General features: G+C 73.9%; 51 protein-coding genes (1 of these 51 only partly in view). 25 read left to right on the top strand and 26 right to left on the bottom strand.

Annotated features, from left to right (window positions below; translation table 11 throughout):
• Together ACFV57_RS08390 and ACFV57_RS08385 are read right to left on the bottom strand one after the other, a co-directional pair.
• On the bottom strand, positions 1–393 hold the beginning of the coding sequence (locus tag ACFV57_RS08390) for an FGGY family carbohydrate kinase (RefSeq protein WP_385227148.1). 1,209 nt of this gene lie to the left of the window's left edge; the window shows 393 of its 1,602 coding nt (coding positions 1–393); its start codon is at positions 391–393; the stop codon falls past the left edge of the window.
• A 13-nt stretch (positions 394–406) separates the two neighbouring features.
• The gene (locus ACFV57_RS08385) at positions 407–1,741 is read right to left on the bottom strand and encodes an MFS transporter (RefSeq protein ID WP_385227145.1); all 1,335 of its coding nucleotides are present in this window, start codon (positions 1,739–1,741) and stop codon (positions 407–409) included.
• A 270-nt stretch (positions 1,742–2,011) separates the two neighbouring features.
• On the opposite strand from ACFV57_RS08385, the gene ACFV57_RS08380 reads away from it, so the two are divergent.
• Positions 2,012–2,791, top strand: a complete 780-nt coding sequence (locus ACFV57_RS08380) for a DeoR/GlpR family DNA-binding transcription regulator (RefSeq protein ID WP_385227142.1) — start codon at positions 2,012–2,014, stop codon at positions 2,789–2,791.
• An 81-nt stretch (positions 2,792–2,872) separates the two neighbouring features.
• Here ACFV57_RS08380 and ACFV57_RS08375 read toward each other — a convergent pair whose 3' ends face one another.
• From ACFV57_RS08375 to ACFV57_RS08360, 4 genes are all read right to left on the bottom strand, one after another.
• Positions 2,873–4,360: an aromatic amino acid ammonia-lyase gene (locus tag ACFV57_RS08375; RefSeq protein ID WP_385227139.1), complete on the bottom strand. Its 1,488-nt coding sequence runs from the start codon at positions 4,358–4,360 to the stop codon at positions 2,873–2,875.
• A 62-nt stretch (positions 4,361–4,422) separates the two neighbouring features.
• Positions 4,423–4,938 (bottom strand): hypothetical protein, encoded by a 516-nt coding sequence (locus ACFV57_RS08370; RefSeq protein ID WP_385227136.1) that lies wholly within the window; start codon positions 4,936–4,938, stop codon positions 4,423–4,425.
• A 126-nt stretch (positions 4,939–5,064) separates the two neighbouring features.
• Positions 5,065–6,129, bottom strand: a complete 1,065-nt coding sequence (locus tag ACFV57_RS08365; protein WP_385227133.1) for a beta-ketoacyl-[acyl-carrier-protein] synthase family protein — start codon at positions 6,127–6,129, stop codon at positions 5,065–5,067.
• Complete coding sequence (locus ACFV57_RS08360; RefSeq protein WP_385227130.1) at positions 6,129–7,391, bottom strand: cytochrome P450; 1,263 nt, start codon at positions 7,389–7,391, stop codon at positions 6,129–6,131. The genes ACFV57_RS08365 and ACFV57_RS08360 overlap by 1 nt, the downstream gene beginning before the upstream one ends.
• A 149-nt stretch (positions 7,392–7,540) precedes the next feature.
• Here ACFV57_RS08360 and ACFV57_RS08355 point away from each other — a divergent pair, with 149 nt between their 5' ends.
• The gene (locus ACFV57_RS08355) at positions 7,541–9,058 is read left to right on the top strand and encodes a long-chain fatty acid--CoA ligase (RefSeq protein ID WP_385227544.1); all 1,518 of its coding nucleotides are present in this window, start codon (positions 7,541–7,543) and stop codon (positions 9,056–9,058) included.
• Positions 9,059–9,083: 25 nt separating this feature from the next.
• On the opposite strand, the gene ACFV57_RS08350 is transcribed toward ACFV57_RS08355, so the two are convergent.
• The gene (locus ACFV57_RS08350) at positions 9,084–9,434 is read right to left on the bottom strand and encodes a VOC family protein (RefSeq protein WP_385227127.1); all 351 of its coding nucleotides are present in this window, start codon (positions 9,432–9,434) and stop codon (positions 9,084–9,086) included.
• Between the two features lie 160 nt (positions 9,435–9,594).
• Complete coding sequence (locus ACFV57_RS08345; protein WP_385227124.1) at positions 9,595–12,933, bottom strand: tetratricopeptide repeat protein; 3,339 nt, start codon at positions 12,931–12,933, stop codon at positions 9,595–9,597.
• A 216-nt stretch (positions 12,934–13,149) separates the two neighbouring features.
• Here ACFV57_RS08345 and ACFV57_RS08340 point away from each other — a divergent pair, with 216 nt between their 5' ends.
• Positions 13,150–13,365, top strand: coding sequence for a hypothetical protein (locus ACFV57_RS08340; protein ID WP_385227121.1), 216 nt, complete (start codon positions 13,150–13,152; stop codon positions 13,363–13,365).
• Positions 13,366–13,388: 23 nt separating this feature from the next.
• Here the strand turns inward: ACFV57_RS08340 and ACFV57_RS08335 are convergent, their stop codons facing one another.
• The 5 genes from ACFV57_RS08335 to ACFV57_RS08315 all read right to left on the bottom strand — a co-directional run bounded on the left by ACFV57_RS08335 (position 13,389) and on the right by ACFV57_RS08315 (position 18,596).
• Complete coding sequence (locus tag ACFV57_RS08335) at positions 13,389–14,069, bottom strand: ABC transporter ATP-binding protein (protein ID WP_385227119.1); 681 nt, start codon at positions 14,067–14,069, stop codon at positions 13,389–13,391.
• Positions 14,062–15,012, bottom strand: coding sequence for an ABC transporter ATP-binding protein (locus ACFV57_RS08330; protein WP_385227541.1), 951 nt, complete (start codon positions 15,010–15,012; stop codon positions 14,062–14,064). Before ACFV57_RS08330 ends, ACFV57_RS08335 begins: the two co-directional genes overlap by 8 nt.
• Positions 15,013–15,095: 83 nt before the next feature.
• A complete protein-coding gene (locus tag ACFV57_RS08325) occupies positions 15,096–16,010 on the bottom strand; it encodes an ABC transporter permease (protein ID WP_385227116.1) in 915 nt (304 codons plus the stop codon).
• The gene (locus ACFV57_RS08320) at positions 16,003–16,959 is read right to left on the bottom strand and encodes an ABC transporter permease (protein WP_385227538.1); all 957 of its coding nucleotides are present in this window, start codon (positions 16,957–16,959) and stop codon (positions 16,003–16,005) included. Before ACFV57_RS08320 ends, ACFV57_RS08325 begins: the two co-directional genes overlap by 8 nt.
• Positions 16,960–16,997: 38 nt before the next feature.
• Complete coding sequence (locus ACFV57_RS08315) at positions 16,998–18,596, bottom strand: ABC transporter substrate-binding protein (protein ID WP_385227113.1); 1,599 nt, start codon at positions 18,594–18,596, stop codon at positions 16,998–17,000.
• 112 nt (positions 18,597–18,708) lie between these two features.
• On the opposite strand from ACFV57_RS08315, the gene ACFV57_RS08310 reads away from it, so the two are divergent.
• Positions 18,709–19,167: a cell wall hydrolase gene (locus tag ACFV57_RS08310; RefSeq protein WP_385227110.1), complete on the top strand. Its 459-nt coding sequence runs from the start codon at positions 18,709–18,711 to the stop codon at positions 19,165–19,167.
• Between the two features lie 51 nt (positions 19,168–19,218).
• Here ACFV57_RS08310 and ACFV57_RS08305 read toward each other — a convergent pair whose 3' ends face one another.
• Positions 19,219–20,616, bottom strand: a complete 1,398-nt coding sequence (locus ACFV57_RS08305) for a hypothetical protein (RefSeq protein ID WP_385227107.1) — start codon at positions 20,614–20,616, stop codon at positions 19,219–19,221.
• A gap of 237 nt (positions 20,617–20,853) precedes the next feature.
• Between ACFV57_RS08305 and ACFV57_RS08300 the strand changes: the two genes are divergently transcribed.
• A complete protein-coding gene (locus ACFV57_RS08300; RefSeq protein WP_385227104.1) occupies positions 20,854–21,252 on the top strand; it encodes a hypothetical protein in 399 nt (132 codons plus the stop codon).
• A gap of 24 nt (positions 21,253–21,276) precedes the next feature.
• Here ACFV57_RS08300 and ACFV57_RS08295 read toward each other — a convergent pair whose 3' ends face one another.
• The 3 genes from ACFV57_RS08295 to ACFV57_RS08285 are packed head-to-tail and all read right to left on the bottom strand — an operon-like array spanning position 21,277 to position 24,673.
• Positions 21,277–22,467: an acyl-CoA dehydrogenase family protein gene (locus ACFV57_RS08295; RefSeq protein WP_385227101.1), complete on the bottom strand. Its 1,191-nt coding sequence runs from the start codon at positions 22,465–22,467 to the stop codon at positions 21,277–21,279.
• Entirely contained in the window at positions 22,464–23,678 is a 1,215-nt protein-coding gene (locus ACFV57_RS08290) for an acyl-CoA dehydrogenase family protein (protein WP_385227098.1), read from the bottom strand. Before ACFV57_RS08290 ends, ACFV57_RS08295 begins: the two co-directional genes overlap by 4 nt.
• Positions 23,675–24,673, bottom strand: coding sequence for an NADPH:quinone oxidoreductase family protein (locus tag ACFV57_RS08285; protein WP_385227095.1), 999 nt, complete (start codon positions 24,671–24,673; stop codon positions 23,675–23,677). The genes ACFV57_RS08290 and ACFV57_RS08285 overlap by 4 nt, the downstream gene beginning before the upstream one ends.
• Positions 24,674–24,837: 164 nt before the next feature.
• Here ACFV57_RS08285 and ACFV57_RS08280 point away from each other — a divergent pair, with 164 nt between their 5' ends.
• A complete protein-coding gene (locus ACFV57_RS08280) occupies positions 24,838–25,719 on the top strand; it encodes a helix-turn-helix domain-containing protein (RefSeq protein ID WP_385227092.1) in 882 nt (293 codons plus the stop codon).
• Here ACFV57_RS08280 and ACFV57_RS08275 read toward each other — a convergent pair.
• A complete protein-coding gene (locus ACFV57_RS08275) occupies positions 25,663–26,781 on the bottom strand; it encodes a glycosyl hydrolase family 18 protein (protein WP_385227089.1) in 1,119 nt (372 codons plus the stop codon). The genes ACFV57_RS08280 and ACFV57_RS08275 overlap by 57 nt on opposite strands.
• An 83-nt stretch (positions 26,782–26,864) precedes the next feature.
• Positions 26,865–27,746: an SDR family oxidoreductase gene (locus tag ACFV57_RS08270; protein ID WP_385227086.1), complete on the bottom strand. Its 882-nt coding sequence runs from the start codon at positions 27,744–27,746 to the stop codon at positions 26,865–26,867.
• A gap of 282 nt (positions 27,747–28,028) precedes the next feature.
• Between ACFV57_RS08270 and ACFV57_RS08265 the strand changes: the two genes are divergently transcribed.
• The gene (locus ACFV57_RS08265) at positions 28,029–28,484 is read left to right on the top strand and encodes an SRPBCC family protein (protein ID WP_385227083.1); all 456 of its coding nucleotides are present in this window, start codon (positions 28,029–28,031) and stop codon (positions 28,482–28,484) included.
• A gap of 124 nt (positions 28,485–28,608) precedes the next feature.
• The gene (locus ACFV57_RS08260; RefSeq protein WP_385227080.1) at positions 28,609–30,246 is read left to right on the top strand and encodes a phytoene desaturase family protein; all 1,638 of its coding nucleotides are present in this window, start codon (positions 28,609–28,611) and stop codon (positions 30,244–30,246) included.
• A 16-nt stretch (positions 30,247–30,262) separates the two neighbouring features.
• Here the strand turns inward: ACFV57_RS08260 and ACFV57_RS08255 are convergent, their stop codons facing one another.
• On the bottom strand, positions 30,263–31,384 hold the full coding sequence (locus ACFV57_RS08255; protein ID WP_385227077.1) for a selina-4(15),7(11)-diene synthase: 1,122 nt from the start codon (positions 31,382–31,384) through the stop codon (positions 30,263–30,265).
• A gap of 332 nt (positions 31,385–31,716) precedes the next feature.
• Here ACFV57_RS08255 and ACFV57_RS08250 point away from each other — a divergent pair, with 332 nt between their 5' ends.
• Positions 31,717–32,553 (top strand): class I SAM-dependent methyltransferase, encoded by an 837-nt coding sequence (locus tag ACFV57_RS08250; RefSeq protein ID WP_385227074.1) that lies wholly within the window; start codon positions 31,717–31,719, stop codon positions 32,551–32,553.
• Positions 32,554–32,595: 42 nt separating this feature from the next.
• Here ACFV57_RS08250 and ACFV57_RS08245 read toward each other — a convergent pair whose 3' ends face one another.
• On the bottom strand, positions 32,596–33,471 hold the full coding sequence (locus tag ACFV57_RS08245; protein WP_385227071.1) for an alpha/beta fold hydrolase: 876 nt from the start codon (positions 33,469–33,471) through the stop codon (positions 32,596–32,598).
• 112 nt (positions 33,472–33,583) lie between these two features.
• Here ACFV57_RS08245 and ACFV57_RS08240 point away from each other — a divergent pair, with 112 nt between their 5' ends.
• Positions 33,584–34,195 carry a CGNR zinc finger domain-containing protein gene (locus ACFV57_RS08240; protein WP_385227068.1) on the top strand — a complete coding sequence of 204 codons (612 nt, stop codon included), beginning with the start codon at positions 33,584–33,586 and terminating at the stop codon, positions 34,193–34,195.
• Positions 34,196–34,202: 7 nt separating this feature from the next.
• On the top strand, positions 34,203–34,766 hold the full coding sequence (locus tag ACFV57_RS08235; RefSeq protein WP_385227065.1) for an AAA family ATPase: 564 nt from the start codon (positions 34,203–34,205) through the stop codon (positions 34,764–34,766).
• A gap of 265 nt (positions 34,767–35,031) precedes the next feature.
• On the opposite strand, the gene ACFV57_RS08230 is transcribed toward ACFV57_RS08235, so the two are convergent.
• Positions 35,032–35,547, bottom strand: a complete 516-nt coding sequence (locus ACFV57_RS08230; protein ID WP_385227062.1) for a hypothetical protein — start codon at positions 35,545–35,547, stop codon at positions 35,032–35,034.
• 51 nt (positions 35,548–35,598) lie between these two features.
• Positions 35,599–38,433 (bottom strand): AAA family ATPase, encoded by a 2,835-nt coding sequence (locus ACFV57_RS08225; RefSeq protein WP_385227059.1) that lies wholly within the window; start codon positions 38,431–38,433, stop codon positions 35,599–35,601.
• A 225-nt stretch (positions 38,434–38,658) separates the two neighbouring features.
• Between ACFV57_RS08225 and ACFV57_RS08220 the strand changes: the two genes are divergently transcribed.
• From ACFV57_RS08220 to ACFV57_RS08190, 7 genes are all read left to right on the top strand, one after another.
• On the top strand, positions 38,659–39,555 hold the full coding sequence (locus ACFV57_RS08220; protein ID WP_385227056.1) for an MBL fold metallo-hydrolase: 897 nt from the start codon (positions 38,659–38,661) through the stop codon (positions 39,553–39,555).
• 124 nt (positions 39,556–39,679) lie between these two features.
• Entirely contained in the window at positions 39,680–41,182 is a 1,503-nt protein-coding gene (locus ACFV57_RS08215; protein ID WP_385227053.1) for a carboxylesterase/lipase family protein, read from the top strand.
• 263 nt (positions 41,183–41,445) lie between these two features.
• A complete protein-coding gene (gene egtA / locus ACFV57_RS08210) occupies positions 41,446–42,807 on the top strand; it encodes an ergothioneine biosynthesis glutamate--cysteine ligase EgtA (protein WP_385227050.1) in 1,362 nt (453 codons plus the stop codon).
• Positions 42,804–44,120, top strand: a complete 1,317-nt coding sequence (egtB, locus tag ACFV57_RS08205; protein WP_385227047.1) for an ergothioneine biosynthesis protein EgtB — start codon at positions 42,804–42,806, stop codon at positions 44,118–44,120. Before egtA ends, egtB begins: the two co-directional genes overlap by 4 nt.
• 67 nt (positions 44,121–44,187) lie before the next feature.
• A complete protein-coding gene (gene egtC / locus ACFV57_RS08200; RefSeq protein WP_385227044.1) occupies positions 44,188–44,943 on the top strand; it encodes an ergothioneine biosynthesis protein EgtC in 756 nt (251 codons plus the stop codon).
• The gene (gene egtD, locus ACFV57_RS08195; protein ID WP_385227041.1) at positions 44,940–45,902 is read left to right on the top strand and encodes an L-histidine N(alpha)-methyltransferase; all 963 of its coding nucleotides are present in this window, start codon (positions 44,940–44,942) and stop codon (positions 45,900–45,902) included. The genes egtC and egtD overlap by 4 nt, the downstream gene beginning before the upstream one ends.
• 153 nt (positions 45,903–46,055) lie before the next feature.
• Positions 46,056–46,421, top strand: coding sequence for a hypothetical protein (locus ACFV57_RS08190; protein WP_385227038.1), 366 nt, complete (start codon positions 46,056–46,058; stop codon positions 46,419–46,421).
• A gap of 55 nt (positions 46,422–46,476) precedes the next feature.
• On the opposite strand, the gene ACFV57_RS08185 is transcribed toward ACFV57_RS08190, so the two are convergent.
• Positions 46,477–47,292 (bottom strand): thioesterase family protein, encoded by an 816-nt coding sequence (locus tag ACFV57_RS08185; protein ID WP_385227036.1) that lies wholly within the window; start codon positions 47,290–47,292, stop codon positions 46,477–46,479.
• A gap of 14 nt (positions 47,293–47,306) precedes the next feature.
• Entirely contained in the window at positions 47,307–48,602 is a 1,296-nt protein-coding gene (locus ACFV57_RS08180; RefSeq protein WP_385227033.1) for a cytochrome P450, read from the bottom strand.
• Between the two features lie 280 nt (positions 48,603–48,882).
• Here ACFV57_RS08180 and ACFV57_RS08175 point away from each other — a divergent pair, with 280 nt between their 5' ends.
• From ACFV57_RS08175 to ACFV57_RS08150, 6 genes are all read left to right on the top strand, one after another.
• A complete protein-coding gene (locus tag ACFV57_RS08175; protein WP_385227030.1) occupies positions 48,883–49,182 on the top strand; it encodes a hypothetical protein in 300 nt (99 codons plus the stop codon).
• 67 nt (positions 49,183–49,249) lie between these two features.
• Positions 49,250–49,414, top strand: coding sequence for a hypothetical protein (locus ACFV57_RS08170; protein WP_385227027.1), 165 nt, complete (start codon positions 49,250–49,252; stop codon positions 49,412–49,414).
• 9 nt (positions 49,415–49,423) lie between these two features.
• Positions 49,424–50,182: a hypothetical protein gene (locus ACFV57_RS08165; protein ID WP_385227024.1), complete on the top strand. Its 759-nt coding sequence runs from the start codon at positions 49,424–49,426 to the stop codon at positions 50,180–50,182.
• Positions 50,183–50,242: 60 nt separating this feature from the next.
• A complete protein-coding gene (locus ACFV57_RS08160) occupies positions 50,243–51,286 on the top strand; it encodes a phosphotransferase family protein (protein ID WP_385227021.1) in 1,044 nt (347 codons plus the stop codon).
• Positions 51,287–51,435: 149 nt separating this feature from the next.
• Positions 51,436–52,353 carry a phosphatidylinositol-specific phospholipase C domain-containing protein gene (locus ACFV57_RS08155; protein ID WP_385227018.1) on the top strand — a complete coding sequence of 306 codons (918 nt, stop codon included), beginning with the start codon at positions 51,436–51,438 and terminating at the stop codon, positions 52,351–52,353.
• Positions 52,354–52,534: 181 nt separating this feature from the next.
• Positions 52,535–53,602 carry a trypsin-like serine peptidase gene (locus ACFV57_RS08150; RefSeq protein ID WP_385227015.1) on the top strand — a complete coding sequence of 356 codons (1,068 nt, stop codon included), beginning with the start codon at positions 52,535–52,537 and terminating at the stop codon, positions 53,600–53,602.
• Positions 53,603–53,623: 21 nt separating this feature from the next.
• On the opposite strand, the gene ACFV57_RS08145 is transcribed toward ACFV57_RS08150, so the two are convergent.
• Positions 53,624–54,658, bottom strand: coding sequence for a phosphatidylinositol-specific phospholipase C domain-containing protein (locus ACFV57_RS08145; protein WP_385227012.1), 1,035 nt, complete (start codon positions 54,656–54,658; stop codon positions 53,624–53,626).
• 233 nt (positions 54,659–54,891) lie between these two features.
• Between ACFV57_RS08145 and ACFV57_RS08140 the strand changes: the two genes are divergently transcribed.
• On the top strand, positions 54,892–55,545 hold the full coding sequence (locus tag ACFV57_RS08140) for an endonuclease (protein ID WP_385227009.1): 654 nt from the start codon (positions 54,892–54,894) through the stop codon (positions 55,543–55,545).
• Positions 55,546–55,653: the final 108 nt, after the last annotated feature.

The following is a 55,653-nucleotide window of genomic DNA, read 5'->3' as shown; positions in this document are numbered from 1 at the left end:
GGTCAGCGAGCCGTTGCGGCGGAAGGCGGCTTCCAGGACGCCGTCGCGCTGCCACTGGCCGAGGAGGTCGCCCGCCCGGCCGTCGGACCACAGGATCGCGGGTCCGGTGGGGCGGCCGCGGTCGTCCACGAGCCAGGCGCCGTCGCCCTGCGCGGTGAAGGAGACCAGCCATACGGGGTCGGCCGGGCCGGGGCGGCCGGCGAGTTCGGACAGGGCGTTGCGGACGGTGCGGACGACGGCGTTCCAGACGGCGTCCATGTCCTGCTCGGCCCGGCCCGGGTGGGGGCGCAGCACTTCGGTGGCGAGGCGGGAGACCGCGATCTCGCGGCCCCGGTCGTCGAAGACCACGGACTTGATCATCGTGGTGCCGACGTCGACGGTCAGTACGGACATCAGGTGCGTCCTCTCACGCCGGGGCCGAGGCGGACGGGACGGTGGCCGCGGTGGCGGTGGCGGCCGCTCCCGCCGGCGCCGTGCCCGGCTCGTCCGGCAGCTTCAGGAAGACGGTGAGCACGGTACTGACCGCGTACATCCCCGCGAAGATCCAGACGACCCCTTCGACACCGAGCGGCCCGGCGAAGACCGCGACGACGGCCGGTCCGACGAAGGTGCTGGCGCCCGCGCCCAGGTTGAGCGCCGCCAGTGCCTGGCCCTTGTGCCGTGGTTCCAGCGAGGGCATCAGTGCGGATATCGGGACGTACCCCGCCAGCGTAGCGCCGTAGAACGCGGCGACCACCAGGGCGAGACCGAAGTCGGCGCCCGCCGCCTGCGGTACGTAGAACAGCAGCAGCGTGCTGGCCGTGCAGCCCGCGCCGCCGCACCAGGCGATGGTGCGCCGCCAGCCGATCCGGTCGCCGATCATCCCGCACAGCAGGTTGGCGACGATGTTGGTCGCGAACATCGCGCTGAGCAGGTGCAGCCACTGGGTGAGGGTGAAGCCGACGGTGCGGGTGAAGTGCACCGGCAGGATGACGAAGAACCCGAACTGCGAGGCCGTGTTGATGGTCCGTACGAGCGCGCCGGTGCCGACCCGGGGGTTGCGCCACAGGATCGTGACACTGCCGATCAGGGTGGTCAGCGGGCCGTCGCCCTCGGAGCGGGGCCGGGGGCCGCCGCGGTCGTCGCGGACCAGCAGCAGGGCGGTCAGGCCGCCGGCGGCGACCAGGGCCAGGGCGGCCCACAGCGTGGCGTACGCGCCGATGCGCGGGATGAGGGCGCCGGCCACCAGCGAGCCGAGGGTGGGCAGGCCGCCGGTGAACGCGAACCAGAACCAGCCCATGGCGGTGCCGAGCCGGGCCCGCGGCGCGACCCCGGCGATCCACACGAGGAACCCGTACGCGAACAGGGGGTAGCCCAGGCCGCGCAGGCCGTAGCCCAGCATCATCAGGGGGTAGTTCGCCATGGGGACGGCCGCGGCGAGGAAGACGACCTGGAAGGCGCCCCAGATGGCGAGGCCGGTCCACATGACGCGGCGCGGACCCCACAGCTCGGACAGTACGCCGGAGAGCCAGGCGGCGACGCCGGCCGCGATGCCGTAGACGGTGAACAGCAGCGCCACCCGGGGCTCCGGGACGCCCCGGTCGATCAGGTACGGCGAGAGATAGCCGGACTCGACCCCGTCTCCGATCATGAACAGCAGCAGGCCCAGGTAGCCCCGGGCGAGGGTCGGCGGGATGCCGAGACGGGTCACCGCCCGTGTGATCGACCGTGTGATCGGCGAACTTGGGAGAGGGTTCTTCATCGAATCTCCCCTTTCTACGGCGGCAGGCGGTGGCAGGAGGCCTGCGGAGCGGACGGAGCCGATGCAACAGTCCGGCCGAAACCAGCGTCAATGGTGGCCGGAAATCTTCGCACCGGGCCGGTGGCCTGCCGTGTTGTGTCCTGCGGGCGGTGCCTGTGCGGGACGCGCGCGCCGCGTTAAGTCCGTGCGAACATAACGCGGCGAATTCACACGGCGTACGGTGCGCGCCACGCGCCACGCACCCCCGTACGGCATCAGGAAGTGGGCACCATGGACCGGCTCGAAGCCCAGGAAGAGCGGCGCCGCCGCCTGCGCGACACCGTCATCGCCCGCGGCTTCGTCCGCACCGCGGACCTCGCCGAGGAGTACGGGATCAGCCTGATGACCGCCCACCGCGACCTGGACGCCCTCCAGGCGCAGGGCTGGCTGCGCAAGGTGCGCGGCGGGGCGACCGGCCTGCCGTCGGCGCAGTTCCACGGGAGCGTGGCGGACCGGATGGCGGTCATGGCGCCGGTCAAGCAGGCCCTGGCGCGGGCCGCGGCGACGCTGCTGGTGCCCGGCCAGACCGTCATGCTCGACGACAGCACCACCTGCCTCCTGCTGGCGCACCGGTTCGCCGGGCACGCGCCGCTGACCGTCATCACCAACTCGCTGCCGGCCGTCACCACGCTCGCCAAGGAGCCCGGCATCTCGCTGATCACGCTGGGCGGCGCCTACTTCCCCGCGTACGACGCGTTCATGGGGCTGCACACGGCGGACGCGGCGCGGGCCTTTCGCGCCGATGTGCTGTTCCTGTCGACCACCGCCGTCACCAACGGCCGCTGCTACCACACCTCGCCGGAGACGGTGCAGGTCAAGCGGGCGATGATGGAGAGCGCGGCGCGCCGGGTGCTGGTCGCCGACCACACCAAGTTCACCAAGGGCGGGCTGTACGCGCTGGCGCCGCTGACCGACTTCGACCTGCTGATCGTGGACGACGGGCTGCCGGCGGCGGAGGTACGGGCCGTGCGGGCGCGCGGCACCGAGGTGATGGTGGTGCCGCGGCCCTGAACCGCGTCGCTGCCGGTGCCGCGGCCCCGGCCTCGTGGCTCCGGGGCCCGGCCTCGCGATTCAGGGCCCTGGCCGCGCGGTTCAGCAGGCGCGGTCGAGCACGTCGGCGGCGGCGCGTACCGACACGGCCCACGGGCGCTCCGGCGTCACGGTCGGCCCGAGGGCGTCCAGGAGGCGGGCGGTGGCCTCGTTGGCGGGGCTGCGCCCGCCGACGCGGACGGCCTGGCGCAGCGCGACGGCGAGCGAGCCGTGCAGCAGGCGCAGCGTCCTGGACTGCCGCAGCGCGGTGAACGCGGCCTGGGTGCCGAACGGGACGATGTCCTGGTTGTGCCAGTTGGTGGGGACGCTCTGCATGGCGGCGGGGGTGGCGGCGCGGCGCATCGCGACCACCAGGGAGGTCGCGGCGAGCTGGATGCCCTGGACACCGTGGTCGTGGCCGGGGTTCTCGGCGAGCATCGGGTTCAGGCCGCCGTTGCGGCGCGGGTCGATCAGCAGGTCGAGCTGGCGTTCGGCGAGGTTGGCCAGCTGGGCGGCGGTGATGGACATCAGGTCGGCGGCGAAGGCGACCTGCTGGCCGAAGAAGTTGCCGCCGTGGGCGACGACATCGCGCTCGGGGAAGAAGAGCGGGTTGTCGCTGATGCCGTTGAGGTCGTCGGTGACGACCTGGCGGGCGTGGCGCAGGCTGGTCGCCGCCGCTCCGAGGATGTGCGGCGCGCAGCGCAGGGTGTAGGGCTCCTGGAGGGCGCGGGTGTCGCCGGGCTGCTGGCCGGTGAGCCGTTCGCGCAGGTCGGCGGCGCGTTCGGCGGTGTCCTCGTGGCCCAGTACCTCGAAGATCTCCGGAGCGGTGAAGTCGGGGCGGCAGCCGAGGACTCCGGCGAGCAGGGCCGTCAGCGCGGTGCCCGCGGCGACCGAGCGGTGCAGCTGGGCGAGCGCGAGGCCCGCGCCGGCCGCGGTCACGGACGTGCCGTTGACCAGGCCGAGCGCGTCCCTTCCGGTCAGTTCCACGGGCCGCAGCCCGGACTCGGCGAGCGCGTCGGCGGCGGGCATCCGGGTGGTGCCGACGTAGGCGTCGCCGCGCCCCTGGAGGGACCGGATGGCGTGGGCGAGGGGCGCGAGGTCACCGCTGGCGCCGACCGATCCGTACTCGGGCATCACCGGCGCGAAGGACGTGCCGAGCATCGCCACGAGGGCGTCCACGGCGGCGGGGGCCACGCCGGAGTGGCCCCTGGCCAGGCTCCACAGGCGGGTGAGCAGGGTGGCGCGGGCCACCGACGGGTCGAGGTCGGGCCCCTGGCCCACTTCGAGGTGGCAGAGCACGTTCTCGCACTGGTCCACGCCCTCGTCCTGGCCCGCGAAGACGACGAGGGGGCCGAAGCCGGTGGTGGTGCCGTAGATCTCGCGGCCCTTGTCGATACAGGTGTGGAGGTAGTCGTGGCAGCGGGCGACGGCGCCCCGGGAGGCGTCGTCGAGCCGTACGGTGACGGGCCCGGCGGCGGTTTCGAGCGTCTCGGGGGTCAGGGCCGAGGGAAACCGCAGCTCGGCCGTGGGGGGACGCAGGTTCGAGGGCATCGCTTTCCTTGGGTGGGGATGACGGTGTGACCGCGGCCGGACGGGCACGGCCGCGGTGGCGGTCAGGTCGTACCGGCCGTGAACAGGTGGGCCCGTGCCGTGCCCGGCGACCGGTGGCTGTCGCCGGGGTCGGCCGCGATGGCCAGGACCTGGTCGGCGTCACCGGCGGCGATGACGCGCGCGGCGGCGGTGCGGGCCGCGGCCGACGGGTCGCCGATGGCGAGCGTGGCGACGAGCGGGCCGCTCAGCCCCCAGACGGCGCTCAGGTGGCCGAGCGCCGTGGACGGCACGTTCTGGAACAGCAGGGGCTTGGGCACCGGCTGCTGCCCGGCCACCGCGTCGTCGATGGCGGTCTGCGTCACCACGTCGCCGCGGGTGGCGGCGAGGACGAGGGCGGTGCGCGCGCCGAGGGCCGGGGGCAGCGGGGGCGTGCCGTACCGCTCGGTCAGGCAGCGTTCGCCGACGGCCACCAGCAGGGGCGCGAAGGCGGAGGTGTCGAAGCGCGGGACCTCCGGCAGGAGGGCCGCCGGGTCGTCCGGGGGCGGCCACTGGGCCCGGGTTTCAACGATCAGTTCCATGGCGTCCTCAGAAGGCTTTCCCGCACTCGTGGCGTCGTACGGCACGGGGTGGTCGGGGGCACGGCATCGCCGGTGTACGGCACGGGGCGGTCGGGGGGCACGGCATCGCCGGTCGGGTCGCGATCGCTACGGCATCGCCAGGAGGAGGGCCGTGCAGACGCCGCCGAAGCCGCTGTTGAGACTGAGCGCGTAGCGGGACTGCGGGGCGCGGCCCGGGTCGAGCACGAGGTCGAGGGGGCAGTCCTCGTCCGGGGCGAGGTAGTTGGCGTTGACGGGAAGCTCCCGGTAGTGGAAGGCGAGGGCGCAGACGGCCAGTTCGACCAGGCCGGAGGCCTCCAGGCAGTGTCCGTGCAGGGCCTTGGTGGAGCTGACGGGGACACGCACGCCGTGCGGGGAGAGCGCGCTGACGATGGCGGCGGCCTCGCCCGCGTCGAAGGCGGGGGTGGCGGTCGCGTGGGCGTTGACGTAGCCGATCCGGTCGCCGGTGACCTCGGCCCGGCGCAGCGCGGTGGCGACGGCCGCCGCCAGGCCCCGGCCCTCCGGGTGGGGCCGGCAGATGTGGTGGGCCTCTCCGGCGTTGCCCCAGCCGCGGACGACTGCCCACGGCGGCGCGGTCCCGGCGCTTTCGAGGACGACGGCGGCGGCGCCGTCGCCCAGGACCGGGCCCTCGCGGCCGGCGCTGAACGGGCGGCAGACGCCCGCCGGGGCGAGGATGCCGGCACTGTCGAACGCGGCGAACATGCTCGCGTCGACGAAGCTGCCGCCTGCGACGACGGCCCTCCGTTCGGCGGTGGTCCCGATGAGGTGGGCCGCCTCGGCGACGGCGGTGTTGGAAGCGGCGCAGGCGGCGGTGTGGACCGTGAGCACCTCGCGCAGGCCGCAGGCGCCCGCCAGTTCGACGGCCAGGCCGGCCGTGTCCGGACCGGCGTGCAGGGCGAGGACGAGCGGCGTGGCGGCCCGGTCGGCGGGGGACAGCTCGGCCTGGTCGCAGGCTTCGCCGATGAGCTGTTCCAGCTCCGCGTAGAGGTCGGGGGTGCCGGGGAGGGTGGCGGCGTGCCGGGCCCGGTGGCGGGCGGTGTCGAAGCGGGACACCGGGGAGGTGGCCGGGGTCGCGGAGGTCAGGCCTTGCCAGAGCGCGTCCGGGCCGCGGCCGTACGCGGTGAGGACCGACAGGCCGGTGACGCGGGCCATCAGGAGACCACCGCGTGCTGTGCCCGGAAGGTGACGGGCAGCGCCGTCAGGCCCGCGGTGACGTGCAGGTGGGTGATGCTGCCGCCGGTCGAGCCGCGCTGCCAGGGCAGGGTGTCCAGGGGCTGGGCGGCGGCGAGTCCGGGCAGGTGGCGCAGCACGGCCCCGAGGGCGGTACGGCACAGGTCGACGGCGAACCGGCTGCCGAGGCAGAAGTGGGGGCCGTGGGCGAAGACGAGGTCCTGGCCGGTGTCCCGGGTGAGGTCGAGGCGGTTGGGGTCGGTGAAGCGCTGCGGGTCGCGGTTGGCGAGGGCGATGTGCACGATCACCGCGTCGCCCGGCTCCAGCCGCACACCGTGCAGCTCGGCGGGCCGGGTGGCGAAGCGCGGCATGGTGGCCGCCAGCGGGGAGGTGTAGCGCAGGAGTTCGTCGAGGCCGGCGAGGACGGCGTCGGGCTCGGCGAGGAGGTCGGGGCGGTGCCAGAGCGCGTACAGGCTCGATGTGAGGAAGTCGGCGACGGGCTCGTAGGCGGAGACGAGCAGCAGGAAGAGGGTGGAGGTCAGCTGCCCTTCGTCGAGGCCGGCGGCGTCCGCGTACGCGATCATCCCGCTGACGGCGTCGGTGCCGGGGCTGCCGCGCCGGAAGGCGACGAGGTCGCGCATCAGCTCGCGCATGGCCTCCCGGTCGACGGCGTACTGCACGCGGTCCGGGGAGCCTGGGGGATCGAACAGCGGCGACGGGCCCCAGCGCCGCAGCTCCAGCGCGCGCCGGGTGAAGTCCGGCGGATAGCCGAGCAGCTCGGTGATCGCCCGGACGACGAGGGGGTGGGCGAACTCGCGGACGAGATCGGCACGGCCGCGCCCGGCGACCTCGTCGAGCAGCTCCCGCGCCACATCGTCGGCGTGGTCGACGGCGGCCCGTACGCGCTCGGGGGTCAGCGCCGACGCGCCCATCTCGCGCAGCTGCCGGTGCGGCTCGCCGTCGGCGTTGAGCATGCTGCGGACGATGCCGGCGGTGACCTGCGGGCCGGTGAAGTCGAGGTAGCGCGTCCAGCGCTCACCGCCCGTGACGGCCGGTTTGGCGAAGCCGGCGTCCGTCAGCACCCACCGCGCCGCGTCATACCCGGACGCGACCCAGGCGCCGGAGCCGTCGGGCAGGTCCGCGCGCCACACCGGCGGCTCGCCCCGGGTGTCGATGCGCTCGGCCTCGGGGCTGTGGCGGACCCGCGCGTCCATCAGAAGTGCCGTACCCGGACCAGCGGCCACCGCAGCCTCCCCACTTGTCGAATACATAGCGTCACTACTAAATTACCATTAGTCACATCGCGTCACTACGCCTCTCGCTCGAACGGGTGACGCAACAGCCAGACCACCGAAGCCGCGGGCCGGACAGGGGGCAGCACATGCGCGACGACATGCGCGACGAGGGCATCGGCGCGTGGGCCGCGCGGCGGGCGCGGCGCACCCCGCACCGCACCGCGGTCCTCCACGACGGCGGGCGGCGGATCAGCTACGCCGAGCTGTACGAGCACGCCGCCCGCGTCGCCCACACGCTGCGGGACCAGGGTGTGCGCAAGGGCGACCGGGTCGGCTTCCTCGGCCCCAACCGGCCCGGATTCCTGACGTCCCTGTTCGCCGCCGGCCTGCTCGGCGCGGTGTTCGTCCCGTTGAACGTACGGCTCGCCCCGCCGGAACTGGCCTGGCAGCTGGCGGACTGCGGGGCCCGGGTCCTGCTGCGCTCCGGGGGCCGCGCCGGGGGTGCGGGCGTCACGGGGGTGGCGGTGGTGGACGTGGACGACGCAGCCGCGGGGGACGGGGAAACACGGGGCGAACCCGCCGCGGCGGTGGCGGTCGACGACCCCTGTCTCATCCTCTACACCTCCGGCACCACCGGACGCCCCAAGGGCGCCGTGCTCAGCCACGCCAACCTCACGTGGAACGCCGTCAACGTCCTGATCGACGAGGACCTGACGGCCGACGAGGTCGCCCTGGTCGCGGCGCCGCTCTATCACGCCGCGGCGCTGGGCATGCAGGTCCTGCCGGTGCTGCTGAAGGGCGGTACGTGCGTACTGATGGAGTCCTTCGACGCGGGCACGGCACTCGAAGCAGTAGAACGGCACCGCGTCACGTCCCTGTTCGGCGTCCCCACCATGTTCCGGCGGATCGCCGCCCACCCGCGATGGCCGCACGCCGACCTGTCGTCCCTGCGCACCCTGGTCTGCGGCGGCGCGCCCGTACCCGAAGCCCTGACGGCCACATACGCGCAGCGGGGACTGCGCCTCCGCCAGGGGTACGGCCTGACGGAGGCGGCCCCCGGCGTCCTGCTGACGCCCCACGGGCACGCCGACGCCGGTCCGGCGCGCGCGGGAGCGCCACACGCCGGGGTGCCGCACTTCTTCACCGACGTGCGCGTCGCGGCCCCCGGCACGGCCGGTCCCGCCGGGGCGGACACCGCCGCCACCGGCCCGACCGGCGAACTCCTCGTACGCGGCCCGAACGTCATGACCGGCTACTGGAACCGGCCCCGGGAGACCGAGGCCGCGCTCGCGGACGGCTGGCTCCGCACGGGCGACGTCGCGCGCGTCGACGCGCACGGCGGGCTGACCATCGTGGACCGCCTCAAAGAGGTGATCATCTCGGGCGGCGAGAACGTCTACCCGGCCGAGGTCGAACACGCGCTGCTGACGCACCCCGGGGTCGCCGACTGCGCCGTCATCCCGGTCCCCGACACCGAATGGGGCGAGGTCGGCCGCGCGGTCCTGGTGGCGGCCCCGGGCGTGGCCCTCGACCCGGACGAGGTCCTCGCCTCCCTCTCCGGCCGCCTGGCCGGCTACAAGATCCCCCGCTCCGCCGTACTCGCGCCGGACCTGCCCCGCACCGGCACCGGCAAGCCCGTACGCCGCCAGATCAAGGAACGCTACGGCTCCCCCTGACCCCGCACTCCCCCGCGCCCGCGCGTCAGCGGTGACTCACCACGTTCACCACCTTCCCGTTCGGATCCCGCACGAAGAACCGCCGCACACCCCACTCCTCGTCCCGCAACTCCCGCACCACGGGCGCGCCACTGGCCAGCACGGCGGCGTACACCGCGTCCACGTCGTCCACCTCGACACTCATATCGGGCGGCGTGTCGGGCGCGGAGCGGTCCTCGGTCATCAGGATGAGCTGGGCGGACGGGTTGTCCGGAGCCGCGAGCGCCATGACCCACCCCAGATTCATGACCTCCTCCAGCCCGAGCAGCCCGTAGAACTCCCGGCTCTCCTCCATGGCCTGCGAACGAATGTCGGGCACGACCCGGCGGACGGACATCGGCTACTCCCCTTCACAGTCGACAGACACCGCATGCGGCACCCCGGAGACCGGCAACGCCCCGGAATCCCGAACTGCGCCAACTATCGCAGCAGCCACTGACAACGGGCCGTCGGCGCGGACGGCCCGGGTCACCGACGCGCCGGATCCGGCCCCGGACTCACCCGGCGTCCGTCGCGCCACGAGCGGCAGTCAGAGCTTCCAGAGCTTCCCGGACGGTCACGACGCAGTGATGGCCGTCGTCGAGGAGGGCGGACAGCGCGGAAAGGGTACGGTCAAAAGCCGCCGCGGCCTCGGCGGGCGCGAGGACGCCCGCGTCGAGGCGGCACTGATCCCGCCGGAATCCGGTCATCAGGGGCTCGGTATGGTTCACGCCGAACTCGGCGATCTCCTCGGCCAAGACCTGTTCGTACAGTTGCACCGCGTCGGCCTTGCTCCCGTGCAGGTGCAGCATCCGGGCCAGGCAGAACCTCGCGCTCAGTGTCTTCGTGTTGTCCTGGCCGAGAATCTCGGCGTAGGAACTCACCACTTCCCTGAGGTTGTCCTGAGCCTCGTCGTGCCGCCCCAGAGTCTCCAAGGTGTGGGCCAGGCAATGCCGCTCGGACAGCACCACGGAGTCCTGTGCGTCCACCTCCCGCAGCCGGTCCGACAGCACCGCGCGAATCTCCCGCTCGGAATCCGCCGCGCGGCCGCACTGGTGCAGCAGGTCGCCGCGGATGTGCCGGAGCCGCAGAGCCTGGGGCCGGCATGGCGATCGTGTGTCGTCGCGCCCGTCGAACCAGGCGAGAGACCGGTCGAGGACGTCGAGGGCGTCCGCGTGTCGATCCTGTTTGACGAGATTCCTGGCAAGGCAGCGCGTCAGGTCCCAGTACAGCTTGACGTGCTCGCTACCGGCCGCTTCCAGGTCACGCAGTACGGACTGGTATTCCACTTCCGCCTCCGACCACCGTTGCGCCGCGTCCAGAGCGTGGGCCATTTGGTGGCGTTGTTGCAACGGAAGGAACTGATGGTCCTCGGGGGAGGTGCTCTGCGTGTGCTCGATCAGGGCCTGGTATTCCGCGTTGCCCTCCGCCTCCTCGTGGCTGCGAGCCGTCGTCAGCTGAGCGAGTGTTCCGAGGACTTGCAGAACGTAGGGGTCGTTGGGATGGAGCAGCCGACGGCAGGCCTTCAGGAGATCACGGAGTTCGGCCTCCGCTTCGGCATCGGACAGGTGCCCGCTCTCATGCCGGGAGACAGCAAGGTCGTGCCGGTTGATCAGAATCTCGGAATGCTCCGGTCCCAACTCCGCCGACTGTTCGGCCAGGAGAGTTTCGAACTCCCGCACCGATGCGTCGTCATGGCTGCGCGCCGTCATCATTTGGGTGAGCATGCTGTGCGTCAGCAGAGTGTACGGATCATTGGGGCCGAGTGCGTCGCGACGGGCCTTTCGCACCTTCCGCAGCTCGGCCATCGTGACGACATCGGATGCCTGACCGGTGTCGAATCTGTAGAAAGCCAGGTCGTGGCGGGTAATCAAGGTCTCCGGATGGTCCGGGCCCAGCTGGACCAACTGTCCGGAGAGCACGTGCGCGCACTCCCGCACCCGCTCTTCGCCGGCGAGCAGACTCAGAGCCGCGCGGTGGCGGACGGACAGCCGCACCGGGTCGTCCGTGGCGAGCACGGCACTCCGCCGGACGAGCAGTCGGGCCGCCTCCTCGGAGGAGCTGTCCGCGGAGGTGAAGACAAGGTAGGCGAACGCGGCCAGCCCCGCGCGCAGCAGGGGCAGCAGCAACTCCTTCTCGTCTCCGTCGGGAGCCGCGGCGAGGGCACTGATGATGTGCGGGTTCAACAGCCGCCACCAATGCCAGTTGGCCGGCTGTTCCGGTGCGGCAGTGGCGCCTTCGACGAGAATCCGGGCGACGGCTCGCCAGATGACCACGCGTTCACCGGCCGGCCGGTCGGCCAGCCGCAGCGCGTTCGCTTCCAGTACGAGTCGATGGCTGACCAAGCAGGGTGTCGGCTCTCGCTCGGCCCTGCCGCCCGGGGCGATATCCACGACATCGACCAAGCTGAGGTCGATCAGCGCTTCCAGGGCCCGATCCGCGCGGTCCGGTTCCAGCTCCGGCGCGTCGGCCCGCCGGTCACCTCCCACGGCACCGTGGACTTCCGCGGACGAGAATGTCTCCGGGTCCAGCAGTTCGACGGGGAAAGGCGCCGGGGCACAGCAGGAAAGCAACCGCATCAAGAAGCGGGCCTCCGGCAGCTGTTGCTCTTCCAGGAGGTCGAGGGAGAGTTCCCAGGTGCGTCCGACCAGGCGCCTGTGCATCTGCTCGGTTCCCGCGTCGTCCAGGTGCCACTGTTCGCCTTGGTCGAGGAAGCCCGCCCCCGCCTCCCCGAGCGCCTCGGTGTACGCGGCGAAGCTCCGCAGCCTCCCTCCAGGATGGCGGCCCCGACGCCGTAGCAGTCCGGCGCCGCGTGCCGAGCGGGCGAGATACGAGCCCGCGAGCTTCAGCGCCAAGGGCAGCCCGCCCAGACGCTCGGCGAGCACCTGCGCCTCCGCGGGATCTCCTGCTTCCCCCGCGAGGTCCAGCAGCACCTCCCGGCCGTCGATGGGGCTCAGCACACCGATCCGGTGCGTCTGCGCCTCCTGCCCCCACAGGTGGGGATTGCCGACGCGCGAGGTGACCACGGTCATCCCCGCCCGGCTGGAGCGCAGCCAACCGGTGCCGTCGCCGGGGACGCCGCTCTCCGCGGCCAGCCACACCGGCTCGTCGGAGTTGTCCACCACCAGCAGCCAGGGGCGCTCGGCGGCATCGAGCTCCCTCCAGACCAGGTCCGTGGCGCTGAGACCGCCGGACCACGCCGCCTCGATCAGTTCCTCCTCGGCGCCCAGCTCCCGGGCGACCTCACGCATCCCGGTGACCAGCCGGTCGGGCGTGGAGGCGGACAGCCAGAAGACGTGGTACCCCCGGTCCCGGGCCTGCCGCGCCAGATGCAGGGCCACCGTGGTCTTGCCGCATCCCCCCATGCCGAAGAGGATCTGCGGCTTGCCCTCGCCCTCGGCGAGCCGGGTCTTCAGCTGGTCGAGCAGCCCGTCGCGACCGCGGACCCGGGACGGAAGCTCTCCATAGGGCGGACGGATGGAGAACGTTCCAGGGCCTGCCGGACCGGACGGCGGCACGGGAGGCGTTTCCCCCGCGAGTCCGATGTCGGGCCCACCGCCGTCCCTGGCCGCCCGCTTCGCGTCGTCCACCGCGTTCCTGGCCGCCTCATACGTGGTGCGCCAGTCCTGAGCGGGGGCGACATCACAGCCGCGCAACACGGCGGCGAGCGTGTGCCACGTGGGGACGCGTCGGCCGGTCAGCGTGTCGGAGATCGTGGTGCGGCTGATCCTGGTTCCGGCGGCCAGATCCCGGACCCCGGAGTAGCCGGCTTGGCGGGCCACGGTGCGCAGGCGGTCCGCCAAGTCCCGCACTTCCTGTGGTGCCTCGGGAACGACCTGCCCAAAACCGGCTGCCACGCTAGCCCTCCGCCCCGTGTCCCCTGACCGGCTCCGAGCGTATGTCAGTGTCCGCCCGGACGTCCCCCGGACGGCGGACATCACGTGTTCGCGGAGGTCCGCGCCGCGCTGTCCGGCCGCTGTCCGACAGGCGTAGGGGACAGCGGCTCACCCCGGTACCACGGAGGCACAGCGGCAGATCTCGCCGCGTCGCCGGACGGAAAAGGGGAACGGGACATGGAACTGCTCATCGCCGCGGCCGACTTCGTGCAGGAGCACGCAACCGTGCTGTCGGTAGGACTCGGGGCACTGCGGCTGGCTTTTGACACCGTACGGGGTGTCCGGTCGCTGCTGCTGCGTCGCCGGACGGCCCGGCGCGCGCCTGACGGCGGCGAAGACCTGGCTCAGGGCATTCCTGCCGGCGAGCGGCCTCAAGCCCGGCGCACATCATGATCGGCAGTCGGGCAAGCGCCCCATCAGGCGAGTCGGCCCTCCGTCTCGGAGGCCCCCAACTCCCCCCACTCCACCACCCGATCGCACCACCGCTCCAGCAGCACGCGATCGTGTCCGACCGTGAGCAGGCCCGCTCCGGACTCGCGGCGGTAGTCCTCGACCGCCGTCACCAGGGCGGCCGTTGTCGAGGCGTCGAGCATGGCGGTCATTTCGTCGCAGATCAGCCAGTGCGGGCGGAGGACCAGGGCGCGGGCCAGGCAGGCGCGTTGGAGCTGGCCGTCGCTGACCTCGTGGGGGCGGCGGGTCAGGAGGTCGGTGCCCAGGCCGACGACGGGGGCCAGTTCGGCCAGGCGGGCGGCGGTGTCGGTGCGGCGGCCGGTGGCCCGTAGCGGTTCGGTGATCAGGTCGGCGAGGCGCAGGCGGGGGTCGGCGGACAGGCGGGGCTGCTGGAAGACGACTCCGTAGGCGGTGCGTTCGGCGCGGGTGGCCCGGTGGCGGTAGCCGCTGACGGGGCGGCCGTCGAGGACGACGGTGCCGGCGTCGGGGCGGTGCAGGAGTGCCGCCACCCGGGCCAGTGTGGACTTGCCGCAGCCGCTGGGGCCGAGCAGGCCGACGGCCTCCCCGGCCTCGACGCTCAGCGAGACGTCGCGGACGACGGGCCGGCCGCGGTCGTATCCGGCGGTGATCGAGCGCAGTTCAAGCACGGGCCGCTCCCTTGTGTACGGCGGCGGTGGGCTCCCCCAGCGGGTGGTGGCAGGCGGTGCCGTCCGTCAGCGCGGGCACGGCGGTGGTGCAGACGTCCGTGTCCCGGCCGCAGCGGGCGGCGAAGGCGCAGCCCGCCGGGAGGTCGCCCAGCTCCGGCGGCATACCGGGGATCGGGGTGAAGTCGCGGTCGGGGAGGGCGTCGAGCAGGCCGCGTGCGTACGGGTGGCGGGGGCCGGTGGCGCCGAAGAAGTCCGTCGCGTCGGCGAGTTCGACGATCCGGCCCGCGTACATGACGGCCACCCGGTCGGCGATCCGCTCGGCTGCCGCCAGGTCGTGGGTGATCATGAGGAGCGCCCGCCCGGTGCCTCCGGTGTCGCCGGGCGCCTCGATGTGGCGGCGCAGTTCGTCCACCGTACGGTCCACCAGGTCGCGGTCGAGGCCGGTCGTCGGTTCGTCGGCGAGCAGCAGCGGGGCGTCGCCGACCAGCGCCAGCGCGGTCGCGGCGCGCTGCGCGAGCCCGCCGGACAGTTCGTGCGGGTGCCGGTCGAGGTGGTCGGCGGGGAAGGCGGCGCGCGCCGCGGCCTGCTCGGCGGCGGCCGGCAGGGCGTGCTTGGGGGCGCCGGTCAGCTCCCGGACGGTCTCTTCGAGCTGTGCCCGTACGGTGCGTACGGGGGTGAGGTGGGCGGCGGGGCTCTGTGGCACCAGGCCGATGCGGCGGCCGCGTACCGAGCGGGAGAGTTCGCGTTCGGTGGCGGTGAGCAGTTCCACGCCGTCCAGGTGTGCGGTGCCCGCGGTCTGCGCGTTGCCCGGCAGGAGTCCGAGGAGCGCCGAGGCCAGGACGGACTTGCCGCAGCCGCTCTCGCCGACGAGTGCGAGGCACTGGCCGGGCGCGAGGTCGAAGGACGCGTCGGTGACGGCGGCGACGTGCCGGCCGCCGCGCATCCGGAAGCGTACGGACAGGCCGCGTACGGAGAGGACGGCGGGTGCGGGTGCAGGTTCGGGGACGGGTACGCGGTCCGGCGGGGTCACAGCATCAGCTCCGATCGGCGGCGCGGGTTGATGCGTTCGCGCCAGGCACCGGCCAGGCCCGCGATGGCGAGCGTGGGGACGATGATGAACAGGCCGGGGAAGAGGGTCGGCCACCAGTCGCCCGCGAGCAGCGAACTGCGGGCGCCGTTGACCATGTTGCCGAGGCTCGCCTCGTGGGCGGGCAGGCCGAGTCCCAGGAAGGACAGCGCGGACTCGTGCCAGATGGCGTGCGGCACCATCAGGACGGCGGCCAGCCCGGCCTGCGGCAGGACGCCGGGCAGCAGGTGCCGCACCGCCACCCGCCGGCGCGAGGCACCGCCGGAGACCGCCGCGTCGATGTACGGGCGGGAGCGCAGGGAGAGCACCTCGGCCCGCACGATCCGGGCGGTCGAGAGCCAGTGGGTCAGCGCCACGGAGATGACCACCGGCCACACGCCCGGCCGGAACATCGCCACGATGAAGATGCCGAGCAGCAGGTGCGGCACGGAGGAGAAGAGGTCCACGACGCGCATCACGCCGCGGTCCGCCCAGCCGCCGAGTGCCCCGGCCAGCGCCCCGACCGCGGTGCCGATGACGGTGGCGGCGAGGGCCGCGACCACGCCGACGAGCAGCGAGACGCGCAGCCCGTACACGCAGCGCAGCAGCAGGTCGCGGCCGACGTCGTCGGTGCCGAACGGGTGGGCCGCCGAGGGTGCCTGGAGCTTCGCGGCGAGGTCGACGGCCTGCCGGTCCAGGGGCACCAGCAGCGGCACCACGAGGACGGCGAGGACGACGGCCCCGACCAGGACGGCGGAGGTGCGTACGCGCAGGGTGCGGATGCCCCGGCCGTCCCGGCGCGCGGAGCGCCGGTGCCAGTTGGTGGCGGCGGAGGTCCCGGCCGTCCCGCGGGGCGTCTTCAGCGTGTCAGCCATCGAATCCCACCCTCGGATCGGCGAGTCCGTACAACAGGTCGGAGAGCAGGTTGCCGATCAGCACGGCGACCGTGGCGAGCACCGTCAGCGCCGCCAGCAGCGGGAAGTCCACGCTGGTCGCCGCCTCGACGGTGGCCGAGGCGATCCCCGGCCAGCTGAAGACGGTCTCCACCAACAGCGCCCCGGTGATCAGTTCCGGTACCCGTGAGCCGATCAGGGTGAGGACCGGCAGCAGTCCGGAGCGCAGGGCGTGCTGGAGCAGGACGGTGCGCTCGCTCAGGCCGCGGGCCCGCGCGCCGCGCACCGGGTCCTCCTCCAGGGCGTCGCCGACGCCCTGCCGTACGTACAGCACGAACCACGGCATCTGCGAGACGGCGAGCACCAGGGCCGGAAGGACGACGTGGCGCGCGATCTGCCCGGCCGTGGCGACCTCGCTGCCGGTGTCGGTCAGCCCGCCGGCCGGCAGCACGCCGAGCTTGAGCGCGAACAGCCAGACGGCCAGCAGTCCGAGCCAGAAGGGCGGCGCCGCCTCCAGGGTGTACGCGGCCGAGGTGACGGCGCGGTCGAGCATCGAGCCGCGCCGCCGGGCCGCCAGCACGCCCAGCAGCGTGCCCGCGAGGATCGCGATCACGAACGCCAGGGCGCACAGCAGTACCGACCAGCCCATGCGTTCGCCGATGACCTGCGAGACGGGCGCGCGCAGCGTCGCGGAGTCGCCGAGGTCGCCGGTGAGCGCCCCGGTCAGCCAGTGCCACCAGCGGCCGAGCAGCGGCTGGTCGACGCCGAGGTTGTGCCGGATCTGGTCCAGGTTCTCCTGGGAGGCGGTCAGCCCGGCGGTGCCCGCGTACGCCTTGACGGGGTCGAAGGGCGCGGCGGCGGCGACGGCGAACACGCCGAGGGTGACGGCGAGGAGGACCGGCACGGCGAACAGGGCCCGCCGTCCCGTCATCCGCGCCATCGGCCCCCAGGGCAGTCGTGCGGGGCGGCTCACGCGGCGGGCTGCCAGTCCTCCACGTTCCACCACGGACCGGAGGCCAGGCCGTGGTCGTGCGGCTCCACCTGGGTGGTGAGGTCCTTCCACCGGTCCTTGAGGACGTAGAGGTGGTCGATGTGGGTGAGGAAGACGTACGCGGGGTCGTCGGCGAGTTCGCGCTGCACGGTGTCGTACCCGGCCTTGCGCGCGGCCTTGTCGTCGGTGCGGCGGGCGTCCACCAGGGCCTTGTCGACCTTGGGGTTGTCGTAGCGCGACATGTTGTTGAAGCCGTCGCCGGCGAGCGAGGAGTGCAGCAGCAGGTACTGGTCGAAGTCCGGGTCGGCGGGGCTGCCGCCGCCCGCGAGGACCGCGTCGGTCTTCATGTTCGGCATGATGGTCTCCCAGGGGCCGGACTCCACCTTGACCTCGATGCCGGCCTTCTTGGCGTCGGAGGCGAAGGCGAGCGCGTGCGCCTGGCGGAGCTTGTCGCCGGCGAGGTACCAGAGCTTGAAGGAGGCGGGCCGGCCGTCCTTGGCGCGGATGCCGCCCTCGCCCTTCTTCCAGCCGGCGTCGTCGAGGATCTGCTCGGCCTTCTTCAGGTCGTGGGCGCGCTCGGTGCCCTTGGCGAACCAGGGGCTGTCGGTCGGTACGGGCCCGTAGGCGGGCTTGCCGGCGCCGTCGAGGATGCCGTCGACCATGGCCTTGCGGTCCACCGCGACGTCCAGGGCACGGCGTACGGCCTTGTCCCCGGTGACCTCGCCCTCGGTGGGCAGGGTGACGGTGCGGTAGTCGAACGTCTTGGCGGCCAGGGACTTCTTGTCCTTGTCGGACGTGAAGGTGGCGGCGAGGTTGGGCGGCAGGATGGCGCCGTCGAGGTCGCCGGAGCGCAGCCGGGTGGCGCGCACGTCGTCGTCCTTGATGATCGCCATGGTGAAGTTCTTCACCTTGGGCGCGCCGCCCCAGTAGTGCGGGTTGGCCTTGAAGGAGAGCTTCTCGCCCTTGGACCAGTTGGTGAGGATGTAGGGGCCGGTGCCGATCGGCTTGGTGGTGAAGGAGCCGTGGTTGATGTCCTGCTTGCCCGCGATGTGCCGCGGGGCGATCGGCAGGACGGTGCGCTCGGCGAACGGCGCGTAGGGGTACTTGAGGTGGAAGACGACGGTACGGGCGTCCTTCTTCGCCACCTTCTCCAGGGCGTCCAGCTCGGCCTTGGAGGCGTTGTTGGTCTTCGCGTCGAGGATGGTCTCGTAGGTGAAGACCACGTCGTCGGCGGTGAAGGGCTTGCCGTCGCTGAAGGTCACGCCGTCGCGGAGCGTGTACGTGTAGGTCCTGCCGTCGTCGGAGACCTCGGGCAGCTTCGCGGCCAGCGCGGGCTTGAGCTTCATGGCCGCGTCGTGGGTGAGCAGCCCGTCGAATATCTTGGAGTTGCCGTCCTTGCCGTAGCCCAGCAGCGGGCTCAGCGACTCCGGCTCGTAGGCGATGCCGACCACGGCGGAGTCCGTGGCACCGGACGCGCCGCTTTTGCCGTCGGTGGGCGTCGAGCAGGCCGCCGCCCCGAGCGCCATGGTTCCCGCCAGGGCCGCGGCGGCCACCGAGCGTATCGACCGGGACGTCATGCCCACTCCCTACTGAAGATCACCTGTTGTTGCAAAGCGCAGGCAATTAAACAGCATGTAAGAAACGGAATCCCCGGTACCCCCACCCGAAGGGCCCGCCATCATGGGCGTCATGCCTACGGACTCCCTGTCGCACCTGCCCACCACGCTGCGGGAGGTCCCGTACGCGGGCGCCCGGCGCCCCGGGGCCGCCCCGCTCCCGGGCCGCCACCCGTACGACGTGACGGCCGGCGCGAACTGCCAGCTCTACGCGTACGCCGTGCTGCGCCACTTCGGGCGCGAGGTGCCGCCGCTGCGGTCCGCCGAACTGTGGGCCGACACCGCGGCGACCGTACGGGCCGAGCCGCCGCGCCGCCTGGACCTGGTGCTCTTCGACGCCGGGGAGGCGCCGGGACGGCCCGCGGGGTACGGAGCGCACGTCGGCGTCCACCTGGGCCCCGGGCAGGTGCTGCACCTGTGCAAGGAGGCCGGACGGCCCGCCGTGTGGTCGTACGCGGACTTCGCGGAACGGCCGCGGTACGCGCGGTTCCTGGGCGCGAAGCGGGTGCGGAACGGGGCGGTCAGCCGATAGCCGCGCCCGGCCCCGGCACCGGCTCCAGGGCCGGTGCCGGGGTCACGGCCGTCACCAGTCGCCGCCGCCGAAGCCCCCGCCGTCTCCGCCGAAGCCGCCACCGAAGTCGCCGCCGCCCCCACCGAAACCGCCGGAGAAGTCGTCCGGATTGAAGTCCGACCCGGAGACGTCGCCGCCTTCCGCGCCCTGCTGGCCGCCGCCGAAGTCGGAGGCGTAGGCGGACGGCCCCATCAGGACGCTGCCGAGCATGGTGCCCATCAGAAGGCCCGGCAGCATGCCGCCGCCGAAGTAGCCGCCCGCCCAAGGGCCGTAGGCCGGACCGGCGTCCCAGTACGGACGCTGCCCGTACTCGGTCTGGACCGTACGGGCCATCGGCTCCTGGCCCTCCTCCAGACGCGTACGGTCGGCGGCGCAGACCGGGACCGTGCGCGGCGCGGCGCCGTCCGGCGCCCACTCCACGTCGGCGACGGACGGGCCGTGCCGCGGGTCGAAGAAGCACGGCACCCGGCGCTCGGGCAGCGGCTTGCCCGTGCGCCGCGCGGCGAGGGTGGCCAGCGCGAAACGGCCGTCCTCCAGGGCCTTGGTGACCGGTTCGACGTCGCCGGGGCGCTCGGCGCGGGCCATCGCCGTCTTGGCGTTCTCGTACGCGTCCAGCGCGTGGCTGTAGTCGGCGCGCATCGCGTCGTCGGCGCCGGGCTCGCCGGGGCTGAAGTCGAGCCGGTCCAGCTCCTCGCCGAAGGCGGTGATGTCCTCGTCCACGACGACGCGCAGCTGTTCCAGCGCGGCCCGCTCCTCCTCGGCCCGCTTCTTCTTGTTGCGGCGGTGCAGCGCGAAGGCGCCACCGCCGCCGATCACCACCAGCGCGCCCAGGCCGACGAGCGCGCCGGAGCTGACACCGGCGCCGTCGCCGCCCCAGGAGGCCGGTTCGTGGCCGGACGCCTGCTGCGTCGCGGTGTCCACGAAGCTGTTCAGGCGCTCCTTGGTGCTGCCGTAGTCGGAGCGCTGGGTCGCGCCGACGAGGTTGCGTACGGAATTGACCGACATCACCCGCCGGTCGGCGGCGGCGTTGAACCGGTCGCCGAGCTGGACGGCGTAGACGCCGCTGACGCCGGTCTTGGTCCGCAGGTCCTTCAGGAGGGTGTCGGGCCGGTACTCGGCGGCCTTGGGCAGTACCGCGACGAAGACCGGCTTCCCGGAGTCCTTGATCTTCTTGGCGAGGGCGCCCGCGTCGGCGGACGACAGCTCCCCCGACGCCCGCGGGTCCACGTACACCGGGCCCTTCTTCAGGGCGTCCGCCGCCTCGTCGAGCCCTCCGGCGGCCCGCGCGCCGGGCGCCACGGCGGTGAGCACCGCCAGGAGGACGGCGGTCAGGAGGAGTGCCGGACCGGCCTGTGGGCGCTGGAGGAGCGCCGTCCCGGAGGCCGCGGGGCGACGGGTTGCGATCTTCATGGGTACGACGCTACCCGAACCGCACTTTCTAGACATAACGGTTGCGTAACAGGCGCAGCCGTGCTCCACGGGAACGACGTCCCGGTACGGCGCCTCGGCGCGGACACAGTGTCGTACGGCCGCGGCGCCCCGTCACCTCGGAGGCCCCCGGTGAGGTGGCCGTCAGCCCCGCGGCGGTGATGATCTCACCGTACGGGGAGGCTTCGCCCGACCGCCCCCGACGAAACGGAGGTCATCATGCGTACGGCGAAAGCCAAGGGCATAGCCGTCGGAGCCGTCACCACCGCCACGGCGGCCGCCCTCGCGGTCGGACCGGCCGCCGCCCCCTCCGCCGCCGCCCCGGCCGTCAAGGTCACCACGCCGGCCGCCGGCTCCAGCGCGAAGGTGGCGGGCAGCCTCCTCGTCCAGTGGTCGAACACCACCGGCAAGGAGGTGGACGTCTGGCTGAGCACCCGCACGCCGTCCGGGGGCCACGACCGGCTGTCGCTGGTCGCGCCCAAGGCGGGCAGCAAGAGGGCCGGGGAGGCCCTGGCCACGCTCCCCACCGTCGCGCCGGGCACCTCGTACACGGTCGAAGTGACCACACAGGACGGCGAGGAGAGCGACGTCAGCGGCCCCCTCGGCCTCATCGGGTAGGGCTCGGGCGGGAGCCCTCGGCGGCTACGGCGCCGGGAGGTCCACCAGCCCCGCGAGCGCCTCACGGTGCCTGCCGGGCGTGCCCAGGGCGATCTCGTCGGCCTTGGCCCGCTTGAGGAACAGGTGCGCGGGATGTTCCCAGGTCATGCCGATGCCGCCGTGCAGCTGGACGCACTCCTCGGCCGCGCGCACCGCGACGGGCGCGCAGTACGCCTGGGCGACCGCCACCGCCACCGGCGCGTCCGGGCTGCCGGTGGCCAGCGCGTCGGCGGCGTTGCGGGCCGCCGCGCGGGCCGAGGCGACGTCCAGCCAGAGGGCGGCCATCCGGTGCTTGAGCGCCTGGAACGAGCCGACCGGGCGGCCGAACTGGGTGCGCTGCGCGGTGTGCCGGACGGTTTCGTCCAGGCACCATTCGGCGATGCCGAGCTGTTCGGAGGCGAGCAGCCCCGCGCCCGCGAGCAGCGCCCCGGTCACCGCCGCACGGGCCGTGTCCTGCCCGGCCAGCAGCCGCCCGGCGGCGCGGTCGAGGGTGACGCGGCCCGGGACGCGGGTCAGGTCGAGCGGGGTGCCGGGCTCGGCGCGGACACCGTCGGCGGTCGCGTCCACGGCGTACAGCGCGTAGCCGTACGGGCCGTCGGCCGGTACGAGCAGCACGTCCGCGGCGGCGGCGTCCGCGACACCGGTCACCTCGCCGCTCAGCGCGCCGTCCGCGTCGGCCCGTACGGACGGTTCCGGCAGCGTGCCCGGGGCCGTCGGCAGGGGTACGGCGAGTACGCCGACGCCGCGTCCTTCGGCGAGCGCGGCGAGCGGCGCGGTCACTTCGGGGCGGTCCGTCTCGCAGCCGAGCAGTGCCGTCACCGCCAGCACCGCGCTGGTCAGGTACGGAACGGGAGCCACCGCGCGGCCCAGTTCCTCCAGGACGACGGCGGCCTCGCGGGCGCTCGCGCCCTGCCCGCCGAGCTTCTCGGGGACCAGCAGTCCGGCCGTGCCCATGTCGGCGGCCAGCGAGCGCCACAGCCCGGTGTCGCAGGCCCGGCCGCCCTCCAGGTCCGCGAGGACGGCGGCGGGGCCGCCGCGGTCGGTGAGCAGCGAGCGGACGGCGGCCCGCAGGTCCGCTTCCGGTTCGGAGTAGAGCAGGTCGGGGCCGGACTGCGCGAGGGCCGGTTCGGTGGGGGCCGGTTCGGTGGGGGCCGGGGTCCCGCTCGGAGCGGTCATCGGGGGAGATCCTTCCACGCGGCGTCCTTGTCGGTGCGCGGCTCGGGCGGCAGGCCCAGGACGCGTTCGGCGACGATGTTCAGCAGCACCTCGGAGGTGCCGCCCTCGATGGAGTTGCCCTTGGCCCGCAGATAGCGGTAGCCCGCCTGACGTCCGGTGAAGTCCACGCCCTCGGGGCGGCGCAGCGTCCAGTCGTCGTACGCCAGCCCGTCCTCGCCGAGGAACTCCACCTCCCAGCCGCTGATCTGCTGGGCCAGCCGGGCGAACGCCAGCTTCATGCCGCTGCCTTCGGGCCCGGGGTGCCCCTTGGCGAGCTGCTGGCGCAGCCGCTCCCCGGTCAGGCGGGCGACCTCGGCGTCCACCCAGTGGCGCAGCAGCCGCTGGTGGAGGTCGTGGGTGCGCGACTCCGGCCGCGTACGCCAGGCCTGGGCCGCGACGCCGATCATGCCGCCCTCGCGTGGCTGACGGGCGCCGCCGATCGCCACCCGCTCGTTCATCAGCGTGGTCTGCGCGACCTTCCAGCCCTCCCCCACCTCGCCGAGGCGGTGCGCGTCGGGGATGCGTACGCCGGTCAGGAAGACCTCGTTGAACTCGGCCTCGCCGGTGATCTGCCGCAGTGGCCGCACCTCGACGCCGGGGTCGCTCATGTCGCAGACGAAGTAGGTGATGCCGCGGTGTTTGGGCAGCTGCGGGTCCGTACGGGCGATGAGGATCGCCCAGCGGGCCAGGTGGGCGCTGGAAGTCCACACCTTCTGGCCGTCCACCACCCAGCCGGTGCCGTCCTCGTCCCGTACGGCGCGGGTGGCGAGCGCGGCCAGGTCGGACCCGGCGCCGGGCTCGCTGAACAGCTGGCACCACACCTCTTCGCCGGTCCACAGCGGGCGCAGGAAGCGCTTCTTCTGCTCGTCCGTGCCGAAGCGGAGGATGGTGGGGGCGGCCATGCCCAGGCCGATGCCGATACGGCGCGGATCGTTGTCCGGTGCGCCCGCCGCCTCCAACTCGGCGTCCACCACGGCCTGGAGCGCGCGCGGCGCGTCGAGTCCGCCGAGGCCCCGGGGGAAGTGGACCCAGGCCAGCCCGGCGTCGAAGCGGGCGCGCAGGAAGTCGAGCGGGCCGGTGTCGCCGGGCGGGTGGGAGGCGAGCAGGTCGGCGGTGCGGCGGCGCAGTCCGGCGGCGTCGAGGCTTGCGGCCTCCGTGGTCTGCTCGGTCATGACGCGTCCTCCAGTCCGGGTACGACGACCAGGCGGCCGGTGGTGGTGCCGTCGAAGACCCGCTGCACCGCTTCGGCCGCGCCGGACAGCGGCACCCGGCCGCCGATCAGCGGCTTGATGACGCCCTGGGCGGCCAGCTTGGCCAGTTCCTCGTGGCAGGCGTCGATCGCGGCCGGGTCCTTGGTGTTGTACAGGCCCCAGTGCAGGCCGAGGATCGTGTAGTTCTTCACGAGCGCGTGGTTGAGGGCGGGCGTCGGTACGGCGCCGCTGGCGAAGCCGACGACCACGATCCGGCCTTCGAAGGCGACGCACTTGACGGACTTGGCGTACGCGTCGCCGCCCACCGGGTCGTAGACCACGTCCGCGCCCCGGCCGCCGGTCGCCTCCTTGACAGCGGCCACGATGTCGTCCGTACGGCGGTCGAGCACCAGGTCGCAGCCCAGTTCCCGGGCGACGGCGGCCTTGTCGGAGCCGCCCACCACACCGATGACGCGGGCGCCCGCCGCCTTGCCGAGCTGGACGGCGGCACTGCCGACACCCCCGGCCGCCGCGTGGACGAGCAGCGTCTCGCCGGCCTGGAGGCGGGCCCGGCGGTGCAGGCCGAACCAGCCGGTCTGGTAGCCGATGTGCAGGGCGGCGGCCTCCGCGTCGGCCAGGGCGTCCGGCGCGGGGCGGACCGCCGCCGCGTCGGCCAGGGCCAGTTCGGCGAAGCCGCCGTCCGGCAGCGGGGGCTGGGCCAGGACCCGGGCGCCCACCTCCGCGGACGCGCCCTCGCCCGCGGCGAGCACCTCGCCGCAGATCTCCACGCCGGGTGTGAAGGGGAACGGCGGGCGCACCTGGTACTGGCCGCGGCACAGCAGCGCGTCGGGGAAGTTGACGTTGGCCGCCCGCACCCGCAGCAGCAGCTGCCCCGGTCCGGGCTGCGGGTCCGGCACTTCTTCCAGCCCCATCACCTCGCGAGGCTCGCCGTTCGCGTGTACGCGCCATGCCTTCACTGGTGCCTCCACAGACCTCGGGTACGCGGGGAGCGCGGAGCGCCGGGGCCCCGCGACCATCGGCATACTAAGCGGTCGGTATCCCTGAGGGAACCGTCGATCGTCCGGAGCCTGCCACCGGCAGGGTCAGGCACACCGCGGCCCGGTGGACGACACTGGCGGGCATGGACACACCCGCCGAGTTGGGCGACTTCCTCAAGACCCGCCGCGCCCGCCTCCAGCCGGAGGACGTCGGCCTGGTCTCTTACGGCGCCCGGCGCCGCGTACCCGGCCTTCGCCGCGAGGAGCTGGCGCAGCTGGCGGGTGTGAGCGTGGCGTACTACACGCGGCTCGAACAGGGCCAGAGCCACAACGCCTCGGACGGCGTCCTCGACGCGCTCGCCCGCGCCCTGCGCCTGACCCCGGACGAGCGCGCCCACCTGCGCGACCTCGCCCGCCCCGGCCGGGCCCGGCGCCGCCCGGCCGTGCGGCACGACAAGGCGCGCCCGGGGACGCGCCAGTTGCTCGCCGCGCTGGGCGGGGTGCCGGCCGTGGCGCTCGGCCGGCGTTTCGAGGTGCTGGCGTGGAACCCGCTGGGGCACGCGCTGCTGGCCGGGCACCTCGACTTCGACAGCCCCGAACGCCCACTGGACCGCCCCAACACCCAGCGGCTGCTGTTCCTCGACCCGCACACCCGCGAGCTGTACCCGGACCGCGCGGCGGAGACCCGGCGGGCGGTGGCCTCCCTGCGGCTCACGGCCGGACAGCACCCGGACGACCAGCAGCTGGCCGAGCTGATCGGCGAGCTGTCCATGAAGAGCGCCGAGTTCAGCGCGCTGTGGTCGCGGCACGTGGTCAGCAACTGCGGCTTCGGCGTCAAGAGCTTCCACCACCCGCTGGTGGGCGCCATGGAGCTGGACTTCGAGATGGCGCAGACGCCGGACGGCTCCGGGCAGGGTCTGCTGATGTTCAGCGCACGGGCCGGTTCGCCCTCCGAAGCGGCGCTGCGGCTACTCGCCGCGCAGCACCTTCCAGAACCGCGGGTCCTCGAACCCGAGCGCCCATAGACCGGTGTTCCGCACGCCGTACTTCCGCAGCAGCGGCAGGTGCGCCGCGACACCGCGCGCGTCCTGATACCAGACGTGGTGCACGGCCCGGCCCGCCCGGTACGTGAAGTGGGGCGTGCCGGACTTCGCGTCGAAGCGGTAGGCGGCGCCCTTGGCGCGGCGCAGCGCCTCCGCCTGCTTCCAGGTCAGGTGCTTGGCGCGGGCCTTGGAACCCTGGGTCCAGTCCCAGCCGTATCCGGGGAAGGCCACTTCGAGCTTGTCGCGCGGCACGGTGCGGGTCGCGTGGCGCAGGAACTCCTCGTACCAGGCGAGGGAGGACAGCGGCCCCGGCGAACCCTCGGCCCAGTGCAGGTCGTAGCCCATGATCCGGACTCGGTCGGCGGCCTTGCCGAGGCGCGCGTAGTCGTACGCCTTGCCGGAGGTGCCGGTGCGGGCCATCACGGTGATGACGCAGCTCTTGCCTCTGGCGTGCAGTTGGGTGCAGAGCCGGTCGACGAACAGGGAGTACCCGGTCCGCACCCGCTCCCGCACCCGGGCATTGCCCGTGGTGGCCATCGTCTCGTAGTCGAGGTCGATGCCGTCGTACGCGCGCGAGGCCACCAGCCGCAGCAGCGCCGCGATGTGCGCGCCGCGGCGGGCGCGGTCGTGCAGCAGAGCGGCCATCGCGGTGGCGTCCATGGCTTCGTTGACGGTGGGCACGACCTTGATGCCGGCCTTGTGCAGCCCGGCGACGATCCGCTTGTCCCCCGTGCCCGGCTGGCTCTTGATGGTGGTGGCGGAGGTGGCCCGGTACCAGAAGGGGCTGACGGTGTGCAGTTGCGCTGCGTGCCGGAGGGCGTCGCGGTAGGCGCCCTGGGTGTCGTCCCAGTAGGGCAGCCAGGCGGAGACCGTACGGCCGGACGCCGCGGAGGCGGAGGACGGAACGGCAGGGGTCCGGTGTGCGGCCGCGGTGCCCGTACGGTCCTGGGCCGCGGCGCCGGGGGTGAGGGCGGCGGCGACCCCGGCCGCCACCAGCAGGAACACGAGCCCGGGCCGCGCCCGGGGAGCCGATGCTTGGTCCATGGCCCGAGCCTGTCCCGGCCGTGGCGCACCCGCCGCGCCGGTTGCGCCGAACGGCCGCGCCCTCTCCCCCGTATGCCGAACGGTCAGCCGCGGAAGTCGCCGGGGGCCTCGGCCGCCCGGCCGCCCGGCCCGAGCAGCCCGGTCGGCGTAAGGTCGGCACGGCCCGCCAGACGCGGGAACGCGCGGCGGGAGCCCTCGGTGACGATCCCCGGCAGCACTGCGCGGACCGCCTGGCCCGCGCGCAGCCACGGCTGTGCGTAGACGGCGGCGGCCCGGCGTTCGATGCCGCGGACCATGCGGTCCGCCACCGCCTCGGCGTCGTAGGTCTTCGACGCCGGCCACGGCAGGTGGCCGCGCAGCACCCGTATCGCCGCCCGGCGGTCGGAGGCCCGGACCATCTCGGTGTCCGCCCAGCTGAGGTACGCGATGCCGACCCCCACCCCGCGGTGGGCCAGCTCGGCGCGCAGGACCTGGGCGAAGGTCTCCGCCCCCGACTTCGAGGCGCAGTAGGCGGAGAGCAGCGGCGCCGGGCCGATGGCCGCGAGGGAGGCGACCTGGAGGAAGTAGCCGCGGGTGCGCAGGAGCGCGGGCAGGAAGGCGCGGGCGGTCACCGCGCTGCCGATCAGGTTGACCTCGACGACGCGGCGCCAGACGGCCGGATCGGTGTCGAGGAAGGGGCCGCCCGCGACCACCCCGGCGTTGGCGACCACGACGGACGGCGGGCCGAAGCGGCGCTCCACGAGCGCGGCGGCGCGGTCCATGGCGTCCTCGTCGGTCACGTCCACCGGCCAGTGCGCGGCGTGTCCCGGCAGGCCGGCCGCGACCCGCTCCAGCGCGTCCTCCTCCAGCCCGAGCAGGGCCACGTCGGCTCCCCGCCGTACGAGTGAACGCGCCATGTGCGCGCCCAGGCCGCGCGCGGCGCCGGTGACCACGGCGGTGCGTCCGCGCAGGGGGTCGTGGCTCATGGTGGGTCGTGGCTCACGGTCGGGCCTCCACGGTCTGCGTGCGGTGACAGGCGGGGCACGGTCTGCGTGCGGTGACGGGGGTGGGGTGGGTCCAGGGGACGCAAGGGGGCCGGGCCTTTCCAACGTAACGCCGTGCCAGGGCCGCGGCCCGGCGCGCGCCCTCCCGTCCTCGGGGCCGGAGTGCCACGGGCGCACGGACGGGCCCCGGAGGCCGGAACGACGGGGCCCGCCTAGGCTGGCAGGCGACGCCGGTGCCCGGTTCCCCCCGACGCTGGAGACCGCATGGCGGTAAGACATCAGCTGATCAAAAGGCACCCCGACGCGGTGTGGGCGGTGCTCGCCGACGGCGGACGGTACCAGGACTGGGTGGTCGGCCCCTACTGGTCGCGGCCGTGCGAAGGCGTCTGGCCGGAGCTGGGATCGACGATCGCCTACAGCGTGCACCTGGGGCCGTGGTCGCTCAGCGGCCGGACCGTCGTCCGGCGCTGCGAAGCCCCCCGGGAGCTGGAACTGGAAGTGGACAGCGGAGCGCTGGGCACCGCGCGGATCGCCGTCGAGATCCGCCCCTGGGGCGACCACAGCCTGGTCATCATGGACGAACACCCCCTGCAAGGGCCCGGCGGCCTGGTGCACAACACCGTCCTGGACGCCCTGTTCCAGCTCCGGCACCGCAAGATGCTGAGCAGGCTGGCCAAGGTCGTGGAGGGCTGCCCGCGGCAGCCGGGCGAGGCGGCGTGACGGCCCGGAGCGGGGATGCGGCCCGGCCGGGGCGGGCGGCTCCCGGGGGTGCGGGGCAGGCGACTCCCGGGATTCCGCTGTGCGCGGCTCCCGGAGGTGCGGAGCGGGCGGTCAGGAGGCGGCGATGCCGGACGCGGTGGTGATCGGCGCCGGCCCGAACGGGCTGGTGGCCGCCAACCTGCTGGCCGACGCGGGCTGGAGCGTGGAGGTCCTGGAGGCGCAGCCCGAAGCGGGCGGCGCCGTACGCAGCGACCGCGGCGTGCACCCCGACTACGTCAACGACCTGTGCAGCTCCTTCTACCCGCTCGCCGCCGCCTCGCCGGTGCTCGCCGCGCTCCGCCTCGACGCCCACGGACTGCGGTGGAGCCACGCGCCCCGGGTCCTCGCGCATCCGCTGGCCGACGGGCGCTGCGCGGTGCTGGAACGGCGGCGGCCGGCCACCGCCGACGGGCTGGACCGCTTCGCCGCGGGCGACGGCGACGCCTGGCGGCGGCTGTGCGACATCTGGGACCGGGTCGGGCCGGACATCCTGGGCGCGCTGTTCACGCCGTTCCCGCCGGTACGGGCCACGGCCCGGCTCGCCGCCCGGCTGCGCGGCGCGGGCGGCCTGCGGCTGGCCCGCACGCTGGTGCTGCCCGTGCGGCGCCTGGGCGAGGAGGAGTTCGGCGGCGAGGGCGGCCGACTGCTGCTCGCGGGCAACGCCCTGCACGCCGACCTCGCGCCGGAGGCCGCGGGCAGCGGCGGTTTCGGGTGGCTGATGTCCATGCTCGCCCAGTCGCACGGCTTCCCCGTACCGGTCGGCGGTGCGGGCGCGCTGACGGAGGCCCTGGTACGGCGGCTGGAGGCGCGCGGCGGCGTGCTGCGCTGCGGGGAACGTGTCACCGAGGTCGTCGTACGGGCGGGCCGCGCCGTGGCCGTACGCACCGCCGGCGGCGAGTCGGTCCCGGCGGGCCGGGCCGTGCTGGCCGATGTCTCCGTACCGGCCCTCTACGGCGACCTGGTCGACAGCCGCCACCTGCCCACGCGGCTGCTGGCGGACCTGCGCCGCTTCCAGTGGGACTTCGCGACGTTCAAGGTCGACTGGGCCCTGGACGGCCCGGTGCCCTGGACCGCCCGGGAGGCGGCAGACGCCGGTACCGTGCACCTGGCCGACGGCGTCGACGAACTGACGCGGTTCGCCGCGCAGCTCGCGGCGGGCCGGGTCCCCGACCGGCCGTTCGCCCTCTTCGGGCAGATGACCACCGCCGACGCCACGCGGTCACCGGCCGGTACGGAGTCGGCGTGGGCGTACACCCACGTACCGCACGACATCCGCGCGGACGCCGGGGACTCGGGCATCACCGGAACCTGGAGCGACGGCGAGCGGGAGGCGATGGCGGACCGGCTGGAGGAACAGGTGGAACGGTACGCGCCGGGCTTCCGCTCCCGGGTCCGGGCCCGCCGCGTCCTCGCGCCGCCCACGCTCCAGGCACTCGACGCCAACCTGCACGGCGGCGCCATCAACGGCGGTACGACCGCCATGCACCAGCAACTCGTCTTCCGCCCGGTGCCGGGCACCGGGCGCCCGGAGACACCGGTCAAGGGCCTCTACCTGGCCTCGGCCGGGGCGCACCCGGGCGGCGGCGTGCACGGCGCGCCCGGCGCGAACGCCGCGCGCGCCGCCCTGCGCAGGAGGTCGCCGAGCGGTGCGCTCAGCCGCCTCCAGCGGACCCTGACCGGCCGCAACCGGCTCGGTGAGCGGCCGGACGACCCGGCGGAGTGACGGGGAAGGGCAGCGGTCAGCCGGCGGGCTGCGCCGCCCACGCGCGCGGGCGCGCGCCGTCGTCCGTTCCCATCGCCGGGGCGTGGGCGGCCGGGACCAGGCCCCACCACCAGGAAATGACGGGGATGTCCAGGGGCGCGTGGCTGTCGTCGGTGGGCGTGGAGCGCAGTGTGGACGGCAGCCGGGCCGGGTCGTCCGGGGTGGTGTAGCGCCGGGAGGTGATGCCCCAGTCCTGGGACCCGCGGATGAACGTGCCCAGGTTGTGCAGGTACTGGCGCAGCTGCGGGCTGGCCTGCTGCCGCAGGTGCGCGCACAGGCGCATGAACAGGGTCATCACGCGGTCCCGCTGGGCTATCGCCGTGGCCAGGGCCTCGTCCTGGGAGGTGCCGTACTCGTTCTGCAGGACGCGCAGGACGTTGAGGTAGTAGCCCGTCCCCCGGCTCTCCTTGTGGTGGGAGAAGATGTCGTTGTCCCAGGTGATGATGAAGGAGGCCATCTCGGCCGCGGCGCGCACGGAGGTGTGCTCGCGCTCGTGCGGCTGGAGTTCGTAGCCGTGCCCCATCTCCAGCATCGGCAGGACGACCGAGGTCGCCCCGTCGTACAGGCGCATCAGGGTGTAGTCCGGCAGGCTCGGGACGGTGCCCGAGCGCCGGTAGGACGCCTCCCACACGACGGAGAAGAAGTACTCGCGCAGGGCGTCGATCCAGCGGGCGGCCTGGCCGGCGGTGCCGTGCCGGGACACGCGGTGCCGCAGGTCGCGCAGGCCCTCGGCGAGGCTGTCGCCCGGCAGGGTCGGCGCCTCGGGGTTCTGGGCGACGCGCAGCAGCCGGTGCAGTACGCCGGTCAGCTCGCCGGGGTCGTGGCCGAGGTCGCTCTCCTCGCAGTAGCCGTCGTCGACGCCGAAGAGCCACAGGACGAAGTCGGCGAGGAGGGAGACGACCTCCTCCCGTCCGTCGGGCAGGATGCGGGCGGAAAAACCGCCGATTCCGTGGGTGACCAGCCGGCCGCGCAATTCGTCGGAACCTATGGCAAAACGTTTCGCCCAAGCGGTGGTCCAGGCCTCGATCTCCACGTGCCGGGGGTGGATGGCGGGCGGTATGGGCGAGTAGGTCGGCGGAACGGTCAGCTCGGGTCCCACGCCTGACCACCTCTCAGCATCGATATGGCACAGTCGGCCGGATTTGGAAACAGACATGCCGGTCTTTGACTCGTGAACTATGGCGCATAGTACGCACCCCTTGCCCCTGATCCAATAGCGTCTTCGTGTCTATGACAAGTTTCGGAATGGGGGCGTCCGGTTCTTGTGGGCGCCCGGTCATTTCTGCTATTCGGGGTGGCCGCGCACCCCGTACGGCGGGGTGGGCGCGACGTTCTGACGGGGGGTCGGCGGTGGCCGGGAGGCCCCCGGGGGAGGAGGGAAAAGGCGTGGGAGGGGATGAGGGGAAGGGGCTGGGGGGCGTGGGAGGGGGCATGGTGCGTGCTGTGCGGGTGTCCACGGATGTCACGGCCTTCGACGAGGCCGAACGCCGGGCCTGGGCCGGGCGGGCGGAGGCGTACGAGCGGAGCTTCGCCGCGCTCTGCGCCCACCCGGTGCCGGCGCTGCTGGACGCCGCGGACGTACGGCCCGGCCTGCGCGTACTCGACGCCGGGACCGGCACCGGAGCCGCGGCCCGCGCCGCCGTTGAACGGGGCGCCGCGGTCACGGCCGTGGACGCCGACCCCGGTATGGCCGCCCGCGCGGCCTCGGCCGCCGCGGATGCGGCCGTGTGCGTCGCCGCACTGCCCCGGCTGCCCTTCGCCGACGGCCGGTTCGACGCCGTGGTGGGCAACTTCGTCCTCAACCACGTCGGGCGCCCCCGCGCCGCGCTCGCCGAACTGCGCCGGGTCGCGCGCCCCGGCGCCCGGATCGCGCTCACCATCTGGGCGACACCACCCGCACCCGGCCAGGCCCTGTTCGGACGTGCTATTCGAGCCGCCGGCGTCTCCCGGCCCGACCACCTGCCCACGCTCGCCCCCGAGGACGACTTCGCGCGCACGGAGGAGGGCTTCGCCCTTCTGCTGCGCGACGCGGGCCTTGCCGATGTGCGCTGCCGGACGCTCACTTGGGAGCACCGGGCCGGCGCCGAGGAGTGGTGGAGCGGTCCCGCCGCCGGGGTCGCGTCGGTCGGACAGGTCGTGGTGAGCCAAACGCCCGCGACGGTGGCGGAGATCAGGCACCGGTACGACGCGCTGTGCGCGGAGTTCGCGGGGGCGGACGGGAGGCTGGTGCTGCCGCATTCCGCCCTGGTGGGCAGTGGGCGGGTGTGACGCAGCGGGGCGGGCGTGGGAAGCAGGGCGGGGCGGGCGCCGTCAGTCGGGCTTCGGCAGGAAGTCGCGTAGGTGTGCGAGCAGCGCCTGTGGTGCCTCCTCCGCGATGAAGTGGCCGCATTCGGGGATCTCGGCGCCGGTGACCTGTTCCGGGCGGGCGGAATGGTCCCGCCAGATGTCCAGCGTCGGCAGCTTCGCGGGCAGCCCGACCGCTCCCCACAGGGCCAGTACGGGAACGGTCAGCAGCCGCCCCTCGGCGAAGTCCGCGTCATCCAGGGCGGTGTCGGCCTCCGTGGCCCGGTAGTCGTCGAAGCCCGCGCGCAGCGCGCCGGGGCGGGAGAACGCCGCCACGTACGCGTCCACGGCCTCGTCGGGCAGCGCGTGCCGGTTGTAGGTCCACCGTTCGAAGAAGTACTCCAGATAGCCGCGGACGTCCGGGCCGACCAGCCGCTCGGGCAGGTCGGGCTGGAGGTGGAAGAACCAGTGCCAGTATCCGGCGGCGATCGTGCTGTCCAGGCGGCGGAGCATCTCGCGCGTCGGCACGATGTCCAGGAGCACGATCCGCTCCACCTGTTCGGGCCGGTCCAGCGCCCAGCGGTGCGCCACCCGCGCGCCTCGGTCGTGTCCGACGACACTGGCGTGCGCGAAGCCCAGCGACTCGACGAGACCGGCCATGTCGGCGGCCATCCGCCGCTTGTCGTAACCGGTGACGGGCTTGTCGCTGCGGCCGTAGCCCCGCAGATCGGGCGCGACCACCGTGTAGCGCCGGGCGAGTTCGCCGAGGACCGGCTGCCAGCAGCGGGCAGTCTGCGGCCAGCCGTGCAGCAGCACCACCAGCGGGCCGGAGCCCGCCCGGGTGTAGTGCAGCCGTACGCCGTCCACCTGGGCCACACCCGTGCTCGTACCGTCCACGTCCACCGTCCGTTCCCTCCCATGCGGTTCCTGTACCGATCCACCGACTGCCGACTTCACGGCCGGCCGACGGTCCGCGCCCGCCTAACCTTCTCAGGGGGTTAGTAGAGTGGCAAGCATGTCGAGCGAGGACGCGTGGCTCCGGTACGGCGGGCGGATATGCCTGGACTTCGTCAACACCCTGCGGGACCGGCTGCGCACGCCGCGCGAGACGCTGCTCGTGCCGCAGGACCTGCGGCGCTGGCTGGAGTGGGCCGGGCTGCCCGTCACGGCCCGCCCGGCGGCGGCGCGGGACGCTCAAGCGCTCGCCCTGGCACGGGAGTTGCGTGACGCGCTGGACCGGGCGGCGCTCGCGGCGGCCAGTGGCTCACTCCCCACCTCGGCCGACCTGGCCCTCCTGAACCGGACAGCGGCCGCACTCCCCCTCCCCGCGCCACAACTTGCCATCGTGGACGGCACGTTGGTGAACTCAACGACGCCCGGCCCGGTGCGCGCCGACCTCGCCGCGGGCCTCGCCCTGGTCGCCCAGGACGCGGTGGCACTGCTGCCGTCGCCCGAGGTCCGGCGGGTACGCGTGTGCGGCGCGGACGGCTGCGCCCTGCGCTTCGTCGACCGCTCCCCCGCGCACAACCGCCGCTGGTGCTCCATGGAGCTGTGCGGCAACCGCGCGAAGGCCCGCCGCCACCAGGTACGGGCGGGGCGTTCACCCCGGCGGGACGGCGGTGGATGATGGCGCGATGGACGGCGCGGGCGACACCCCCGTGGTGGTCCCGGCCGGGCTGGTACTGCTCGTCGGGGCGCCGGCCGCCGGGAAGAGCACCTTCGCCGGGGAACTGGTCGCCCAGGGCCGGCTGCCCGCCGAGGCCGTCGTGTCCAGCGACGCCATCGCCGAGGAACTGTTCGGCCCGGGCGTCGATCGGGAGACGGTGGACGCGCTGGTCTTCGAGGAGCGCGACCGCAGGGTCGCCGAGCGGCTGGACGAGGGGCGCACCGTCCTGATCGACGCGACGAACGCGCTGCCCCGAGGACGGGAACGACTGGTGGCCATCGCCTGGAAGTTCGGCGTGCCGGTGACCGCGCTGCGGTTCGCGCCGTGCGAGCCCGTCCTGCTCCTGCAGAGCCGGGAGCGCGCGAAACAGATCCCGGACGCGGAGATCTCCGCGTACGCGGCACTGGTACGAGAGTCCGCCCGCACCGGGCACCTGCTGGCGGAGGGCATCTCCGCGGTCCATGAGGTCCCCGGCCGCACCCAGGGCATCGACGCCGCGCAGGCGGCCCGCCGATTCCGGTTCGAGGGGTGAGGGACGGCCGGGGACCGTCGTGACGCTACCGGACCGTCGTAACGGCACGGGCTCGCCGCAACGCTACGGCATCGTCGCGACGTCAGGGGCGACCCATGCCCGTCGCGACGCTACCGGATCGTCGTGACGCTACGGACTCGTTGCGACGTCACGTCACGACCGCCACTCAGGCCCGTAGCGACGCTACGGTACCGTCGCGACGTAGCCGTCCGTCGCCCTCCGCCACCCGCCCACCCGCGCCGTCACCGCCCTGCACCCGCGCCGATCACGTGCGGCCCTCGCGTTCCTGGGCGTCCTTCAGGGCCGTGGAAGGGGCTGCCCACCGGGCCCGTACGACCGGGAAGCCCGCCTGCTCGCAGGCGTCGCAGACCAGTTCGTCGTCGTCCACGACGTGCCGTACCTCGCGGCTGCCCGCGAGGCGGCGCAGCAGGTCCAGTTTGGTGTGGCGGGCGGGGCGCCGGTCGTCGTTCGGGCGCATGTACAGGCGGCCCTCGGGCAGGCCGTGCCGTCCGAGCCAGGCCAGTGTGTCCCGGCGGCAGCGCTCGGGGCGGCCGGTCAGGTAGACGACCTCGCACTCCTCGGCGCTCTCCCGGGCCAGTTCCACGCCCGGCGCGAGCGGCGGGTCCTGCGGTGCCGCGGCGAAGAAGCCCTTCCAGTCGCGCGGCCTGCGCTCCAGGAAGTGCTGGCGGTGCCCGGTGTCGGCGAGCGTGCCGTCCAGGTCGAAGACCGCCAGGGGCCGCGCGCCCTTGGCGCGCCGGCCGCTTCTTCCCGTTCCCGTCATCGTGTCCCCTCGTACGCCGTCCCGTGCCGGAAGATCGTACGTGGGTCCGGCTCAGGAAACCGCTGTGGAGGGGCCGTCGGCCGGGCCGGCCACGAGGGTGTCCTCGACGAGGTCACGCAGCTGGGAGCGGGCGGTGATGCCCAGTTTGGGGAAGCTCCGGTACAGGTGCGAGCCGACCGTGCGGGGCGACAGGAACAGCTTCTCGCCGATGTCGCGGTTGGTCAGCCCGCGGGCGGCGAGCCTGACGATCTGCTGTTGCTGCGGGGTCAGTCCGGCGAGGGCGTCGGGGGCCGAGGCCGTGACGTCGAGGCCGGCGGCGCGCGCTTCGGCACGGGCGCGTTCGATCCACGGGCGCGCGCCCAGGCGCCGGAAGGTCTCCAGCGCCTCGGTGAGCAGCGGTCGCGCTTCGGCGATGCGCCGACGGCGCCGCAGCCACTCGGCGAGGTCCAGTTGGGTCTGGGCGCGTTCGAAGGGCCGGTGACCGGACGTGCGGTCCGCCAGGGCCGCCCGGAAGTGCGGCTCGGCGTCCCCGGGCTCCGTGAGCAGACCGCGGGCCCGGCCGAGCAGCGCGCGGAGGCGGGGCGGGGCGTGGTCCCCGAGCTCGCGGGCACAGCGTTCGACGATCGCGGCGGCCTCCTCGCGGCGGCCGCTGCGTACCGCGGCGGCGGCCAGGTCCGCGAGGGCCGGGTAGGAGGCGTGGTAGTGGACCGGCGCGCCGTCCGCCGTGAAGGCCGAGCGGAGTTGGCCGTACGCGGCCTCGTACGCGCCTTCCGCTGCCGCGGCGGCCCCGAGCGCACGACGGGCGTAGACGGTCACCGAGCGGCTCTCCAGCGGATCGATCAGGGCGAGCGCTTCGTCGGCCCGGGCACGCGCTGCCGCCGCGTCGCCCTGGTAGGCCAGTACGGTGGCGTCCACCGCGGCCGCGCACGCCACCGCGTGGTCGAGGCCGGCGGCGGCGCCGACCGCGGCCATACGGGCGCAGACCTCGCGGGCCTGGTCCCATCTCCCCCGCTCCACGTAGGTCCAGGCGGCGGCGCCCTCCAGCCCCTCGGGCAGGGCCCCGTGCGCCTTCCAGCGGTCGAAGGCCTCGTCGAAGGCACGGGCGGCCTGCGGGGTCTCGTCCAGGAGCCACGCCATGACCCCGAGCGCGGTGAGCCGGTCCGGCCGGCGCGCCGCGTCGGCGGCCGTCCGCGGCAGCCGGGAGATGAGTTCGGGTCTGGCGTCGAGGGGGTCCGACACGGCCCTTACCCAGGTGCGCAGCCATGCGTCTGAGCCGTGCTCCGGGATCAGCCGGAGGACTGCCCTGATACGGAGCCGCTGGGCGTCCTCTCCGGAGTAGAAGCGCACCACGGCCGCTCCGGCCAGGAGGTCCAGGGCGGTGGCCGGCTGCGAGGCCGCCAGCTGCTCGGCGGCGTCGACGAGCCGGGTGAAGACCGCGCTGTGACGCACGGTCAGTACCGCCAGCCGCCCGGCGTGCACCGCGGCGGCGGCCAGCAGCGACACGTCGTCGGTGCGCGCGCGGGCCGCTGCGGCCAGTTCCTCGACCCAGGCGATGTCGCCGGTGAACACGGCCGCACCGGCGGCTTCGACCAGCAGCCGGGCGCTGTCCTCGCGGCGCGGCGTGAGCTGCGCGGCGCGTTGCAGGGCCTGGGCCGCCGCCGCGTGACCGCCGCGGCGGCGGGCCCGGTTGGCGGTCCGTTCCAGCTCCGCCGACACGGCGGCGTCCGGGTGCGGGGAGGCGGCGGCCAGGTGCCAGGCACGCCGGTCCGGCTCGTCCCGCAGCATCCCGGCGAGTGTGCGGTGGGCGTCGCACCGTGCGGCGAAGGGCGCCGCGTAGTACACGGCGGACCGGATCAGCGGGTGGCGGAACCGGATGTCCCGGCCGGTGCGGAGGACCAGCCCGGCCTCCTCGGCGGGCTGCCACGCGCCGTCCTCGGCGTGCGGCAGCCCGGCCGCGGCAGTGCCCGTGGAGTCGGCGCCGTCCGTGGCGGCCAGGAGCAGCAGGGCCCGCGAGGTGGGGGCCGGGAGGCCGTGCAGTCGGGCGGCGAAGATCCGCTCAAGATGGTCGGTGAGCGGGAGAGGGCCCATGGAAGGCGGCTCTCCGGATGCGGCTGCCGCCCTCGCCAGTTCGATCAGCGCGAGGGGGTTGCCGTCCGCCTGGTCGAGGACCGACTGCCGGGTCCGGCCGGTGGTCCCGTACGGCTGGAGGTCCAGCAGGCGGCGGGCCGCGGCGGCGTCGAGCGGCCCGAGGGTGAGCGTCGGTACGTGGCGGCCGAATCCCGGTGGGTGGTCGCCGGTCCGGGTGCCCAGCAGCATCGTGACCGGTTCCCCCGCCAGCCGTCGGGCGGCGAAGGACAGCGCGTCCAGGGAGGCGCGGTCGCACCACTGCGCGTCGTCCAGCACGACGATCACCGGCCCCCGGTCGCCCAGGGCCGACAGCAGGCCCAGGACGGCGACCCCGGTCAGCATGGGGTCGGGTACCGACAGGGACCGCCCCGTACCGAAGGCGTCGTGCAGCGCCTGGCGTTGCCTCACCGGGAGCCCGTCCGCCTCGGCCCGTACCGGCCGCAGCAACTGGTGCAGCGCGGAGAACGCCAGGCCCGCCTCCGACTCGCTGCCCTCGGCGCGCAGGACGCGGGCGCCCTTCGCCGCGGCCCGGTGTGCCGCGGCGCCCAGCAGCACGCTCTTCCCGGCACCCGGGTCCCCGACGAGCACCAGCACCGGGCCGGCGGCCGACGGCGCGTCCACCGTACGGAAGAGGCGGGCCAGTTCCGCGTCCCGGCCGACGACCGGCTCCTCGGCGTGCGGCTCCCAGCCGACGGCCGGCTCCCCCACGTCCGGCTCCCGGCCCGTGGGCACACCGACGGCCGCTGCGTGCTCGTCCACGGGGTCTCCAGAATCGTGGGCTCCCGGGCCGGAGCCGCCTTGCCTCGTCCCGCCCAGGCTACAAGCGGCGGAGCCGGTGTCCGGGCGGGCCTCCCGGCGGGTGCAGTCAGGTGACGGATACCGCGCGGACCGGCCCGTTCGTACGGTTTCCGGGACAGCCGCGAATTCCCCGGATATTCCGGCTTCCCGCACATCCCCCATTCGCACGAACACCGAAGGCATTTCATGGAAACCATCGAGCTGGGCAACGTCACCATCACCCGCGTACGGGAATACTTCGGCCCCGTCGACATGACGCCGGCCACCTTCTTCCCCGGAATACCGGACGGCGTGTGGCAGGACCATTCCTGGCTGGCGCCGCATTTCCTGGACCCCGGGACCGGCATCGTGAATTCCGCGATCCAGACATGGGTGCTGCGCAGCGAGGGCAGGACGATCCTCGTCGACACCGGGGTGGGCAATCACAAGGAGCGCCCGTACTCGCCGGTCTGGAGCCGTCTGGACACCGGCTTCCTGGGGGATCTCGCGCGGGCCGGTGTCGCGCCCGAGGACGTGGACATCGTGATCAACACGCATCTCCACGTGGACCACGTCGGCTGGAACACGTATCTGGACGGGCGGGACTGGGTCCCCACCTTTCCCAACGCCACCTATCTGATGCCCAAGGACGACTTCGACTTCTGGAATCCCCTGAACGGCCACCGGCCGCGGCTCGGCCGCGGAAACCAGAACGTTTTCGAGGACAGCGTGGCACCGGTGCACGCGGCCGGTCTGACACAGCTGTGGGAGGGCAGCCACCGGATCGACGCGAACCTCCGCCTGGACGCCGCTCCCGGGCACACCCCCGGCTCCTCGGTGCTGACTCTCGCCTCCGGCCCGGACCGCGCGGTGTTCGTCGGCGACCTGCTGCACAGCCCGGCGCAGATCCTCGAACCGGATGCCAACAGCTGCTTCTGCGAGGACCCCGCGGGCGCCCGCGCCACCCGCCGCAAGGTGCTGGGCCGGGCGGCCGACACCAACGCACTCGTGATCCCCGCGCACCTGGGCGGCCACGGCGCCGCGGAGGTGGTGCGCGACGGGAACGGGTTCGCCATCAAGGGCTGGGCCCCCTTCGCCCCGTGAACCTCCGGGCCGTACGCCTCCACCCCGTAGGCCTCCGAGCCGTACGCCTGCGCCCCGGCAAACCTTCGCCCCCGTACGCCCCCGTACACCGAGCAGAGCTGAGCCCCACGGAAAGGCACCACTCGTGAACCACCGCCCCGACCCCGTCGTGACCACCGCGCAGGGCGCGGTCCGCGGTCTGCGCCGGAGCGACGGCTCCGCCGTCTTCCTGAACATCCCCTACGCCGCCCCTCCGCGCGGCGCCGGCCGGTTCGCGCCGCCACGGCCGCACGCGAAGTGGGACGGCGTACGGGACGCCACCACGCCCGGCCCCAACGCGCCGCAGTCCCCGCGCGACCTCGGCAGCCTGGACATGTCGCCCTACTTCGGCGACGGCTGGAGCCGCGGGGAGGACTACCTCACCGTCAACGTCTGGGCCCCCGCCGGCGCGGGCGGCGGGCTGCCCGTCATGGTCTTCGTCCACGGTGGCGGGTACGTCGCCGGATCGACGCGGTCCGCCCTGTACGACGGCGCCGCCTTCGCCCGCGACGGCGTCGTCCTCGTCACCCTGAACTACCGGCTCGGCATCGCCGGTTTCCTCGACCTCCCCGGCGCGCCCGCCAACCGCGGCCTGCTCGACGTCGTCGCCGCGCTGGGCTGGGTGCGGGAGAACATCGCCGCGTTCGGCGGTGACCCGGACCGCGTCACCCTCTTCGGCCAGTCGGCCGGGGCGACCCTCGTCGGCGGCGTCCTCGCGGCCCCCGAGGCCGCGGGCCTCTTCCGCCGGGCGATCGTCCAGAGCGGCAGCGGCCTGGGGGCGTTCACGCCCGAGCAGGCCGCCCGCGTCACCCGGGCGGCGGCCACGGCGCTCGGCGTGGAGCCGCGCGCCGACGCCTTCGCGGACATCGGCGACGAGCGCCTGGTAGCGGCCGCGTCCCGGGTCACGGGCATCGACCTGCGGACGGAAACGGACCGCGACCCGCTGCTCGGCCTCAGCCCCTTCGGCCTGGTCTTGGCCACCCAGCCCGCCGTATCCGTCGCCGCCGGCCACGGCGCCGGCGCCGACCTGCTCATCGGGACCAACGCCGAGGAGGGCAACCTCTACCTGGCCCCGGTGGGGCGCTACACCACCTCGACCGCCGCGGACGTCGACGCGGTGGCGGCCCGCTCGCACCCGGACCCGGCGCGGCTCGTCGAGACGTACCGGACGGCACGCCCCAAGGCATCCTTCGGGGCCCTGCGGTCCGCCGTCATGACCGACGCCCTGTTCGGCGCGGGCAGCCGGGCCCTGGCCGCCGCCCACGCCTCCCACGCCGCCCGTCAGGGGGCCGTCACCTTCGCCTACGAGTTCGCATGGCGCTCCTCCGCGCTGGACGCGACGCTCGGCGCCGCCCACGCTATGGAGCTGCCCTTCGTCTTCGACCTCGCGCATCTGTCCCGGCTGCGCGGGCCTGCCGCCCTGCTCGGCCCCGACGCGCCACCCGAGGAGCTGGCCGCCAGGATGCACGGGAGCTGGGTCCGGTTCGCCGCGACCGGCAGTCCCGGCTGGGACCCGTACGACACCGGGCGCCGGACCACGATGCGCATCGACGCCGAGTGGTCCCCGCTCGACGATCCCCGACGCCCGGAACGGGAGGTCTGGGCCTGATACGGGGCCCCGCGCACCCCGCCCCTCACCAAATTCGCACAAAGACACGAAACCTCCGCATCACTTGTGTCACCGTAAACGCCCAGGCAGGAGCGGGTGCGCGGGCCCCGGGGCCGCACAGACACGCGCGGGTGCCCTCGCGCACCGGCACCGGGGGGACGAGAATGTGCCCTTGAGTGCACCGCCCGCACCCGATTAGGTGGAGGGCGGCGACCCCGCCGTCGGACGGCAGCCGCCGTCCCGATCCGAGGGAGTTGGAGCCCATGCCTGCACGGCCGTCGGTCACGGAGGCGGAGCTGGAGGCCCACCTGCGTGGCATCTGCTTCAAGACCGGACCACCCCGCTACATAGGCGTCGAGATCGAATGGCTCGTGCACGACGCCCACAACCCCCGATGTCCCGTCGACCCCGTACGACACCGCGAAGCGGCCGCCGCACTCCGCGCCCTCCCCCTGCGGTCGGCCCTCACCTTCGAACCCGGCGGCCAGCTGGAGCTCAGCTCGCTGCCCGCCACATCCATCACCGCATGCGTCGAGGCCGTCTCGGCCGACCTGGCCCTGGTACGCCCCGCGATGCGGGAGATGGGCCTCGGCATGGCGGGACACGGCCACAATCCCTGGCACCCGCCGCGCCGGGTGCTCACCGACCCCCGCTACAACGCCATGGAGGCGTACTTCGACCGCTGGGGCGGCGCCGGCCGGTCCATGATGTGCGGCACCGCCTCGGTCCAGGTCTGTGTGGACGCCGGGCACGAGGAGCCCGGCCCGCTGGGGCTCGGGCGCCGCTGGAAGCTGGCGCATCTGCTGGGCGCGGTCCTGGTCGCCGCCTTCGCCAACTCACCCGTCAGCGAGGGCTGCCCGACGGGCTACCGCTCCACCCGCCAGGTGGTGTGGTCGCAGATGGACCCCGCCCGCACCCTCGCCCCGCCCGACGGCCCGGACCCGCGTGCCGCCTGGGCCGGGTATGTCCTGGACGCGCCCGTGATGTGCGTACGCGGCGACGACGGCCCGTGGGACGCGCCCGAGGGGCTGACGTTTCGCGACTGGGTCCGTACGGGCGCGCCGCGCCCACCCACCGAGGAGGATCTCGACTACCACGTCACCACGCTCTTCCCGCCCGTACGGCCGCGCGGGCACCTGGAGCTGCGCATGATCGACGCGCAGCCGGGGGACGGCGGCTGGATCGTGCCGCTGGCCGTCACGGCCGCGCTCTTCGACGACCCAGAGGCCGCCGAGAGCGCGTACCGCGTGGTCAAGCCCCTCGCCGAGACGGCCGGTACGCGGCCGGCGCCGCGCAATCCGCTGTGGCGGCACGCCACCCGGGGCGCGCTGACCGACCCGGAACTGCAGGCCGCCGCACTGGCCTGCTTCGCCATCGCGCAGGAGGCGCTGCCGCGGCTGGGCGCGCGGGCCGAGGTGAGCGACGCGGTCGCCCGGTTCGCCGAGCGCTATGTGGCGCGGGGCCGCTGCCCGGCGGACGACCTGCTGGACGGGGCGTACGCCGAGGAGACCGCGCCGGCCACCGCACCGCCTTGGCCGGCCGGAGCCGCGCCGCCGACCGGCGTGCCGGCCGCGGTGGACGCCGCGTACGAGGACGAGCTCACTCCTGGGAAGGACAGTCTGTGACCCACGATCCCGAGTCGCTCCGGGAACGCGCGGCGCGTGCCCTGCTCGCCGCGCGCGACCGTACCCGCCTGCTGACCACCTGCGTCGACGACCACGACCTCACCGCGCAGCACTCCCCCTTGATGTCGCCGCTGGTCTGGGACCTGGCGCACATCGGCAACCAGGAGGAGCAGTGGCTGCTGCGCGCGGTCGGCGGGCGTGACGCGCTGCGCCCCGACATCGACCGCGTGTACGACGCCTTCGAGCACCCGCGCGCCGAGCGCCCGTCCCTGCCGCTGCTGCCGCCCGCCGAGGCACACGGCTACGTGACGGACGTACGGAGCCGGGTGCTGGACGTGCTCGACAGCAGCCCGCTGCGCGGCGGGCCGCTGCTCGACGCCGGCTTCGCGTTCGGCATGATCGCGCAGCACGAGCAGCAGCACGACGAGACCATGCTCATCACCCACCAGCTGCGCCGCGGCCCGGCGGCGCTCACCGCGCCCGAGCCGCCGGTGACCTCCGACGGCATCCTGCCCACCGAGGTCCTCGTGCCCGGCGGCCCGTTCACCATGGGCACCTCCACCGAACCGTGGGCCCTGGACAACGAACGCCCAGCGCACCGCCGCCTGCTGCCGTCCTTCCTCATCGACACCACTCCGGTGAGCAACGGCGCCTACCAGGACTTCATCGACGACGGCGGGTACGACGACGAGCGCTGGTGGTCCGCCGAGGGCTGGGACCACGTGCGCGAACACAAGCTGACGGCGCCGCTGTTCTGGCGCCGGGAGGGAGGCCGGTGGCTGCGGCGGCGCTTCGGCGTCACCGAGCCGGTGCCGCCGCAGGAACCCGTACTGCACGTGAGCTGGTACGAGGCCGACGCGTACGCGCGGTGGGCGGGGCGGCGGCTGCCCACGGAGGAGGAGTGGGAGAAGGCCGCCCGGCACGACCCGGCCACCGGCCGGTCGCGCCGCTACCCGTGGGGCGACGAGGACCCGGGCCCGTCGCACGCCAACCTGGGTCAGCGGCACCTGCGCCCCGCGTCCGTCGGCAGCTACCCGGACGGCCAGTCTCCGCTGGGCGTACGGCAGTTGATCGGCGACGTGTGGGAGTGGACGGCGAGCGACTTCCTGCCGTATCCGGGCTTCGCCGCGTTCCCCTACCGGGAGTACTCGGAGGTGTTCTTCGGCGGGCCGTACAAGGTGCTGCGCGGCGGTTCGTTCGCCGTCGACCCGGTGGCCTGCCGGGGCACCTTCCGCAACTGGGACCTGCCGGTGCGGCGCCAGATCTTCTCCGGCTTCCGCACCGCCCGCGACGCCGGCACGGCGGGCGCGTGAGGGCCCCGGCTCCGGTCCCGCCGGAGGAACCACCCGCGGCGCGGACCGGCCCCGGGAGGCGTTGCTGATGTGCCGTCACATCGCCTACCTGGGGCCGGAGCTGCCGCTCGGCGCCCTGATCACGGCGCCGCCCCACGGCCTGTACCGCCAGTCGTGGCAGCCGCGCCACCAGAACCACGGCACGGTCAACGCGGACGGCTTCGGCGTCGGCTGGTACGCGCCCGGCGACCCGGTGCCCGCCCGGTACCGCAGGGGCGGGCCCATCTGGGCCGACACCGGCGTCCTGGACCTGTGCCGGGTGGTGCGGACCACCGCGCTGCTCGCCGCCGTCCGGGACGCCACCTTCGCGGGCGCGGACGCCGAGGCGGCGGCCGCGCCGTTCGCCGACGGGCCGTGGCTGTTCAGCCACAACGGCGCCGTGCCGGGCTGGCCCGGCTCACTGGCGGACCTGGCCGCCGAACTGCCCGCACACCGGCTGCTGTCCCTCCAGGCCCGCTGCGACTCGGCCTTCCTGTGGGCGCTGGTGCACCACCGGCTCGACGCCGGCCTGGAACCCGCCGAGGCACTGGCGGACACCGTCACGGCGGTCGCCGCCGCCGCGCCCGGCGCCCGGCTGAACCTGCTGCTCACCGACGGCACCACGATCGCCGCCACCACCTGGGGCGACTCCCTGTACTACCGCGCCGAGCCCGGCCGCAGCACCACTGTCGCCTCCGAGCCGTACGACGACTCCCCCCACTGGACCGAGGTTCCCGCGTACACCCTGCTCGCGGCCACGCCCACCGACGTCCTACTCACCCCGCTCAAGGAGCCCGCCGCGTGAGTCCCCTCAGCGTCACCCGCACCCTGCCCGCCGACGCCACCACGGCCGCGCTGCGCGCCGATGTCGCCCACGGCCTGACCCGCACCCCGAAACAACTCCCGCCCAAATGGTTCTACGACGCCCGCGGCAGCGAACTCTTCGACGAAATCACCACCCTGCCGGACTACTACCCCACCCGCGCCGAACGCGAAATCCTGATCAACCACTCCGCCGACATCGCCGCGGCCACCGGCGCCCGCACCCTCGTCGAGCTGGGCTCCGGCTCCTCCGACAAGACCCGCCACCTCATCGCGGCGCTGACCGGCCTGGACACCTACGTCCCGGTCGACGTCAGCGAGTCCGCCCTCACCGCGGCCGGCGAAGCCCTCCTGGCCGCCCACCCGGACCTGACCGTCCACGCCCTGGTCGCCGACTTCCAGCAGGGTTTCGCCCTCCCCGGCACCCCCGGCCCCCGCCTCCTGGCCTTCCTGGGCGGCACCATCGGCAACCTCCTCCCCGAGGAACGCGCCGCCTTCCTCCACTCCGTACGGGACCTCCTGTCCCCCGGCGACGCCCTGCTCCTGGGCACCGACCTCGTCAAGGACGAACGGACCCTCGTCGCCGCCTACGACGACGCCCGGGGCGTCACCGCCGAATTCAACAAGAACGTCCTCGGCGTCATCAACCGCGAACTGGGCGCCGACTTCGACCCGGCCGACTTCCGGCACGTGACCGTGTGGAACACCGAGCACGAGTGGATCGAGATGCGGCTGCGGGCCCGCAGGGAACTGACGGTGAAGATCCCGGCGCTGGACCTGGCGGTCCCGTTCGCCGCGGACGAGGAGATCAGGACGGAGATCTCGGCGAAGTTCCGGGAGGAGGGGGTACGGGACGAACTGGGCGCCGCGGGCTTCGCGTTGAGCCGGTGGTGGACGGACGACGCGGAGCGCTTCGCGCTGTCCCTGTCCGTACGGACCTGATCTCCGCGCACCCCGGGGGCGGGGTGGCACGGATACCCCACGGAGCACCTTACGTCCCACTCGCACCACAATGACCGAAAAGCATCCTCGTACAGGCGTGGCCCCGGTGGAGTATGAGTGCAGTGTACGAATTCAGCACTCTTGGGGAGAGTTATGAAGATCGCACAGCGCGTCGCGACACTGGCGGCAGCCGGCACGCTCCTGGGCGGCAGCCTCGTGGGACTGAGCGCGACCACGGCCGAGGCCGTCACCGCCGGTCACTGTGACTGGACGTCGGTGGTGCGGAACAACTCGGGCGGCCACGGCTACTTCAAGGGGAGGACGCCGGTCAGGACCATGCCGTACAAGGACTGCGCCTCCAAGTCGTACGCCTCCGGGCGCAAGTTCTTCTACTGGTGTTACCTGCGCAACGAGCACAACAACAAGTGGATCTTCGGTCGGGTCGCGGGCACCCAGCACACCGGCTGGGTGTACGCCGGGAACATCAAGAACTCGTCGGGGACCCTGCGCAAGTGCTAGGCCGCGCCTTTCGGAACGCCCCGGGTCGGCCCGTCCACGGGCCGCCCCGGCCGCGTCACCGGCCGGCGACCAGCAGCGTCTGCAGAATGCGGCCGCAGTCGCCCGCCGTGTCGTCGAGCTGACCGGCCGCCAGCCCCGAGCCGACGGGGCTGGCGGCCGTCGACGACCGTATGCACAGCCATTCGCCGACCGGCTCGCGGTGCAGTGCCAGCGTGATGTCGGTGTTGATGACGAACTGGCGGACGTGGTCGAGCTCGAAGGAGACCGCCCAGTTGCTGTCGGCCAGGGTCAGCGCGCGGGACAGCGGTGTGTCCGGCTCACCGGCCACCAGAGGAACACGCTGACGCGCCCAGACCGTGCCCGGCCCAGGGGTGTCGAAGTTCTGTCCGGGCCCGAAGCGCCACTCCATGGCGGCGATGTATCCGTCGAGGTGCGCGCCGAGCATGGTGTGCGGCGCCTGCGGGCCGGGCAGGGGCGGCGGGTCGGTTTCCGGCCGCAGCCGCGGGGTGTCGGCGGGTCCGGCGGCCATGCGCCATGCGCGTGCCATCATCACCGTCTCGCCGTCCGAGGTCAGCTCGCCCTCGACCAGCTCCGTACGCCCGCCGGAACGTACGGTGCGCACCTGGACGCGCAGTTCCCCGACGGGGACCGGGCGCGGCAGTTCCACGGTGACGCGCGCGACACGGAACCCCTCCCGGGCCTCGTGCCCCTCCAGGGCCCGGCCCAGCAGCGCCGAGGGCGGACCGGCGTGCTGCGTCTTGGCGCTCCACGGCCCCGCGGTGGCGGACGTGCTCTCGTAGCGGCCGTCCCCCAGGCTCCTGTAGAACGCCTGGTCCCCCGCTTCCGGCCCGGCCGGCCAAAGATCAGTCATGAGGACTGCCTACTTCACACCCGCCGCTCGGGGCAATGCCTGACCGGCAGGTGCCTGAGGCCGTTCTGGAAGTTGGAGACCAGCCGGACCGGCTCCCCCGCGAGTTCGAGAGCGGGCAGCTGTTCCAGTACGTGGCGGACCACCGCCCGCATCTGTACGCGTGCGAGGTGGCTGCCCAGGCAGAAGTGCGGGCCGAAGCCGAAGCTGACGTGGTCGTTCGGGGTGCGGGTGATGTCGAAGCGGTCCGGGTCGGGGAAGACGGTCTCGTCGCGGTTGGCGGAGGCGTGGTAGACGACGACCTTGTCGCCGCGCCGGATGCGCCGGCCGCCCAGTTCGGTGTCCCGGGTGGCGGTGCGCCGGAAGTCGATGACCGGGGGCCAGTAGCGCAGCATCTCCTCCACCGCGCTGCCGGTCAGTTCCGGCTGCCGTCGCAGGCGGGCGAACTGGTCCGGGTGCCGGAGGAGGGTGAGCAGGCCGCCCGGGATGCCGTTGCGCAGCGTCTCGTTCCCGGCCACCGCGAAGAGGAAGAACATGTTCTCGAACTCGGCGCGGCTCAGGCCGCCCTGCCGCAGCTGGGCCATGACGCTGCCGGGGCGCGGGTTTTCGGCCAGTGCGTGGGCGTACGCGAACATGTCGGCGAGCGCCCGGCGGGAGCGCGGGTTGACGGGGCGGCCGTCCGGGCGGAGCGCGGGGGCGGGCCGGTGGCGCAGGGCGGCGCGGCCCATCGGGCTGAGCCGGCCTGGGTCGGCGGTGCTGGACGTGGCGTACGCGTCGTCCTGGTAGCCGATGACGCGGTTCGACCAGTCGACGAGCAACTGCCGGTCCTCCTCCGGCACTCCCATGACGTGGGCCAGCGTCCAGACCGGCAGGTCGGCCGCGGCGGTCACGAAGTCCGCCTCGCCCGCCTGCGCCACCTCCGCCACCAGGTGTCCCGCCCGCGCGTCGATGATCTCCTCCAACTCCCGTACGGCACGCGGGGTGAAGGCCGCGGCGACGACGCGGCGGATGCGCGCGTGGTCCGGCGGGTCCTGGTTGAGCATCATCGTCCGGACGAACGCGAGGTCGTCCTCGGTGTCGGGGTCGCGGATCTGGGTGGCGCCCAGGTAGGAGGAGTAGACCTCGGGGGTGCGCAGGACGTGTTTGACGTCGGCGTGGCGCAGCACCGCCCAGTAGCCGGGTCCGGCCGGCCAGCCGTCGACCGCCGGCTCCTCCGTCCAGCTCACCGGCCGGGTCGCGCGCAGTTGTCGGAACAGGTCGTAGGGGACCGCGGTGGCGTACGTCCGGGGTGTGAACACGTCGGTAGCTCTCACGCAGGCGAACGTACGATATTCCATCGTTCGGGGGAATCGGGCCCGCCGGGCGGCTGACGGTGACCCGCCTTGTGCAACATCACGGCGTGAAGGGATCGCAACGTTTCCGCAGCCTCCAACCTGCGGTGCTTCTCTTACCGCTGTTGGTCGCGCTCGCAGTGCTGTCGACGCCGTCCGTGGCGCGCGCGGCACCGGCCCGGCCCGCCGAGGCGTGCGCGAACACCTGTACGGACAGATCGGTGCGCGCGCAGCCCGGCCGGCCGGCGCCACCGGGCTGGGAGTGGGTCTGCGAGCTGCCGACCGGCTGGCCGATGCCGCCGGGCTGGCGCTGGGACTTGTTCTGGTCCTGCCCGACGCCGACACCAACGCCGACGCCGACGCCGACCAAGCCACCCACCACCACGCCTACGCCGTCCCCCACACCCACTCAGACCTCTCCGCCGTCCCCCACGCCCACCCAGACCGCACCTCCGTCCCAGCGCCCCACGCCCTCCCCGACCCCGTCGCGCCCGCAGCGCGGGACGCCTGCCCCCTCCGTTCCCGGGCAGACGCCCGTACCGTCCCGCTCAAGGCCCGGTGAATCCGCGGCTCCCCCGCCGCCGGGCGTCCGGCCCACGTCACCGCGCCCCACGGCGATTACGCCGCCGGTGGCGCTGCCCCGCAACTACGCCCCGTCCGCCCGTAAGCAGCACAACAGCCGGTCGCCCGTCACGACCATGCTGCTGCTCACCGCGCCCGCCGTGCTGGCGGCCGCCGCGCTGCGTCCCCGTTCGTCCAGCTCGTCCGGTGCGTCCGGGCGCCGTTCCTCGTAGGAGGCCACCTTGTCGGAATGGCTGGTCCTGACCATCGCGATGGCCGCCGTCTGCGCCGTCGTGCTGACCATCACGGTCCTCAAGCAGCGCCGTATCGGGGACGACGACGACCCGTCCGAGACACCCGACGTCATCGAGTACATGGTCATGATGGTGGGGGTGGTGTACGCGATCGTCCTCGGCCTCGCCATCGCCGGGGTGTGGGAGGCCCGGGGCGCCGCCGAGGACACTGTGCGCACCGAGGCGCAGGCCCTGCACGAGGTCAGCGAACGGGTGCGGGCCTACCCGGAGGCCACCCGGGACCGCATCCGGGCGGACGTCGACACCTATGTCACCCACGTCGTCCACAAGGAGTGGCCGGCCATGGCCGAACGGGGGGAGGTCACGGACCGGGGCGGTCAGCTGCTGGAGAAGGTGCGGGCCGATGTGACCGACTACCGGCCGCGCGACGATTACGAGGCGCAGTCCTATCAGCCGCTGCTCGACCAGGTCGCGGCGGCGGACGACGCCCGCAACGCGCGGGCGGAGAGCATCGATCCGGCCCTGCCGCCGGTGGTCTGGTTCGGGCTGATCACCGGTGCCGCGATCACCATCGGGCTGATCTTCACCCTCCAGATCCGCCGGTCGGCGCGCGAGTTGCTGATGGCGGGGCTCTTCAGTGCCTTGATCGCCTTTCTGCTCTTCCTGGTGTGGGACTTCGACGCGCCGTTCAGCCGGGGCATCTCGGCCTCGGCGGACCCGTTCACGGATCTGTTCCCGCACTTGTGAGGGGCGCGGAGGGCACGTAATTCCCGCGCGTCGCCGCTCTCCCCGTGCGATCATGCGCGCATGTCCACGGAGTTGCCGACCACCGACGCCTTGCGGGGCCTGCTGGGCCCCGCCCGTGACGCGGTGCGGCTGAGCAGCAGTCCGCGCTCCCGGGTGTGGCGCGTCGAGTTGCGCGGCGCGCCCGCCGTGGTCAAGCAGGCCGTGGAGGGCGCGGACGCCGACGAGCGGTTCGCCCGCGAGGTGGCCGCGCTGCGGCTGGCCTCGCGGGTGACGCCGCCCGTGGTGCCGCGGCTGCTCGGTGCCGACCCGGTCGCGCGCGTCCTGGTGCTGGAGCACGTCGCCCACCGGCGGCCGTCGCCGGACTGGGTGGTCGGCTACGCGACGGCGCTGGCCCGGCTGCACGCGGCCGGCACGTCCGTACCCGCGCACGACGTGACGCTGCCCGCCTGGTCGGGGCCGGTACGGGCGGACATCGACGCCTTCCTCGGCCTGGCCGACCGCCTCGCGGTCCCGGTGCCGGACGGGACGGACGCCGAGTTGGCGGGCCTGCTGCGGCGGCTCGGTACCGCGCCCGGCCGCGCTCTGCTGCACGGCGACCCGTGCCCGGGCAACGACCTGCACAGCCCGGACGGCATCCGGTTCATCGACTTCGAGCAGGCCTGCCTCGGCAGCGGCCTGTCCGAACTCGCCTATCTGCGCATGGGTTTCCCGACCTGCTGGTGCGTCACGGACACGCCGGAGCCGCTGCTGCGCGAGGCGGAAGCCGCGTACGGGGCGGCCTGGGAGGCGGCGGCCGGCAGCGCGCCGCCCGGCGACCTCGTCGACGCGTGCGCGGGCTGGCTGATCCGGGGCGACGCGCTGGTCCAGCGCGCGCACCGCGGAGCCGCCGACCACCTCTCCCGGCTTCCCGAGGAGGACTGGACGTGGGGCACGGTCACCGCGCGGCAGCGGCTCGCGCACCGGCTCGGTGTCGTCGCCCGGCTCACCGCCGTACGTGACGATCTGCTCGGTCTGAGCCGTCTCGCCGACGCGATGCGCGCCCGGCTGCTGGACCGCTGGCCCGCCCTCACGCCGCCGCCACGCGAGCGCCCCGAGGACGACTGACGCCAGTACGGCGCAGGGTCGCCGACGCGGCCCGCCCTTCCCGGCCCGTTCATGCCACCGCCTGTTCAGCGTGCCCTTCCTGTGCTTCGATGCTGCGATCATCTGTTCGCGCAGGGGCGGCAGAGCGGCAGAGAGACCGGGGTGGACGCATGGACCGGCGGGGATTCCTGAAGGGCGCGGCAGCGGTATCGGCCGTCGGGGTACTGGCGGGGCCCGGGAGCGGGCAGGCCGCCGCGGTCACGCCCGTCGGCGGCGCGTCCGGGCGGGCCCGGCGCGCCGTCTCCGTACAGGACTGGATGTCGGCGCTCCCGGACAGCACGGCGATGCGGCGGCTCTCCATCCCGGGTACACACGATTCCGGGGCGCGGTACGGGGGCCCGTGGGTCGCCTGCCAGAACACCACCGTCGCGCAGCAGTTGGACAGCGGCATCCGCTTCCTGGACGTGCGCTGCCGCGCCGTCGACTCGGTCTTCGCGATCCACCACGGCGCGTTCTACCAGAACCTGATGTTCGACGATGTGCTGGTGGCGTGCCGGGCGTTCCTCCAGGCGCATCCGTCGGAGACCGTGCTGATGCGCGTCAAGCAGGAGTATTCGCAGGAGAGCGCGGCGGAGTTCCGGCGGATCTTCGACAGCTACCTGGACGGCAAGGGATGGCGGTCGCTGTTCCGGCTGGACGGCACGCTGCCCTCGCTCGGGCAGGCCCGGGGGAAGGTCGTCCTGCTGGCCGACTCGGACGGGCTGCCGGGGGTGCGGTACGCCGATCCGGGCGTCTTCGACGTCCAGGACGACTACATGGCCGAGCCGCTGCGCAAGTATCCGCTGGTCGAGGGGCAGTTCCGCAAGGCCGTCAAGGAGCCGGGCAAGCTGTTCGTCAACTACGTCAGCACCGCGGCCCTGCTGCCGCCCCGTTCCAACGCGGACCGCCTCAATCCGCGGGTCAAGGACTTCCTGAACGGCGCGGAGGCGGGCGGGTGGACGGGGCTGGGCATCGTGCCGATGGACTTCCCCAACGAACTGGGCCTGGCCGAGACGCTGATCCGGCACAACAGGGATATCCGGGCGTGAGGTCGCGACGACTTCGCCACGTCTCCTCGCACTGCCGGGGGACGCGGCGCAGGGGCGGGATGGCCCCGGTGCCGGCCCCGATGCCGAGGCGCGCGCTCGGCGCCTGAGCGGTATCGGGGCGCCCGTACGGGAGCGGGCCCCGGGCGAAAGGCGTCTCGCGCCGGAACCGTATGATCTGCTGGTGAGTACGACCGAGCGTGGCCGCGCCCTGCGGCCCCCGGCCCCGGGCGGGCCGCGCGAGCGCCGCCGGGCCGCCGCCCTCGGCCTCTGCGCCGCACTCACCCTGACCTGCGCCGGAACGGTCCTGGCGGTACGGGCCTTCGCGCACGGCGGGTTCCTGGCGTCCGGCGATCCGGCCACGGGCTCGTACGCCGGGGAAACGGCCGACGGGGACGCGGCGGCCGACTCGCTGCTCTCCGGCCCGTACACCGAACGCCCCGGCCCGCCGCGCGCCACCACCCGCGCGTCCAGAGGCGGGGCAGCGGCCTCGGACCGGACAGCGGCCACGGACCGGGAGCCGGAGGCCGGCCGGGCGGCGGCGCCGGAGAAGACGGCCGGGCTGCCCGTCTCCCGGCCCCTCGAAGCCACCCCGGCGGCCGTCTCCCCCGCCGTCGGCCCGCTGTTCTCGCCCGGCGCCGACGGCGACGCCGACCACCACTGCACCGCGAGCGTGGTGCACTCCCCGGCGGGCGACCTGGTCGTCACCGCCGCGCACTGCGTCTACGACGGCGGCTTCCGTACGAACCTCGTCTTCGCGCCCGGCTACCACGACGGCGTCCTGCCCTACGGCGTCTGGGTGCCGTCCCGTATCGACGTCGACCCGCGCTGGGCCGAGCACCGCGACGCCGCGCACGACGTGGCGTTCCTGCGGGTGCGCCGCCCGCACGGCGCCGGGTCGGGCGAACGGCGCGTCGAGGACCTGACCGGCGCCGAGCGCATCCGCTTCTCCCCGCCCGCCGGTCTGCCGACGCGGACCGTCGGCTATCCCGACGACCGCGAGAGCCCCGTCGGCTGCCAGAACACCACCACCGCGGTGCCCGGCCAGCTGCGCTTCGACTGCGCCGGATTCCCCAACGGCACCAGCGGCGGTCCGATGCTCACCGGCATCGACCCGAACACCGGCCTCGGTACGGTGACCGGCGTCATCGGCGGCCTGGACGAGGGCGGCGACGACGAGACGTCGTACAGCAGCTGGTTCGGCCCGGACACCGCCGCCCTCTACCGCCGCGCCGCCGGGGAACGGGTCTGAGGCGGCGCGGCCGTGCGGGCGCTACGCGCCGCGCGGCACCACGGTCTTGAGGACCTTCGGCAGCGGGTACCAGTCGGCGGTCACGATGCTGCCGTGGGCGGCGGCGAGCTGCTTCACCCGGGCGAGCGCCTCGGCCTCGGTGGGCTTGGTGCCGTCGATGACCGGGGGCACCTGGTGCGCGTCGGTCATGATCAGAAGGTAGTGGCGGCTGTCGTACCAGGCGGTGTCGATGCCGTTCTTCAGGTACGTCGCGGCGTCGCCGTCGAAGACCACGAACCAGGGGCGCAGCGCCGTGTCGGTGTAGCGGGTGCGCGGGTCGCCCGCCGCCGCGCCGTGCACCGCGGGGAAGGCGGTGGCCTGGCCCAGCTTGCCCTGGGCGGCGAGGTTCTTCAGGTGGATGGCGTACTCGCGGTCGGTCCACAGGTCGTCGAGGGGATTCTTCTCTTCGACCGTGCCCGGTATGAGCTCGAAGAGGAACTTGCCGTTCAGCGCGGAGCGGGCGGGCCAGCCGCCCGCCCGCACGGCCTCGTCGAGGTCGCGGTGCCCGGCGGCCAGGTCGCCGGGCCCGTACACCGCGTCGCCCAGCCGGGAGCGGACGAGCGCGTCGAAGGCGGCTGGGCCGCGGCCGCCCTTGTCGTTGAAGCCGTCCTTCATCTCGACCTTGACCGTGATCGGCCGGTGGCCGGGGTGGGCGTCGTGCCAGGCCTTCATGTCGGCGAGGCAGCCGCCGAGGTCCTGGTCACGGCCCTTGGTGCGCAGTTCGCCCGCGGTGGCGGCGTTCACGCAGTTGCTGTTGTTGCCGAACGGGTTGCTGTGCGAGACCCGCCAGGACTTGCCGAGCGCGTTGGTCCACACGTCCAGTTCGAGCAGGCCGGCTCCGGAGTCCAACGCGTCGGCGAAGTACGGGTACTTGGCCTTCTCGTAGGCGTTGTGGACGCCGACGGACGTGGTGGCGCCGTACGATCCGGCGGGCTGTGCCGCGCCGGCCGGGCTCGCCAGCGCGACGACCACCGCCGCCGCGGCAGCGGCCGTTCCCGCGCGTCGTGTTCTGCTCATGTTCCCCCGCTTTCACTCCACTGGCCCCCCGGCAGCCCCCTGCGGCTCCGGGATCACCAGCCCCTCCGGTCGAGGCAGCAGCGTACGGGAGTTGACGGGTGGCGCGGCCACCGGGTGGGTACGCGGGCCGGGAAACGCCGTGAAGAGCGAGCAAACCGGGACGGGAAGGAGTTGTACGGCATCGTGGACACCGTGGACACACCTCTGCACGACACAGCACTCCGGGGGCGGCCATGAGCGGCGAGCGCGCCCGGGTCCGGGCCCTCCTGGACACCTACGGCCGGACCTACGCGGACGAGGCCGGTATCCGGCTCAAGGACACGCCGCAGCCGCTGTACCAGCTGCTGGTCCTGTCCTGCCTGCTCAGCGCGCGCATCCAGGCCGGCATCGCGGTGGCCGCGAGCCGCGCGCTGTCGAAGGCGGGGCTGCGCAACGCGCGGCGGATGAAGGAAGCGACCTGGCAGCAGCGGGTGGACGCCCTCGGCGAGGGCGGCTACCGCCGCTACGACGAACGCACCGCGACCCAACTGGGAGACGGCGCCGAGCTGTTGCTCGACCAGTACGGCGGCGACCTGCGCCGGATGCGCGACGCCGCGGACGGCGACACCGACCGGCTGCGCAAGCTGCTGCGCGAGGTCCCCGGCCTCGGCCCCGCGGGCATCGACATCTTCCTGCGCGAGGCCCAGGCCGTGTGGCCGGAACTCGCGCCGCGCCTGGACGCCAAGGCCCTGCAGGGCGCGGAGCGCGTCGGGCTGCCGACCTCGCCCGACGCGCTGCTGAAGGCCGCCGGGAAGACCGGGAGGGCGGAGCCCGCCGTGCTGGCCGCGGCGCTGGTGCGCGCGGCGCTCGACAAGAAGGGCGCGCAGGAGATCCGCGACACCAAGTGAGCGGCCGGTGGAGAACGGCGTCCGGCGGACCCCCACCCCCAACGCGGCCCGGGGCCCCCGCCGAGGAACCCCAGCAAAAACCGTAACCCAGAACACAGACCCCGCCCG

The organism is Streptomyces sp. NPDC059788, from assembly GCF_042732265.1.
Lineage (GTDB): Bacteria > Actinomycetota > Actinomycetes > Streptomycetales > Streptomycetaceae > Streptomyces.
This window is presented reverse-complemented; position numbering and strand designations above follow the sequence as displayed.

Excerpts from the sequence above, each read along its gene's own strand:
- ACFV57_RS08385 (WP_385227145.1), bottom strand. The coding sequence starts at position 1,741 with ATGAAGAACCCTCTCCCAAGTTCGCCGATCACACGGTCGATCACACGG.
- ACFV57_RS08380 (WP_385227142.1), top strand. The coding sequence starts at position 2,012 with ATGGACCGGCTCGAAGCCCAGGAAGAGCGGCGCCGCCGCCTGCGCGAC.
- ACFV57_RS08375 (WP_385227139.1), bottom strand. The coding sequence starts at position 4,360 with ATGCCCTCGAACCTGCGTCCCCCCACGGCCGAGCTGCGGTTTCCCTCG.
- ACFV57_RS08370 (WP_385227136.1), bottom strand. The coding sequence starts at position 4,938 with ATGGAACTGATCGTTGAAACCCGGGCCCAGTGGCCGCCCCCGGACGAC.
- ACFV57_RS08365 (WP_385227133.1), bottom strand. The coding sequence starts at position 6,129 with ATGGCCCGCGTCACCGGCCTGTCGGTCCTCACCGCGTACGGCCGCGGC.
- ACFV57_RS08355 (WP_385227544.1), top strand. The coding sequence starts at position 7,541 with ATGCGCGACGAGGGCATCGGCGCGTGGGCCGCGCGGCGGGCGCGGCGC.
- ACFV57_RS08350 (WP_385227127.1), bottom strand. The coding sequence starts at position 9,434 with ATGTCCGTCCGCCGGGTCGTGCCCGACATTCGTTCGCAGGCCATGGAG.
- ACFV57_RS08340 (WP_385227121.1), top strand. The coding sequence starts at position 13,150 with ATGGAACTGCTCATCGCCGCGGCCGACTTCGTGCAGGAGCACGCAACC.
- ACFV57_RS08330 (WP_385227541.1), bottom strand. The coding sequence starts at position 15,012 with ATGCGCGGCGGCCGGCACGTCGCCGCCGTCACCGACGCGTCCTTCGAC.
- ACFV57_RS08325 (WP_385227116.1), bottom strand. The coding sequence starts at position 16,010 with ATGGCTGACACGCTGAAGACGCCCCGCGGGACGGCCGGGACCTCCGCC.
- ACFV57_RS08320 (WP_385227538.1), bottom strand. The coding sequence starts at position 16,959 with ATGACGGGACGGCGGGCCCTGTTCGCCGTGCCGGTCCTCCTCGCCGTC.
- ACFV57_RS08315 (WP_385227113.1), bottom strand. The coding sequence starts at position 18,596 with ATGACGTCCCGGTCGATACGCTCGGTGGCCGCCGCGGCCCTGGCGGGA.
- ACFV57_RS08310 (WP_385227110.1), top strand. The coding sequence starts at position 18,709 with ATGCCTACGGACTCCCTGTCGCACCTGCCCACCACGCTGCGGGAGGTC.
- ACFV57_RS08305 (WP_385227107.1), bottom strand. The coding sequence starts at position 20,616 with ATGAAGATCGCAACCCGTCGCCCCGCGGCCTCCGGGACGGCGCTCCTC.
- ACFV57_RS08300 (WP_385227104.1), top strand. The coding sequence starts at position 20,854 with ATGCGTACGGCGAAAGCCAAGGGCATAGCCGTCGGAGCCGTCACCACC.
- ACFV57_RS08295 (WP_385227101.1), bottom strand. The coding sequence starts at position 22,467 with ATGACCGCTCCGAGCGGGACCCCGGCCCCCACCGAACCGGCCCCCACC.
- ACFV57_RS08290 (WP_385227098.1), bottom strand. The coding sequence starts at position 23,678 with ATGACCGAGCAGACCACGGAGGCCGCAAGCCTCGACGCCGCCGGACTG.
- ACFV57_RS08280 (WP_385227092.1), top strand. The coding sequence starts at position 24,838 with ATGGACACACCCGCCGAGTTGGGCGACTTCCTCAAGACCCGCCGCGCC.
- ACFV57_RS08275 (WP_385227089.1), bottom strand. The coding sequence starts at position 26,781 with ATGGACCAAGCATCGGCTCCCCGGGCGCGGCCCGGGCTCGTGTTCCTG.
- ACFV57_RS08270 (WP_385227086.1), bottom strand. The coding sequence starts at position 27,746 with ATGAGCCACGACCCCCTGCGCGGACGCACCGCCGTGGTCACCGGCGCC.
- ACFV57_RS08265 (WP_385227083.1), top strand. The coding sequence starts at position 28,029 with ATGGCGGTAAGACATCAGCTGATCAAAAGGCACCCCGACGCGGTGTGG.
- ACFV57_RS08260 (WP_385227080.1), top strand. The coding sequence starts at position 28,609 with ATGCCGGACGCGGTGGTGATCGGCGCCGGCCCGAACGGGCTGGTGGCC.
- ACFV57_RS08250 (WP_385227074.1), top strand. The coding sequence starts at position 31,717 with ATGGTGCGTGCTGTGCGGGTGTCCACGGATGTCACGGCCTTCGACGAG.
- ACFV57_RS08240 (WP_385227068.1), top strand. The coding sequence starts at position 33,584 with ATGTCGAGCGAGGACGCGTGGCTCCGGTACGGCGGGCGGATATGCCTG.
- ACFV57_RS08235 (WP_385227065.1), top strand. The coding sequence starts at position 34,203 with ATGGACGGCGCGGGCGACACCCCCGTGGTGGTCCCGGCCGGGCTGGTA.
- ACFV57_RS08230 (WP_385227062.1), bottom strand. The coding sequence starts at position 35,547 with ATGACGGGAACGGGAAGAAGCGGCCGGCGCGCCAAGGGCGCGCGGCCC.
- ACFV57_RS08220 (WP_385227056.1), top strand. The coding sequence starts at position 38,659 with ATGGAAACCATCGAGCTGGGCAACGTCACCATCACCCGCGTACGGGAA.
- egtA (WP_385227050.1), top strand. The coding sequence starts at position 41,446 with ATGCCTGCACGGCCGTCGGTCACGGAGGCGGAGCTGGAGGCCCACCTG.
- egtC (WP_385227044.1), top strand. The coding sequence starts at position 44,188 with ATGTGCCGTCACATCGCCTACCTGGGGCCGGAGCTGCCGCTCGGCGCC.
- ACFV57_RS08190 (WP_385227038.1), top strand. The coding sequence starts at position 46,056 with ATGAAGATCGCACAGCGCGTCGCGACACTGGCGGCAGCCGGCACGCTC.
- ACFV57_RS08185 (WP_385227036.1), bottom strand. The coding sequence starts at position 47,292 with ATGACTGATCTTTGGCCGGCCGGGCCGGAAGCGGGGGACCAGGCGTTC.
- ACFV57_RS08160 (WP_385227021.1), top strand. The coding sequence starts at position 50,243 with ATGTCCACGGAGTTGCCGACCACCGACGCCTTGCGGGGCCTGCTGGGC.
- ACFV57_RS08155 (WP_385227018.1), top strand. The coding sequence starts at position 51,436 with ATGGACCGGCGGGGATTCCTGAAGGGCGCGGCAGCGGTATCGGCCGTC.
- ACFV57_RS08145 (WP_385227012.1), bottom strand. The coding sequence starts at position 54,658 with ATGAGCAGAACACGACGCGCGGGAACGGCCGCTGCCGCGGCGGCGGTG.
- ACFV57_RS08140 (WP_385227009.1), top strand. The coding sequence starts at position 54,892 with ATGAGCGGCGAGCGCGCCCGGGTCCGGGCCCTCCTGGACACCTACGGC.